The organism is Achromobacter deleyi (assembly GCF_902859705.1).
GTDB classification, from domain to species: domain Bacteria; phylum Pseudomonadota; class Gammaproteobacteria; order Burkholderiales; family Burkholderiaceae_B; genus Achromobacter; species Achromobacter deleyi.
Genome location: NZ_CADIJO010000002.1, coordinates 113,287 through 169,239 on the forward strand (window position 1 = coordinate 113,287; position 55,953 = coordinate 169,239).

The 55,953-nt window shown below is 67.0% G+C and carries 53 protein-coding genes and 1 tRNA gene (2 of these 54 cut by a window edge); 27 read left to right on the forward strand and 27 right to left on the reverse strand.

Translation table 11 applies throughout. The features are described 5' to 3' along the window. Together pgi and HV798_RS03015 are read right to left on the reverse strand one after the other, a co-directional pair. Positions 1–828, reverse strand: the 5' portion of a protein-coding gene (gene pgi / locus HV798_RS03010; protein ID WP_175191401.1) for a glucose-6-phosphate isomerase. Its footprint begins 732 nt before the window's first position; the window shows 828 of its 1,560 coding nt (coding positions 1–828); its start codon is at positions 826–828; the stop codon falls past the left edge of the window. Positions 829–835: 7 nt separating this feature from the next. Then, positions 836–2,227, reverse strand: a complete 1,392-nt coding sequence (locus HV798_RS03015) for a phosphomannomutase/phosphoglucomutase (protein ID WP_025139419.1) — start codon at positions 2,225–2,227, stop codon at positions 836–838. Between the two features lie 256 nt (positions 2,228–2,483). Between HV798_RS03015 and HV798_RS03020 the strand changes: the two genes are divergently transcribed. The 5 genes from HV798_RS03020 to HV798_RS03040 all read left to right on the forward strand — a co-directional run bounded on the left by HV798_RS03020 (position 2,484) and on the right by HV798_RS03040 (position 7,591). After that, positions 2,484–3,113: a BPTD_3102 family carboxylase-like protein gene (locus tag HV798_RS03020; RefSeq protein WP_175191400.1), complete on the forward strand. Its 630-nt coding sequence runs from the start codon at positions 2,484–2,486 to the stop codon at positions 3,111–3,113. Positions 3,114–3,206: 93 nt separating this feature from the next. Further along, positions 3,207–4,622 carry an FAD-binding oxidoreductase gene (locus HV798_RS03025; protein ID WP_175191399.1) on the forward strand — a complete coding sequence of 472 codons (1,416 nt, stop codon included), beginning with the start codon at positions 3,207–3,209 and terminating at the stop codon, positions 4,620–4,622. A 40-nt stretch (positions 4,623–4,662) separates the two neighbouring features. After that, positions 4,663–5,376: a response regulator transcription factor gene (locus tag HV798_RS03030; protein ID WP_175216328.1), complete on the forward strand. Its 714-nt coding sequence runs from the start codon at positions 4,663–4,665 to the stop codon at positions 5,374–5,376. Continuing rightward, positions 5,373–6,704 carry a sensor histidine kinase gene (locus HV798_RS03035; protein WP_175216329.1) on the forward strand — a complete coding sequence of 444 codons (1,332 nt, stop codon included), beginning with the start codon at positions 5,373–5,375 and terminating at the stop codon, positions 6,702–6,704. The genes HV798_RS03030 and HV798_RS03035 overlap by 4 nt, the downstream gene beginning before the upstream one ends. Before the next feature lie 98 nt (positions 6,705–6,802). Continuing rightward, entirely contained in the window at positions 6,803–7,591 is a 789-nt protein-coding gene (locus HV798_RS03040) for a phosphatase PAP2 family protein (protein WP_175191397.1), read from the forward strand. On the opposite strand, the gene HV798_RS03045 is transcribed toward HV798_RS03040, so the two are convergent. From HV798_RS03045 to HV798_RS03065, 5 genes are all read right to left on the reverse strand, one after another. Next, entirely contained in the window at positions 7,543–8,826 is a 1,284-nt protein-coding gene (locus HV798_RS03045; RefSeq protein WP_175191396.1) for a TRAP transporter large permease, read from the reverse strand. The two genes, HV798_RS03040 and HV798_RS03045, sit on opposite strands and share 49 nt — an antisense overlap. Beyond that, the gene (locus HV798_RS03050) at positions 8,817–9,380 is read right to left on the reverse strand and encodes a TRAP transporter small permease (RefSeq protein ID WP_025139426.1); all 564 of its coding nucleotides are present in this window, start codon (positions 9,378–9,380) and stop codon (positions 8,817–8,819) included. Before HV798_RS03050 ends, HV798_RS03045 begins: the two co-directional genes overlap by 10 nt. Before the next feature lie 9 nt (positions 9,381–9,389). After that, entirely contained in the window at positions 9,390–10,367 is a 978-nt protein-coding gene (locus HV798_RS03055) for a TRAP transporter substrate-binding protein (protein WP_175191395.1), read from the reverse strand. A 121-nt stretch (positions 10,368–10,488) separates the two neighbouring features. Then, positions 10,489–11,370 carry an SMP-30/gluconolactonase/LRE family protein gene (locus HV798_RS03060; RefSeq protein ID WP_175191394.1) on the reverse strand — a complete coding sequence of 294 codons (882 nt, stop codon included), beginning with the start codon at positions 11,368–11,370 and terminating at the stop codon, positions 10,489–10,491. 14 nt (positions 11,371–11,384) lie between these two features. Then, positions 11,385–12,224 carry an NAD-dependent epimerase/dehydratase family protein gene (locus HV798_RS03065; protein ID WP_175191393.1) on the reverse strand — a complete coding sequence of 280 codons (840 nt, stop codon included), beginning with the start codon at positions 12,222–12,224 and terminating at the stop codon, positions 11,385–11,387. Positions 12,225–12,353: 129 nt separating this feature from the next. On the opposite strand from HV798_RS03065, the gene HV798_RS03070 reads away from it, so the two are divergent. Both HV798_RS03070 and HV798_RS03075 read left to right on the forward strand, forming a co-directional pair. Then, positions 12,354–13,082 carry a FadR/GntR family transcriptional regulator gene (locus HV798_RS03070; RefSeq protein WP_175191392.1) on the forward strand — a complete coding sequence of 243 codons (729 nt, stop codon included), beginning with the start codon at positions 12,354–12,356 and terminating at the stop codon, positions 13,080–13,082. Between the two features lie 227 nt (positions 13,083–13,309). Next, entirely contained in the window at positions 13,310–15,205 is a 1,896-nt protein-coding gene (locus tag HV798_RS03075; protein ID WP_175191391.1) for an LTA synthase family protein, read from the forward strand. Positions 15,206–16,078: 873 nt separating this feature from the next. Here HV798_RS03075 and fahA read toward each other — a convergent pair. Both fahA and hmgA read right to left on the reverse strand, forming a co-directional pair. Further along, the gene (gene fahA, locus HV798_RS03080; protein ID WP_175191390.1) at positions 16,079–17,398 is read right to left on the reverse strand and encodes a fumarylacetoacetase; all 1,320 of its coding nucleotides are present in this window, start codon (positions 17,396–17,398) and stop codon (positions 16,079–16,081) included. Between the two features lie 116 nt (positions 17,399–17,514). Beyond that, positions 17,515–18,813 carry a homogentisate 1,2-dioxygenase gene (gene hmgA, locus HV798_RS03085; RefSeq protein WP_175191389.1) on the reverse strand — a complete coding sequence of 433 codons (1,299 nt, stop codon included), beginning with the start codon at positions 18,811–18,813 and terminating at the stop codon, positions 17,515–17,517. Between the two features lie 165 nt (positions 18,814–18,978). On the opposite strand from hmgA, the gene HV798_RS03090 reads away from it, so the two are divergent. Beyond that, entirely contained in the window at positions 18,979–19,896 is a 918-nt protein-coding gene (locus tag HV798_RS03090; protein ID WP_175191388.1) for a LysR family transcriptional regulator, read from the forward strand. On the opposite strand, the gene HV798_RS03095 is transcribed toward HV798_RS03090, so the two are convergent. The 4 genes from HV798_RS03095 to mutM form a co-directional block, all read right to left on the reverse strand. Further along, complete coding sequence (locus HV798_RS03095; protein WP_025139435.1) at positions 19,862–20,080, reverse strand: DUF2783 domain-containing protein; 219 nt, start codon at positions 20,078–20,080, stop codon at positions 19,862–19,864. The genes HV798_RS03090 and HV798_RS03095 overlap by 35 nt on opposite strands. A 16-nt stretch (positions 20,081–20,096) precedes the next feature. Beyond that, positions 20,097–21,776: an FAD-dependent oxidoreductase gene (locus HV798_RS03100; RefSeq protein WP_175191387.1), complete on the reverse strand. Its 1,680-nt coding sequence runs from the start codon at positions 21,774–21,776 to the stop codon at positions 20,097–20,099. 156 nt (positions 21,777–21,932) lie between these two features. Continuing rightward, positions 21,933–22,886: an MBL fold metallo-hydrolase gene (locus tag HV798_RS03105; protein ID WP_025139437.1), complete on the reverse strand. Its 954-nt coding sequence runs from the start codon at positions 22,884–22,886 to the stop codon at positions 21,933–21,935. 281 nt (positions 22,887–23,167) lie between these two features. Then, positions 23,168–23,995 (reverse strand): bifunctional DNA-formamidopyrimidine glycosylase/DNA-(apurinic or apyrimidinic site) lyase, encoded by an 828-nt coding sequence (gene mutM, locus HV798_RS03110; protein WP_025139438.1) that lies wholly within the window; start codon positions 23,993–23,995, stop codon positions 23,168–23,170. Here mutM and HV798_RS03115 point away from each other — a divergent pair. Continuing rightward, positions 23,994–25,880 carry a tetratricopeptide repeat protein gene (locus tag HV798_RS03115; RefSeq protein WP_025139439.1) on the forward strand — a complete coding sequence of 629 codons (1,887 nt, stop codon included), beginning with the start codon at positions 23,994–23,996 and terminating at the stop codon, positions 25,878–25,880. The genes mutM and HV798_RS03115 overlap by 2 nt on opposite strands. After that, positions 25,877–26,479 (forward strand): lipoprotein insertase outer membrane protein LolB, encoded by a 603-nt coding sequence (gene lolB, locus HV798_RS03120; RefSeq protein ID WP_025139440.1) that lies wholly within the window; start codon positions 25,877–25,879, stop codon positions 26,477–26,479. The genes HV798_RS03115 and lolB overlap by 4 nt, the downstream gene beginning before the upstream one ends. An 85-nt stretch (positions 26,480–26,564) precedes the next feature. Here lolB and HV798_RS03125 read toward each other — a convergent pair whose 3' ends face one another. After that, positions 26,565–26,774 (reverse strand): hypothetical protein, encoded by a 210-nt coding sequence (locus HV798_RS03125; RefSeq protein ID WP_175191123.1) that lies wholly within the window; start codon positions 26,772–26,774, stop codon positions 26,565–26,567. Between HV798_RS03125 and HV798_RS03130 the strand changes: the two genes are divergently transcribed. The 8 genes from HV798_RS03130 (at position 26,731) to ychF (ending at position 33,937) form a co-directional block, all read left to right on the forward strand. Further along, positions 26,731–28,329, forward strand: coding sequence for a methyl-accepting chemotaxis protein (locus HV798_RS03130; protein WP_175191386.1), 1,599 nt, complete (start codon positions 26,731–26,733; stop codon positions 28,327–28,329). The genes HV798_RS03125 and HV798_RS03130 overlap by 44 nt on opposite strands. 59 nt (positions 28,330–28,388) lie before the next feature. Further along, positions 28,389–29,306 carry a 4-(cytidine 5'-diphospho)-2-C-methyl-D-erythritol kinase gene (gene ispE, locus HV798_RS03135; protein WP_175191385.1) on the forward strand — a complete coding sequence of 306 codons (918 nt, stop codon included), beginning with the start codon at positions 28,389–28,391 and terminating at the stop codon, positions 29,304–29,306. Position 29,307: 1 nt separating this feature from the next. Beyond that, positions 29,308–29,384, forward strand: a tRNA-Gln gene (locus tag HV798_RS03140). Positions 29,385–29,516: 132 nt separating this feature from the next. Further along, complete coding sequence (locus HV798_RS03145; RefSeq protein WP_006227587.1) at positions 29,517–30,467, forward strand: ribose-phosphate pyrophosphokinase; 951 nt, start codon at positions 29,517–29,519, stop codon at positions 30,465–30,467. 147 nt (positions 30,468–30,614) lie between these two features. Beyond that, a complete protein-coding gene (locus HV798_RS03150) occupies positions 30,615–31,232 on the forward strand; it encodes a 50S ribosomal protein L25/general stress protein Ctc (protein ID WP_175191384.1) in 618 nt (205 codons plus the stop codon). Between the two features lie 96 nt (positions 31,233–31,328). Then, the gene (gene pth / locus HV798_RS03155; protein ID WP_025139444.1) at positions 31,329–31,925 is read left to right on the forward strand and encodes an aminoacyl-tRNA hydrolase; all 597 of its coding nucleotides are present in this window, start codon (positions 31,329–31,331) and stop codon (positions 31,923–31,925) included. Further along, complete coding sequence (locus HV798_RS03160) at positions 31,925–32,704, forward strand: CPBP family glutamic-type intramembrane protease (RefSeq protein ID WP_175191383.1); 780 nt, start codon at positions 31,925–31,927, stop codon at positions 32,702–32,704. The genes pth and HV798_RS03160 overlap by 1 nt, the downstream gene beginning before the upstream one ends. Positions 32,705–32,845: 141 nt before the next feature. Then, positions 32,846–33,937 (forward strand): redox-regulated ATPase YchF, encoded by a 1,092-nt coding sequence (ychF, locus tag HV798_RS03165; RefSeq protein ID WP_025139446.1) that lies wholly within the window; start codon positions 32,846–32,848, stop codon positions 33,935–33,937. Positions 33,938–34,157: 220 nt separating this feature from the next. Here the strand turns inward: ychF and HV798_RS03170 are convergent, their stop codons facing one another. After that, positions 34,158–34,601, reverse strand: coding sequence for a MarR family winged helix-turn-helix transcriptional regulator (locus HV798_RS03170; RefSeq protein WP_175191382.1), 444 nt, complete (start codon positions 34,599–34,601; stop codon positions 34,158–34,160). 3 nt (positions 34,602–34,604) lie between these two features. Next, positions 34,605–36,203 (reverse strand): MDR family MFS transporter, encoded by a 1,599-nt coding sequence (locus HV798_RS03175; RefSeq protein ID WP_175191381.1) that lies wholly within the window; start codon positions 36,201–36,203, stop codon positions 34,605–34,607. Positions 36,204–36,537: 334 nt separating this feature from the next. Between HV798_RS03175 and HV798_RS03180 the strand changes: the two genes are divergently transcribed. Both HV798_RS03180 and HV798_RS03185 read left to right on the forward strand, forming a co-directional pair. Next, complete coding sequence (locus HV798_RS03180; protein WP_175191380.1) at positions 36,538–39,033, forward strand: AsmA family protein; 2,496 nt, start codon at positions 36,538–36,540, stop codon at positions 39,031–39,033. Next, positions 39,030–39,413 (forward strand): MOSC N-terminal beta barrel domain-containing protein, encoded by a 384-nt coding sequence (locus tag HV798_RS03185; RefSeq protein ID WP_175191379.1) that lies wholly within the window; start codon positions 39,030–39,032, stop codon positions 39,411–39,413. The genes HV798_RS03180 and HV798_RS03185 overlap by 4 nt, the downstream gene beginning before the upstream one ends. Positions 39,414–39,476: 63 nt before the next feature. On the opposite strand, the gene HV798_RS03190 is transcribed toward HV798_RS03185, so the two are convergent. The 4 genes from HV798_RS03190 to rsmD all read right to left on the reverse strand — a co-directional run bounded on the left by HV798_RS03190 (position 39,477) and on the right by rsmD (position 42,260). After that, positions 39,477–40,700, reverse strand: a complete 1,224-nt coding sequence (locus HV798_RS03190) for a benzoate/H(+) symporter BenE family transporter (protein ID WP_175191378.1) — start codon at positions 40,698–40,700, stop codon at positions 39,477–39,479. After that, entirely contained in the window at positions 40,697–40,948 is a 252-nt protein-coding gene (locus tag HV798_RS03195; protein ID WP_006385941.1) for a YfhL family 4Fe-4S dicluster ferredoxin, read from the reverse strand. Before HV798_RS03195 ends, HV798_RS03190 begins: the two co-directional genes overlap by 4 nt. Positions 40,949–41,131: 183 nt before the next feature. After that, the gene (gene coaD, locus HV798_RS03200; protein WP_006385942.1) at positions 41,132–41,635 is read right to left on the reverse strand and encodes a pantetheine-phosphate adenylyltransferase; all 504 of its coding nucleotides are present in this window, start codon (positions 41,633–41,635) and stop codon (positions 41,132–41,134) included. Between the two features lie 58 nt (positions 41,636–41,693). Further along, positions 41,694–42,260, reverse strand: coding sequence for a 16S rRNA (guanine(966)-N(2))-methyltransferase RsmD (rsmD, locus tag HV798_RS03205; protein ID WP_175191505.1), 567 nt, complete (start codon positions 42,258–42,260; stop codon positions 41,694–41,696). 418 nt (positions 42,261–42,678) lie between these two features. Between rsmD and ftsY the strand changes: the two genes are divergently transcribed. Beyond that, positions 42,679–43,728 (forward strand): signal recognition particle-docking protein FtsY, encoded by a 1,050-nt coding sequence (gene ftsY / locus HV798_RS03210; RefSeq protein WP_175191504.1) that lies wholly within the window; start codon positions 42,679–42,681, stop codon positions 43,726–43,728. 88 nt (positions 43,729–43,816) lie between these two features. On the opposite strand, the gene HV798_RS03215 is transcribed toward ftsY, so the two are convergent. From HV798_RS03215 to HV798_RS03245, 7 genes are all read right to left on the reverse strand, one after another. Beyond that, the gene (locus tag HV798_RS03215) at positions 43,817–45,475 is read right to left on the reverse strand and encodes a CYTH and CHAD domain-containing protein (protein WP_175191377.1); all 1,659 of its coding nucleotides are present in this window, start codon (positions 45,473–45,475) and stop codon (positions 43,817–43,819) included. A 583-nt stretch (positions 45,476–46,058) separates the two neighbouring features. Then, complete coding sequence (phnE, locus tag HV798_RS03220) at positions 46,059–46,883, reverse strand: phosphonate ABC transporter, permease protein PhnE (protein WP_025139466.1); 825 nt, start codon at positions 46,881–46,883, stop codon at positions 46,059–46,061. Next, positions 46,880–47,743, reverse strand: coding sequence for a phosphonate ABC transporter, permease protein PhnE (gene phnE / locus HV798_RS03225; protein ID WP_175191376.1), 864 nt, complete (start codon positions 47,741–47,743; stop codon positions 46,880–46,882). The genes phnE (HV798_RS03220) and phnE (HV798_RS03225) overlap by 4 nt, the downstream gene beginning before the upstream one ends. Before the next feature lie 29 nt (positions 47,744–47,772). Next, a complete protein-coding gene (gene phnC / locus HV798_RS03230) occupies positions 47,773–48,543 on the reverse strand; it encodes a phosphonate ABC transporter ATP-binding protein (protein ID WP_025139468.1) in 771 nt (256 codons plus the stop codon). A 5-nt stretch (positions 48,544–48,548) separates the two neighbouring features. Then, positions 48,549–49,547 carry a phosphate/phosphite/phosphonate ABC transporter substrate-binding protein gene (gene phnD / locus HV798_RS03235; protein WP_025139469.1) on the reverse strand — a complete coding sequence of 333 codons (999 nt, stop codon included), beginning with the start codon at positions 49,545–49,547 and terminating at the stop codon, positions 48,549–48,551. Positions 49,548–49,733: 186 nt separating this feature from the next. Continuing rightward, complete coding sequence (locus HV798_RS03240) at positions 49,734–50,549, reverse strand: IclR family transcriptional regulator (RefSeq protein WP_025139470.1); 816 nt, start codon at positions 50,547–50,549, stop codon at positions 49,734–49,736. 8 nt (positions 50,550–50,557) lie between these two features. Beyond that, the gene (locus HV798_RS03245; RefSeq protein ID WP_025139471.1) at positions 50,558–51,373 is read right to left on the reverse strand and encodes an HAD-IIB family hydrolase; all 816 of its coding nucleotides are present in this window, start codon (positions 51,371–51,373) and stop codon (positions 50,558–50,560) included. A gap of 147 nt (positions 51,374–51,520) precedes the next feature. Between HV798_RS03245 and ribBA the strand changes: the two genes are divergently transcribed. From ribBA to HV798_RS03275, 6 genes are all read left to right on the forward strand, one after another. Beyond that, entirely contained in the window at positions 51,521–52,696 is a 1,176-nt protein-coding gene (gene ribBA / locus HV798_RS03250; protein WP_025139472.1) for a bifunctional 3,4-dihydroxy-2-butanone-4-phosphate synthase/GTP cyclohydrolase II, read from the forward strand. 10 nt (positions 52,697–52,706) lie between these two features. Continuing rightward, positions 52,707–53,237: a 6,7-dimethyl-8-ribityllumazine synthase gene (gene ribH / locus HV798_RS03255; RefSeq protein ID WP_006391339.1), complete on the forward strand. Its 531-nt coding sequence runs from the start codon at positions 52,707–52,709 to the stop codon at positions 53,235–53,237. Continuing rightward, positions 53,206–53,697: a transcription antitermination factor NusB gene (gene nusB / locus HV798_RS03260; protein ID WP_025139473.1), complete on the forward strand. Its 492-nt coding sequence runs from the start codon at positions 53,206–53,208 to the stop codon at positions 53,695–53,697. Before ribH ends, nusB begins: the two co-directional genes overlap by 32 nt. A 220-nt stretch (positions 53,698–53,917) precedes the next feature. Continuing rightward, positions 53,918–54,961 carry a thiamine-phosphate kinase gene (gene thiL, locus HV798_RS03265; protein WP_175191375.1) on the forward strand — a complete coding sequence of 348 codons (1,044 nt, stop codon included), beginning with the start codon at positions 53,918–53,920 and terminating at the stop codon, positions 54,959–54,961. A gap of 87 nt (positions 54,962–55,048) precedes the next feature. After that, complete coding sequence (locus tag HV798_RS03270) at positions 55,049–55,555, forward strand: phosphatidylglycerophosphatase A family protein (protein ID WP_025139475.1); 507 nt, start codon at positions 55,049–55,051, stop codon at positions 55,553–55,555. After that, positions 55,552–55,953 carry the 5' portion of a CinA family protein gene (locus HV798_RS03275; RefSeq protein WP_025139476.1) on the forward strand. The gene runs 165 nt beyond the window's last position, so 402 of the gene's 567 nt are visible here — the first part of the coding sequence; it begins with the start codon at positions 55,552–55,554; the stop codon falls past the right edge of the window. The genes HV798_RS03270 and HV798_RS03275 overlap by 4 nt, the downstream gene beginning before the upstream one ends.

Consider the following 55,953-nt stretch of genomic DNA (forward strand, 5'->3'; position numbering starts at 1 on the left):
ATGACGGAAGTGGTCGTCCATGGCGGCTGCGCCGGCCAGGAGCTGGTCGAAGGCATCGTTGCCCAGGGCCAGCGCCACGGGCAGGCCGATGGCCGACCACAGCGAATAGCGGCCGCCCACCCAGTCCCAGATCTGGAAGATGTGGTCGGGCGAGATGCCCAGGTTGAGCGCCGCTTCGACGTTGGCGGTGATGGCCACGACCTGCTTGATCGGGTCGGCCACACCGGCATCGCGCAGCCAGTTCATGGCGACTTCGGCGTTGGCCAGCGGCTCGGTGGTGGTGAAGGATTTGGACGCGACGATGACCAGCGTGTTGTGCGGGTCGAGCCGGCTCATGGCGTCGGCGACGGAGTGCGAGTCGACGTTGGAAGCGAACCGCACTTCGCGCCGCGCGGCGCCGTAGCGCAGGGCGCGCGTCACCAGGCGGGGGCCCCAGTCACTGCCGCCGATGCCCAGGTGCAGCACGCAGCTGTAGCGCTTGGCGGCGTCGGCCTCGCGCACGAATTGGCGCACGCGCTCGCGTTCGGCCAGCACGGCGCTGGCGACCAGGGCCGGCGGCTGGGAGGCGCGCAGGGCAGTGTGCCAGGCGGGACGCTGCTCGGTCCAGTTGGCGTTGCCGCCGTCGAACAGTTGGGCCCGCGCCGCATCAAAGCCTTGCTGGGTCAGCAGGGCCGTAGCGGCTTGCGCCAGCTCGGGCGAATGCGCCTGCGCGCTCAGGTCCAGGCGCAGACCGGGAGCGTTGATCAGGCGAAGGTGCTCGCCGTCCAGGTTGGCGTGTTTGGCAGCGGCGGTGAACTGCTGCCATGCGGGACTGTCGGACAGTGACATGGTCAGTCTAGAAAGGCAAAGTTGCGTCGGGGGCGAGTTTAGCCAGTTCGCGGCGGAAATCGCCCTGGATGCGGGCCAGCGCCTCGGCGGTCTGCGCTTCGAAGCGCAGGACCACGACGGGCGTGGTGTTGGACGGACGCGCCAGGCCAAAGCCGTCGGCATATTCCGCCCGCACGCCGTCGATGGTGACAACGCGCACAGCGCCCGGAAACTGGCCTTGCTCTTGCAGGGCCTGCACCAGCGCGAAAGGCTGGCCTTCTTCCATTTCCAGTTTCAGTTCGGGCGTGGAAACGTCTTGCGGCAAGGCTTCCAGCGGCGCGCACGCATCGGCAAAGCGCGACACGATCTCGAGCAGGCGGGCACCGGTATACAGGCCGTCGTCAAAGCCGTACCAGCGTTCCTTGAAGAAGATATGCCCGCTCATTTCGCCGGCCAGCGGCGCCCCGGTTTCGGCCAGCTTGGCCTTGACCAGCGAGTGGCCGGTCTTCCACATCAGCGGTTCGCCGCCCGCGGCCTGCACCGACAGGCCCACGTGCCGGCTGCACTTGACGTCATAGATGATGGTGGCGCCGGGATTGCGCTCGAGCACGTCGCGGGCGAACAGCACCAGTTGGCGGTCCGGCCAGATGATCTGGCCCGATTTGGTCACCACGCCCAGGCGGTCGCCGTCGCCGTCGAAAGCCAGGCCCAGCTCGCAGTCGGTGGTGGCCAGGCAATGGATCAGGTCCTGCAGGTTCTTGGGTTCGGCCGGATCGGGGTGGTGATTGGGGAACGTGCCGTCGACGTCGCAGAACAGTTCGGTGACGTCGCAGCCCAGGGCCCGGAACAGCTGCGGCGCGATGGCGCCGGCCACGCCGTTGCCGCAATCGATGGCGATCTTCATGGGGCGGGCCAGCTTGATGCCCGAGGCCACGCGCGCAATGTAGGACGCGACCAGGTCCAGCTCGCGGCGCACGCCGGGACGTGCGGCCGGGGCGGCCGGGGCGCCATTCATGACGCGGGCCAGCGCCTGCACGTCTTCGCCGTACAGGGCGCGTCCGCCCATCATCATCTTGAAGCCGTTGTACTTGGGCGGATTGTGGCTGCCGGTGATGGCGACGCCCGAGCCGGTCTGCATGGTGTTCGCGGCGAAGTACACCAGCGGCGTGGGGACCTGGCCGACGTCCAGGGTGTCGACCCCGCCTTCCAGCATGCCTTCCTGCAGCGCCTGCGACAGCATTTCGCTGCTCAGGCGGCCGTCGCGGCCCACCACCAGCGTCTGGATACCTTGCGCTTGCGCAAGCGCGGCCAGCGCCACGCCCAGCGAGCGGGCGAAGCGGGCATCGATCAGATCCGGGACGGTGCCGCGGATGTCATAGGCCTTGAATACCGAGGCGGGAAATTGCGTGTTGTCGGCCACGACGGTTCCTTATTCTAGTAACGATACTGGCATGCAGCTGGCAGGCGCTGCCGGGGAAACCGGGGAGGCTCTGCTGGTTAACCCCTAGGCCGGACGGGCCGGCAGGACGGGGCGAAAACCAGGATTATCCCCCATTGGGGCGGGGCGCATCATCCGGCGGGCGCCGTAGGGCGTCAAGGGCCTTGCGTGGCGACGGAACTTGCCCGTCATCCGAAGGTGATACGCTTGCCATGCAAGCAGAAAGACCGGAGGGGCCATGGGAGCCAAAGTATCCACAGTCATGTCATCGGGCGGCGCCAGGCGCAGGCGGGGGCCGCCCACGGACTTCGCCGGCCCCGCCGCCGGGCGGGAGCGCCGGCTCGACATCCACGTATTCGTATCGCCCGAGGGCGAGCTGGCGACCGGCCGGGCCTGGGAGCGCTGCGTCTGGCGCGATGCCCGCGTGCTGATCGCCGAATGTCCGGCGCCGCACCTGCCCGCCTCCATTGAAAGCGCGCTGCGCGCCATTGCGGCCAGCGTGGCGCGGGACCTCGCCTGGCAAGGCATGGGCACCGTGGCCTTTTCGCTGGACGACCGCAGCGGCGTCTTTCGCGTGATCTGCGCCGAATCGCAGCCTCGTTCGGGCGCGGCCGTGGCCGATTTCGAACCGGTCGCCGCGCATGCGCTGGAAGTGCGCATTGACGGCTGCGCCGAGCGCCGCAAGCCCTGCACCCGCCTGCTGGTGTGCGGCGCCACGCGCGGCGAGGCCCTGAGGCGTGCGTACCGTGCGCTGTCCGAGATGCCCGGCCCGGCCGGTGTGGACCGGGCTTTCCTGATGAACCGCATCGCCTCAAGGGCCTACTGCACGGGCCTGACGGGCACCCGGCTGGATCAGGCCGTCGGCTAGGGGGCAGGCCAGGCGCCGCTGCCTCTACAATAGGCCGCATATCCCTTGAACAGCGCCCGGGCGCGGCCCGGCGCGATTTCCTGTGCGGCGCCTATGAATTTGCTGAGCGATTTGCAGTCCCTTCTGGGCGCGTCCCATGTGCTGACCGGCGCGGACGCCGATTCCTACGTGCTCGACTGGCGCCGGCGCTATCGGGGCGCGGCGCTGGCGGTGATCCGCCCGGGATCCACCCAGGAAGTGGCCGACGCCATCAAGCTGTGCGCCCGCCACGGCGTGCCGGTGGTGCCGCAAGGCGGCAACACCGGTCTGTGCGGCGGCGCCACGCCCGACGATTCCGGCAGCGCCGTGGTGCTGTCCACCGCCCGCCTGACCCGGGTGCGCGCGCTGGATACCGACAACGACACCATCACGGTAGAAGCCGGCTGCATCCTGCAAGCGGTGCAAGAGGCCGCGGCCAACGCGGGCCGGCTGTTCCCGCTGAGTCTTGCGGCCGAAGGCAGCTGCACCATCGGCGGCAACCTGGCCACCAATGCCGGCGGCACGCAAGTGCTGCGCTACGGCAACACGCGCGACCTGACCCTGGGGCTGGAAGTCGTGACCGCCGAAGGCGAGATCTGGGACGGCCTGCGTGGCCTGCGCAAGGACAACACCGGCTACGACCTGCGCGACCTGTACATCGGCAGCGAGGGCACGCTGGGCATCATCACCGCGGCCACGCTCAAGCTGTTTCCGCGGCCGGTGGCCTCGTGTACGGCGCTGCTCACGCTGGACAGCATCGACAACGCGGTGGAACTGCTGTCACGCGCCCGCGCCGGCTTTGGCGCCGCGCTGACCGGCTTCGAACTGATGAGCGGCGATTGCCTGCAAGCGGTGGTGCGGCTGTTTCCGCAACAGCGCCTGCCATTTGACGGTGAATCCGCCGCATCGCCCTGGTTCGCGCTGCTGGAACTGTCCGACAGCGAAAGCGAGACCCATGCGCGCGAGCGCTTTGAAACGGTGCTGGGCGAGGCCATCGAGGTCGGCCTGGTGAACGATGCCGCCATTGCCGCCAATGTGGCGCAGAGCAAGGCGTTGTGGCACCTGCGCGAAAGCATTCCGCTGGCCGAGGCCGAGCTGGGCAAGTCCGTCAAGCACGATGTGTCGATTCCCATATCGGCCATCGCCGGTTTCGTGCACAAGACCAATGCGCTGCTGCAGGCGCGTTTTCCGGGGGTGCGGCACGTGATCTTCGGCCATCTGGGCGATGGCAACTTGCATTACAACGTAGCCAATGCGCCGGGCCAGACCGAAGCCGAACTGCTGGCGCTGCAAAGCGACGTCTATGGCGTGGTGCACGACAGCGTGCATGCCCACGCGGGCTCGATCAGCGCCGAGCATGGCGTTGGCCAGCTCAAGCGCGACGAGCTGCCGCGCTACAAGAGTCCGGTCGAGCTGGCGCTGATGCGCCGCATCAAGCGCGCGCTCGACCCGCAAGGCCTGATGAATCCCGGCAAGGTGCTGCAAGCCTGAGGCGGGGCGCTCAACCTTTCTTTCCATGGGGAATGCAAATATGGCGGCCAGTTCCGCAGCGGGGGCGAACCAACGGATCCTGATCGTCGAAGACGATCACATCATCGCCGGCAATCTGTACACGTTCCTGGAAGCGCGCAAGTTCCTGCCGGACGTGGCCTACAGCGGTCCGGCCGCGCTCAAGCGCCTGGACGAGCAGCGTTTCGACGCGATGATCCTGGATATCGGCCTGCCGGGCATGGACGGCAACGCGGTGCTGCATGCGCTGCGCAACGAGAAACGCTTGCCGCTGCCGGTGCTGGTGCTGACCGCGCGCGACAGCCTTGAAGACAAGCTGGCGGGCTTTTCGCATGGCGCCGACGATTACCTGACCAAGCCGTTCGCGCTGCTGGAAGTCGAAGCCCGCCTGCTGGCCCTGATCCAGCGCGCCAAGGGTTCCACCGTGGACACGGTGCGGGTGTTCGGCGACCTGCAATACGACACGCGCAGCCGCATGGTGTCCATCGCCGGCAAGCCGGTGCACCTGACGCGCAAGGCGACCATCATTCTTGAAGCGCTGCTGCGCGATCCGGGCCGGGTAGTGTCGCGCGAAGAACTCGAAGCGCAGCTGTGGGGCAGCGAGCCGCCGTCTTCCGATGCTTTGCGCAGCCAGGTTCACCTGCTGCGCCTGGCACTGGCCGATGCCGGCTTCGATGGCATCGAAACGCTGCACGGCACCGGCTGGCGGCTGGTGGCGAGCGGAGCGGCCGCATGAATCGGCCCTCGACCGGGGCCGGCACCCTGACCCAACGCGTGGTGTGGGCGCTGACGGGCACCGTGGCGCTGTTCGTCACGGCGCTGGCGCTGCTGGCCTACCTGACGTTCGACCAGATGGAAGACGATCTGGTCAACGACATCCTCAACACCGAAATGGACCGCCTGGTGCAGCACGCGCGCACCAGCGACCAGTTCCTGCCGCGCCGCGGCGCCCGCGAGCTGGGCGGGTCCATGCGTGCCTGGCTCAGCGTCGACGGCCAGCCGCCCATCGGCATGCCTGAAGAAATCCGCGGGCTGGACAACGGCCTGCACCTGATCGAACCCGGCGCCTACACCTGGCACGTGATGGTGGCCGAAACCGGCACCGGCAAGGTGTACCTGCTGTACGACGCGACCGACAACGAAGAGCGGGTGCATGATTTCGGCCTGATCGTGCTGGGGGTGGGGGCGATCTGCGTGGTGGGCGCTTACGCCTTGTCGCGACGAGTGGCGGCGGTGGCGGTGGGGCCGTTGCTGGACCTGACCGACCGATTGTCGACCTGGGCGCCGGGGGCGCCCGACCTGGCCGTGACCCGCGACGACGAGGCGGGCCGACTGATCGAGGCCTTCAACCGGGTGCAGAACCAGGTCGACCGGTCGATCGCGCGCGAGCGCGAATTCGCCGGCAATCTCAGCCACGAGGTCCGTACCCCGCTCGCGGCCATCCGGTCCGATAGCGAACTGATGCTGCTGACGCAGGAATTGACCGCCGACCAGCGCCAGCGGCTGACGCGGGTGGTGGATAACGTCGACGACGTCATCGTCTGCCTGGAAAGCGCGCGCGCCATGGCCCGCGACCAGATGCGTCCGCCCGAACCGGTCGACCTGGGCGAATGCATGCTGGATGCCTGGCGGGGCTATGAAACGCAGGCCGGCCTGGCCGAACTGCGCTTTGACAATCGCATCGAGCCTGACCACATCCGCATTCTGGACCGCTATGCGCTGCTGACCGTGCTGCGCAACCTGGTGCGCAATGCCGTCGAGCATGCTGCACCGGCCACCCTGACGGCCAGCCTGGACGCCGACGGCGCCTTGCTGCTCAGCGACGACGGCAAGGGCATCGCGGCCGACGACCTGCCGTTCCTGTTCCGCCGGTATTACAGCGGCCGGATGCGCGATTCCGGCATGGCCGGGCGCGACGAAACCGCGCGCGGGCTGGGGCTGGCGATCGCCAAGCGGGTCTGCGACATGCAGGGCTGGACGCTGACGGTGGATTCCTCTCGCGAGGGCGAGCAGCGCGGTACGCGCTTCACGCTGCGGTTGGACGCGGCCACTGTCACGGCCTGAACGGACGGCGTGAACAAGGCGTGCGAATTTGACGAATTTTCGACTATCGCACGCCTAAGCTGTCCGCTCCGGCCGACCGCCACCGCACTACCTCCTACATGTCCCCGTTATCCCTGCCCGCGGCCGCTCGGCCGACGCCAGTCGCCTATTTCTTCACGCACGTCATGGGCGTGACCCTGATCCTGGCCTGCCTGGCCTGGTGGGCGAACGCCTCCGGGCTGGACCTGGCGATCGGGCGGGCGCTGTTCAGCCCGGCATTGGACGACTTTCCCCTGCATACCAACCGATGGCTGGAACTGGTCGGGCACCGCATGGTGCTGGCCCTGCCCATCGGCATAGCCCTGGCCGCGGTGGCGGTGGCCGCCGCCAGCTACCGCATTCCCGCCTGGCGGCCCCTGCGCGGTCCGGCCCTGGCGATTGCCCTGACCTGCCTGGTGGGGCAATTGCTGGTCAACCAGCTCAAGCACTACACCACCTTGCCGCGGCCCTACGACCTGGACACGCTGGGCGGCTACACGCCGTATCCGGCGTCCTGGTGGACCTGGGACCGCACCAAGGCCGGCGGCGCCTTGCCCAGCGGCCATGCCGGCGCCGGTTATTCCATGCTGGCCCTGTACTTCGCCGGCTGGGCCGCGGGCCGGCCGAACTGGCGCTGGGGCGGGTTGGCGATAGGGATCATCGCCGGGGTGGCGTTTTCGGTCGTGCGCATCCTGCAGGGCGCGCACTTCCTGAGCCAGACGCTCTGGTCCGCGGCCTTGATGTGGCTGCTGGCCGCGCTGTTCTTCTGGCCGGTGCTGCGGGGACGGAGCGCTGGCGGACCGTCCCCGGTGGCGACGGTTCAGTTGAGCAGCACGCCGGGCAGCCATAGCGAGAACGCGGGCACATAGGTCACCAGCCCCAGGGCCGCGATCAGCGCCCCGTAGAACGGCCAGATCGTCCGCATCACCGTGCCCACCGAAACGCCGCCGATGGCGCAGCCCACGAACTGGGTGGTGCCGACCGGCGGCGTGTTCAGCCCCAGGGCGCAGTTCAGCAGCATCACGATGCCAAACTGCACCGGCCCCATCCCGTACTGCATGCAGATCGGCAGGAAGATCGGCGTGCAGATCAGGATGGTGGCGGCCATGTCCAGGAAGGTGCCGAGCACGAACAGGATGACGTTGACCATCAGGAAGATGGCCCAGGGGCTGGTGGACACGGACGCCATCAGTTCGCCGGTCTTTTCGGCCACGCCGTAGAAGCTGATCAGGTAGCCGAAGGTGGCTGAAATGCCGATCAGCAGCAACACCACCCCCGTCGTCTTGACCGCCTTGCTGGCGGCGCGCACGAACTGGTCCCAGGTCAGCGAGCGATAGACGAAGATGGTCAGCGCCAGCGCATACAGCACCGCCACCGCCGCCGATTCCGTCGCGGTGAACACGCCGCTCAGGATGCCCGCGATGATCAGCACCACCACGAACAGGCCCGGCGTTGCGGCGACCAGCGAGCGCCCGACGATGGTCCAGCCCGGAAACGTGCCTGCCGGGTAGCCGCGGCTGCGCGCCACGAAGTAGGCCGCGGCCAGGTTGCACAGCGTCAGGATCAGCGCGGGGATGACGCCTGCGGCGATCAGGGCGGCAATCGATACCTTGCCGCCCGCCGCCAGCGTATAGATGATGATGTTGTGGCTGGTGGGCATCAGCGCGCCGACCAGCGCCGCGTGGGTCGTGACGTTGACGGCGTAGTCGGCGTGGTAGCCCTCGCGCTTCATCATGGGGATCATCACCGAGCCCATCGCCGAGACGTCTGCCACCGGCGATCCCGACACGCCGCCAAAGAGGGTGCACGCCACCACGTTGGACATGCCCAGGCCGCCGCGCACGTGCCCCACCAGCGATTTGGCGAAGGCCACGATGCGGTCGGCGATGCCGCCGTACAGCATCAGTTCGCCGGTGAAGATGAAGAACGGGATGGCCAGGAACGAGAACGCGTTCATGCCCGAGGTCATCTGCTGGAAGGCGACCGCCAGCGGCAGGTCTTCGTACATGATGGCCGTGATGGACGACAGGCCGATGGCGAAGGCCACCGGCACGCCGATCACCAGGAACCCCATGAAGGTGAATGAGAGTAGGGTCAGCGCCATGCCGGTACCACCTTCTGGTTGCGCAGCAGGGCGATGACGTGCTCGATGGAAAAGAGCGCGATCAACGTGCCGGACAGGGCCGCGGGGATGTATTTCCAGCCGTTGGAGATGCCCAGGTTGGGAATCTTGTAGGGCCAGACGGACTCGGCGAGCAGGGCGCAATTCCAGGCCATCAGCACCCCGAACAGCAGCACCAGCAGGTGGATGAATATCTTCAGGCGCCGCTGGCCGGCCGCGGGCAGCGCGTCCACCAGCGATTCGAAGCCGATGTGGCCGGCATCGCGCACGCCGACCGCCGCGCCCAGCATGGTGACGTACAGCACCAGCAGCAAGGCCAGGCTTTCGGCCCATGTGGGGGTGCTGTTCAGGACGTGGCGGCCGAAGATCTGCAGCGACACGGCGACGATCAGGCAGACCAGCCCGAATACGCTGGTCCACATGCACAGGCGCGCCAGCCGGGCGCAGCCGCGGGTGTAGGCGTCCAGCGGGGCAGCCAGGGCATGCGCCCGGCCCCCCGCCGCGACATCCGGGTCATTCGTGGAGGTAGCCAACATGATGTTCCCTTACTGGACGGCCTGGATCTTGGCGACCAGGTCTTTCATGTCGGGCGTGGTGACGTAGCGGTCATAGACCGGCTTCATCGCCGCCTGGAACGAGGCCTTGTCGACCTCGACGATCTGCGAGCCGGCCTTCTCGACCACGGCGCGGGATTTCTGTTCGCGCTCGTCCCACAGCTTGCGCATGTAGGGCACCGATTCGCGCGCGGCCTCGCGCAGGATCTTCTGGTCGTCGGCCGACAGCTTGTCCCATTGCCGCTTCGAGAAGATCAGCATCTCGGGCGTCATGGTGTGGTCGGTCATCGCGTAGTACTTGGCCACCTCGTAGTGGTGCGCGCTTTCGTAGCTGGGGTAGTTGTTTTCGGCTGCATCCACCAGCCCGGTCTTGAGCGAGGTATAGACCTCGCCCATCGGCATTGGCGTGGCATTGCCGCCCATCGCTTCCACCATGGCGACCGACAGGTCCGACTGCTGCACGCGGATCTTCATGCCCTTGGCATCGGCCAGCGTCTTGATCGGCTTGTTGCGCGTGTACATCGAGCGCGAGCCGCTGTCGTACCAGGCCAAGCCTACGAAGCCGGCCGACTCGCACGACCGCAGGATCTGCTCGCCGATGTCGCTGTCCAGCACCTTGTGCAGGTGGTCCTTGGAGCGGAACAGGAACGGCAGCGACGGCACCCGCGTGGTCTGGCAGATGTTGTGCATGGCGGCGCTGGAGACGCGCGCCATGGCCAGCGCGCCCATCTTCACTTGTTCGATCGAATCGTCTTCGTTGCCCAGCGCGCCGCCTGCGTATACCTTGACGGTGATGCGGCCATTGGTGCGTTGCTTGACCAGTTCGCCGAATTGGCGCACGGCCTGCACGGTGGGGTAATCGTCGGGATGGATGTCCGCGGAGCGCAGCTCGGCGGCATGGGTGGCGGGAATCAGCGTCAGCAAGGCAGCCGCCGCCAGAATGGCGCGGGTCAGGGTCGGGGCAAGCATGTCTACCTCCGGTAGGGAGTACGGCGTTTCGTTGAGGGCCCGTGGGGCCCCGAAGCTCTTTGATATGTCGGACCTGCCTACTACACGTGCGTGGGCGCAAGAGGCGCGCCGCGGTCGGGTGCTAGCCGGCGCTTGCGGTTTCCTCCAGGCCCCGCGCGCCGGGGCGCAGGGCAAACACGGCGCCGGCGGCGGAGCCGGGGGCGGCGTCCGCGGGGCGGATGGATGTGACGAACAGGACGTCCAGGTCCGGTCCGCCGAAGGCGCACATCGCGACCCGCGGGGCGGGCACGTCGACGCTGCGGTCCAGCCGGCCGTCCGGCGTGTAGCGGTAGATGCGGCCCGCTTCGTTGCCGCAGATCCAGTAGCCGCCATCGGCGTCCACGGCTGCGCCGTCGGGCCGGCCGGCGGGCAGCTTCGGGATGAACACGCGGCGGTTGCTCGGCACGCCGGCGTCGGTGTCGTAGTCGTAGGCCCAGACCACCTGCCGCGCCGGATGCGAATCGGACAGGTACAGGGTGCGGCCGTCGGGGCTGAAGGCCAGGCCGTTGGGCACGATCAGGTCCGCAACCACGGCTTGCAGCGCGTCGCCGCCGTCATGCCGGTACAGGCGCCCGGCGTGGCTGGCCAGGCTCATGTCCATGACCATGGTGCCGGCCCAGAAGCGGCCCTGGCGGTCGCAGCGCCCATCGTTGAAGCGCATGCCGGGCGCCCCATGGCGTACGCGCGCCAGCGGCTGCGGCAGGCAGGGCTGCGCCGCGATCAGTGGGCCGCAGGCGTACAGGCCGTCTTCCATGGCCAGCAGCCAGCCGTCGCCGCGCGGCGCGATGCAGCCGGCCATCTGCGGTAGTGCCCAGTGGTCGATGGCGCCGCTGTCCGGCGTCCAGCGCCAGAGCGCGCGGCCAGGGATGTCGGTCCAATAGAAGGATTGGTCGGCGGCGCGCCAGACCGGGCTTTCGCCCACGCCACAGAGCTGGGTGCCGATGCGTTCAACGGAAGTCGCCATGGCGGGGGCGGGACTCAGCGGGGCGGAAAAGGGAAGGGGCCGGCTTTGACGAACGCGCCGCCCTGATAGCGGGCGGCGGGGTCGTCGGCGGGCAAGGGCGGTTGGGCTTCGACCTGGGCGCGGAAGGACTCGGACGAATCCTTGGGCGCAAAACCCAGCGCAGCGGCACGGGCGTTGTCCCACCAGTTGTCGCGGTTGGCCGAGGCGCCGTAGGCGATCAGGTGGCCGACGCCCGGCGTGAAGAGGGATCGCACCACCAGGTCGGTCAGGTCGTCGTAGCTGAGCCAGGTGACCATCATGCGCCGGTCCTTGGGCTCGGGAAACGACGAGCCGATGCGCAGGCAGACGGTCTCGATGCCGTAGCGGTCGTAGTAAAAGCGCGACAGGTTTTCGCCATAGGCCTTGCTCAGGCCATAGTAGCCGTCAGGGCGCAGCGGCACGTCGGCATCCAGCTGCGTACCCTGTTCGTAGAAGCCGATGACGTGGTTGGAGCTGGCGAACACCACGCGCCGCACGCCATGGACGCGGGCGGCTTCGTAGACGTGGTACACGCCCTGGATGTTGGCCGGCAGAATTTCTTCGAAAGAACGTTCCACGGAAACGCCGCCCAGGTGCACAATGGCGTCGACGCCGCGCACCAGTTCGGAAACGGCGGCGGCATCGGCCAGGTCGCAGGGGATGACTTCCTCGCCAGGGCCGGCAGGTGCCAGCGCCGCCACGTCGGATACCCGCAGCACATCGGCATAGGCTTTCAAGCGTGGCCGCAGCACCTTGCCCAGGTTGCCGGCCGCGCCGGTCAATAGCAGGCGATGGCAACGCGGCGCAGCGGGCATGCGGTCGACAACTTGGCTCATGGCGCAACACTCGGTGGATGGCGCAGTGGAGAGGACGTATCTGGTACGTTATCGTACAACCTGTCCAAAGTATAATAAGCACGAATTTTTGCAGTCAAGCTCCACGCAACCGCTTTCGGATAATCCCTGATGAACGCTCCTGTCGATACCCCCGTTTTGCCGCAGCGTCGTCCCCGAAACCTGGCCCAGGGCCTGGTCGAGAGCATTTCCGAACGCATCCGCGGCGGCGACATCCGCCCGGGCGACAAGCTGCCCACGGAATCCGAGATCATGCGGCAGTTCGGCGTCAGCCGCACCGTCGTGCGCGAAGCCCTGTCGCGGCTGCAGGCCTCGGGCCTGGTCGAAACCCACCACGGCGTGGGCACCTATGCCCTGGAACCCAGCGGTGGCGGCGATTTCCGGGTGGACCCGGCCGACATCGCCACCGTGCGCGACGTGCTGGTGCTGCTGGAATTGCGCATCTGCCTCGAAAGCGAAGCCGCGGGCCTGGCCGCGATACGCCGCAGCGGCGCCCAGCTGGCCGACATGCGCCGCGCGCTGGACGCCTTCAAGAGCGCACTGGACAGCGGCGGCGACACCATCACCCCCGACTTCCAGTTCCACCTGCTGGTGTCGCAAGCCACCGACAACCGCTATTTCGCCGACCTGATGTCGCACCTGGGCTCGGCCATCATTCCCCGCACCCGCATCAATTCGGCCAAATTCGCCCACGAAGACCGCCCCGCCTACCTGGCCCGCGTCAACCTGGAACATGAAGACATCTACAGCGCCATCGTCCGCCAGGACGCCGAAGGCGCCCGCGCCGCAATGCGCACCCACCTGAGCAACAGCCGCGAGCGTTTGCGCAAGGTGCAGTAACGACGACGGGCTGTCCTCCGCGGATACAGCGTTGGCTGAAATACGACGTCATACAACGTTTACCCAACCTCGCTAGAGATTCAACCGCCGCTCACCGCCGCCGTCCCCGCCAAACCGCGTTAATCTTGGCCGTTTTCATTCACCGGACGGCAAGGCATGGTTTGGCTCGGTCATCGTAGCGACGCATCAACGCAAGGGTTTGGCAGCCGCCAGGGGAGGGCCGCCGCATGCGCCGCCTGACACTTCGGTTCATCCTGTCCGTCCTGGTCCTGCTGACCCTCAGCCGGCTGGGCCTGTCGCTGTGGATGTGGGACCGCGTCGAGGCCGCCGGCGGCCTGTGGCCCGTGCTGTTCGGCGGCCTGCGCATCGACGTCTGCCTGTTGTCCATGGTGATCGCGCTGCCCGCGGTGTTCTCGCCGTGGTTCGGCCACCGCGCCTGGGGCGCCCGCGTCACCGCCTGGTGGTTCCGCATCTGGTGGATGCTGTACGTGCTGCTGGAAGTCTCCACGCCGCAATTCATCGCCGAATACGACACCCGGCCCAACCGCCTGTACTTCATCTACCTGCTCAACCCGAAAGAAGTCGGTTCGATGCTGTGGCAGGGCTACAAGGGCGTGCTGCTCGCCGCGGCCATCGTGTTGATCCTGGCGGCCTGGCTGGCGGTCAAGCTGTTCCCGACACGCGTACGCGATCCGTTCATGGCGTGGTGGAAGCGGCCGGTGGCGACCCTGGTCATCCTGGCCCTGGTGGTGCTGGGCGCACGCGGCACGCTGGAGCACCGCCCCATCAACCCGGCCAAGGTGGCGTTCAGCTCGGATGCCATGGTCAATTCGCTGGCCCTGAACTCGCTGTACAGCGTGTTCGACGCCGCCTACCGCATGCGCGACGAGCGCTCGTCGGCCGCGATGTACCCCAAGATGCCGGTGGACGAAATGAACGCCATCGTGCGCGAAAAAGCCGGCCTGTCCGGCCCGCCGCTGGACCCGCGCTACCCCAGCCTGCACGAACAGAAAGCCACTGTACGCCGCGACAAGCCGCTGAACGTGGTGATCATTCTGCAGGAAAGCCTGGGCGCCCAATACGTCGGCAGCCTGGGCGGCAAGGACCTGACGCCCAACATCGATCGCCTGGCCAAGGACGGCTGGATGTTCCACCGCGCCTACGCCACCGGCACGCGCTCGGTGCGCGGCATCGAAGCGGTGACGGCAGGCTTTCTGCCCAGCGTGGCCGACGCCGTGGTCAAGCTGCCACGCTCGCAGACCGGCTTCTTCACGCTGGCGCAAGTGCTGGGCAAGCACGGCTACCACTCGCGTTTCGTCTACGGCGGCGAATCCCATTTCGACAATATGCGGGCATTCTTCCTGGGCAACGGCTTCAACGAAGTCATCGACCGCCCGAAGTTCGTGAACCCGGTGTTCGAAGGCTCGTGGGGTGCTTCCGACGAAGACATGTTCAACCAGGTCGACCGCCTGCTGCGCGAAGACGGCGACAAGCCCGTCTTCACCCTGGCGTTCTCGGTGAGCAACCACTCGCCCTGGGAATACCCCGCCGGCCGCATCCAGCCAGTGGGCGACCCGGCCAGCGTGGACAACACGGTGCGCTACGCAGACTGGGCGCTGGGCCAATTCTTCGACAAGGCCCGCCAGGCCCCATACTGGAACAACACGGTCTTCCTGGTGATCGCCGACCACGATTCGCGCGTCTACGGTTCGATCCCGGTCCCGGTCCGCCACTTCCAGATCCCCGCGCTGATCCTGGGCGCCGGCATTACCCCCCGCCAGGACGACCGCATCGTGAGCCAGATCGACATGGCGCCGACGCTGCTGTCGCTGATCGGCCTGGACAACGTGAACCCGATGCTGGGCGCAGATCTGACGCAACGAGATCCGAATCGGGCGCTGATGCAGTACGCAGACAATTTCGGCTATCTACGCGGCGACAAGCTGCTGGTTCTGGAACCTTCGAAGGCGCCAAAAGAATATCGGTATGAGGCGGCGCCGGTGGGGCGTGATGAAATCTATGAGCCTGTTGAGCCTGTGGATGAGGGGCTTTCTAAGGAGGCTCTGGCGCATGGATTGTGGGGGAGTTGGGTTTATCGGGAAGAGAAGTATCGGTTGCCTTGAGTTGGGTCTTTAGTCTGTTGGGTTCTTGAGCCGCGCTTGGCGGTGTCGGCGGGTGGAGGGCGGGGCTACGATTGCGGTCCGGAGCCTTCGCTCCGGACTGCCCCGTCCTCATCCTCGTACGCCTTCGGCTCCCTACGGATTCCGTCGGGCGCATCTACACGCCCCGCCCTCCACCCGCCGACACCGCCAAGCGCTCACGATTACGATTAGCCGCGGTTGCTGGGGCGGGTGGTGTGCTTGGCATATTTATCCCCGTCGGAGTGGGGTGGGCGGGGTGGGGCGTTGCCCGCTTCGTGCCGGCCGCGCGGGCGGCCTTACGAAGCTTACGCGGCGTCTTGCGGGCGCTGATGACGCTCTCGCGTGTAGGTGAGGATGTTGTTTTCTAGCGGCGCGGATGCCGTGGAGTGTCACGTCAGTGTGCAGCGCCTGATGGGCGGCGCGCGAGACAGTCAGCATGCGCAAGCAGGACCCCGCCGCGCCGCCCATCACCGCCCCACCCCCAACGTGACGAGCCACTAGAAAACCAATCTCCAACAGCGCGAAGCGTCGTCGCAACACTTTCCAGCAACGCAATGCCAAACGTGGCCGCCCGCGCGGCCGCGGCTTGGCGACCCTGCAGATTCCATTCCCCGCACACAGGTCTAGCAGCGCAACGATTCGAGACGCGCGTAGCCCCTCGCGGCGGTGGCATGCGGGGCGGGCAACCTCGATGCGCCCGAGGGAATCTGAAGGGAGCCGAAGGCGGACGAAGATGACGAAGGGGCAGTCCGGAGCGAAGGCTCCGGACCGCAATCGTGGGCGCCCGCCCCGCATGCCACCGCCGCGAGGGGCGACCTACGAAGCACAAACAAACGCCAGCACGATCCAAATACCCTAAACCCGAGCCGGCAACACAGTCCCAGACGCTTCACCAAAGCCAATCCGAGGATACCCAGCCTTCACACACTCAGCCCGCATAATCACCTGATCCCCATCTTGCAGGAACGTCCGCTTCTCCCCCCAAGGCAGATCAAATGCAGTCTTCCCGCCATTGCTCAGTTCCAGCAGCGAACCCGCTTCCGCCGCCTGCGGACCCGATAGCGTCCCCGTACCCAGCATGTCGCCCGGTTGCAGATTGCAGCCGTTGACCGTGTGGTGCGTGATCAGTTGGGCGATGTTCCAGTAGGCGTCGCGGAAATTGCTGCGCGAGAGTTTGGCCGGGGGCAGCTTTTCGGTGCGCGACTTTTCTGTCGTCAGCAGCACTTCCATCTGCACATCGTAGGCGCCCTTCGCGCGGTTTGCGTCCGAGGCCAGGTAGGGCATCGGTTGCGGTTCCGACGGGCCGCGGTTCCATTGTGTGCGGAACGGTTCCAGCGCTTCCATCGTCACGATCCACGGCGAGATCGTCGATGCGAAATTCTTCGACAGGAACGGGCCTAGCGGTTGGTATTCCCAGGCCTGGATGTCGCGAGCCGACCAGTCGTTCAGGATGCACAGGCCGAACACGTGCGCGTCGGCGTCCGCCAGCGTGATGCGTTCGCCTTGCGCGTTGCCCGTGCCCACGAAAATGCCCAGTTCCAGTTCATAGTCCAGGCGCGCGCAGGGGCCGAACTGCGGGTTTTCGCCTTCGTTTGCCGGGCGCGTCTGGCCCACCGGGCGCGGGAACTTCTGGTCCACCCCGATGCTCGAGGCGCGGCCGTGGTAGCCGATCGGCACCCACTTGTAGTTCGGCAGCAGCGGATTGTCCGGGCGGAATTGCTTGCCCACCGCCGTTGCGTGGTGCACCGAAATATAGAAGTCCGTGTAGTCGCCGATGCGGGCAGGCGTCGTGTACTCGGCGTCTGCCTGCGCCACCAGCAGCGGTTCCACCACCGTGCGCAGCGCCGCGCCTTCGCGCAGCGCGCGTGACAGTGCCAGGCGCAGCGCGCTCCAGTGGGTGTGGCCCAGCGCCATCAGCGCGTTCAGGCCGTCGCCCTGGCAGGCGGCCAGCGCTTCGGAGGCGGCGCCTTCGAACGGTTGCTTGGCGGCCAGCGCCGCCAGGTCCACGATCTGGTCGCCGATCGCCACGCCGGGGCGGAAGCCCTCTTGCGAGCCCTTGCGGCGGAACGCGGCGTACGGCAGGTTCTGTACCGGAAAATCGGACGTGCCCGTGTTCGCGCTGGCCACCCAGCTCTTGAGGGACGGGTCGTGGGTTTCGTTGATCGTCGTGGTCATGGAGTGTCTCGTTCAGTGTGTTTGTAAGGGGCCGGCAGGCGCCGGGAAAATCCAAAGCCAAACGGCGATGCGCTTGCGCGCATCGCCGTGGGCGGGCGTGAAATCGGTCTGTCCGGTCACGCCTTGCTGGGATCGAAGTGCTTCTTGATGTCCTGCCAGCACCGGTAATAGTCGCCCTGCAATTCTACCGACGCCAATGCCTGCGCGGTCGGGCGGATCACGCGGCGCGTCTCGAACATGAACGCCATCGTGTCGCGGATGTAGTGCGCCGTGCTGGTGTCGGCGCGCGATGCCTTCTCGAACGTTTCCGCATCCGGGCCGTGGCCGCTCATGCAGTTGTGCAGGCTGGCGCCGCCGGGGGCGAAACCTTCGGCCTTGGCGTCGTACACGCCCTGGATCAGGCCCATGAATTCGCTGGCCACGTTGCGGTGGAACCAGGGCGGACGGAACGTGTTTTCCATCGCCAGGATGCGCGGCGGGAAGATCGCGAAATCCATGTTCGCCGTGCCCGGGGTGTCGGACGGCGCCGTCAGCACCGTGAAGATCGACGGGTCCGGATGGTCGAAGCTGATCGAGCCGATCGTGTTGAAGTGGCGCAGGTCGTACTTGTACGGCGCGTGCGTGCCGTGCCAGGCCACCACGTCCAGCGGTGAATGGCCGATGGCGGCGCGCCAGAAGCCGCCCGTGAACTTGGCGATCAGTTCGAAATCGCCTTCCACGTCTTCATACCAGGCCACCGGCGTCTTGAAATCGCGGGCATTGGCCAGGCAGTTCGAGCCGATCGGGCCCAGTTCCGGCAGGCGCAGCGCGGCGCCGAAGTTCTCCAGCATGTAGCCGCGCGCCGTGTCGTCCAGTAGTTGCACGGCAAAGCGCACGCCGCGCGGGATCACGGCGATTTCCAGCGGCTCCAGGTCGATCAGGCCCAGCTCGGTGGCCAGGCGCAGGCGGCCTTGCTGCGGCACCAGCAGCAGCTCGCCGTCGGCGTTGTAGAAGTAGCGGCCCTTCATGCTGCGATTGGCCGCGTACAGGTGGATGCCGACGCCGCCCTGCTCGTCGGGGCCGCCGTTGCCGCCCCAGGTCTTCACGCCTTCCAGGAAATCGGTGGGGGCGGTGGGGATGGGCAGCGGGCTCCAGCGCAGCTGGTTGGGCGTGACCGGGCCTTCGCCAAACGTGCTTTGCCAGCCCGCGGCGCCGCCGAACGGTTCAAACGGCTTGTGCTGGGCGCCGGGGTGGATGCGGTACAGCCACGAGCGGCGGTTCTCGCTGCGCGGCGCGGTGAAGGCGGTGCCGGACAGTTGCTCGGCGTACAGGCCGTAGGGGCATTGCTGGGGCGAATTGCGGCCCAGCGGCAGCGCGCCGGGCAGGGCTTCGGTGGCACAGTCGTTGCCGAAGCCGGTCTGGTATTGCAGTTCCATGAAATCCTCCTGGGTGGCGCGCGGTGCGTGGCCGCGCGGTCTTGGTTCTGGGGCCTGGGGCAGCGCTTGCTCCAGGCCGATACGCCATTGTCGGAAAAAACCCCCGCTGCGGCTACGGGAATGCAAAAATAGCGACTATAAATTTTGTGAATAGTAGGGGGCCACATGGCCGAGCTGCGCGACGTAGACCTGAACCTCTTGATCCTGTTCCAGCATCTGCTCGAAGACCGCAACCTGTCCGCCGTGGCGCGACGGCTGGACTTGTCGCAGCCCGCCGTCAGCAATGCCTTGCGGCGGTTGCGGCTGGCCTTTGGCGACGAACTGTTCGTGCGCACCGCCCAGGGCATGTTGCCCACCCCGCGGGCGCAGCGCCTGGCCGGACCAGTCAGCGAGGCGCTGGCGATGCTGACGCAGGCGTTGCAGGACCAGGATGCCTTTGACGCGTCCACCAGCACGCGGCGTTTTCGCGTGGCCATGACCGACGTGGGCGAGATTCACTTCATGCCGCGCCTCATGGAAGTGTGCGTGCAGGTGGCGCCGCAGGTGCGCATTGATTCGGTGCGGGTGCAAGGGCCGGACCTGCCGCGCGAAATGGAGGCGGGCCGCGTCGACCTGGCGATCGGCGCATTCGACGAGATGGGGGCGGGCACGCTGCAGCGCATGCTGTTCCGGCAGGGCTACGCCACGCTGTTTCGCCAGGCGCATCCCACGGCGCATGCCGGCATGGGGCTGAAGGCGTTTCGAGCCGAACGCCACCTGATCGTGTCGCGCGCCGCGCCCTACGGCCAGGTGAACCAGTCGATGGAGCGCGCCGGCCTGGTGCTGGCCGAACACTTCAGCGTGCCGCATTTCTCGGCCGTGCCGTATATCGTCAGTGCGACCGACCTGCTGGCCACGGTGCCCGAAAAGCTGGCCGCCAGCGCGGCGCCGCCCTTTGGCCTGCGCATCATGACGCCGCCGGTGAAGGTGCCGGCGCTGCAGACCAATATGTACTGGCAGCGCCGCTACGACCGCGACGGCGGCAACCAATGGCTGCGCGCCTTGATCGTCAATGCGTTTGCGGTGGGGTCGCCTGCGGGGTGACCGAGGCGCGCGCCTGCGCCAGGGCTTCGCGCAGCACGGCCATGTCGCCCAGGTGGTTGGCCAGCAGCAGGATAAGTGCGGCGTTCATTTCCTGGCTTTGCTCGTTGCTCAGGTCGCGGTGCGCGTCGATCAGCGCTTCATAGAAGTCGTCCGGCGCGGCCAGGTTGTTCTCGGTGATCAGCATGGATAGTCCTTCGGATTCAGGCGCGGCCGGTGGCGCGTTGGATGGCCGAGGCCACGGCGTCGGGCGCAAAGGCGCGCCAGCGCGCGCTGATGTGCTGGTCGGGGCGGATCAGGTAGGCGGTGCCGGGGCGGGCGTCGTAGCGCTGGGCCAGCAGGCCTTCGCTGTCGACCACCTGCGCCAGGTCGGCGGGCCACGCCGAGGTGTCGCAGTGGGCGCCAGCCACCAGCACCGGCGTGACCGGCACGGCCGCCAGGCGCAGCGCCTGCAGGGCTTGCAGCGTGTCGGGCGCAGGCGGTTGGTCGCCGCAGAACAGCGCCAGCGTGAAGCTGCCGGTCAGGCGCGACAGCCACCAGTCGATACCGCCCGGGCCCCGTACCGGGGCGTCCAGCGCCACGGCGCCCGGCCGCATGCGGCCGGCAAACGCGTCCGTGTCGGGCGTGTTCAGCGGCGAGTCGGCGTAGGTGGCGGGCAAGGACAGCCGGCCGCTGTTGACCAGTGACCGCGCGAACGGATGGTGGCGCGCCAGGTTCAGCACGGCATTGCGGAAGCTGCGGCTGATGTCGCTCTTGGGGGTGATGAAATCGGTGGCGCGCGACGAGTTCAGGATGTTCTCGTCGGCGGCATGCTCGCGTTCGGCGGCGTAGCTGTCCACCAGCGATTCGGGCGCCTGGCCGGCCAGCACCAGCTTCAGCTTCCAGGCCAGGTTTTCGGCATCCTGCACGCCGCTGTTGGCCCCGCGCGCGCCGAACGGCGATACGCGATGGGCCGAGTCGCCCGCGAACAGCACGCGGCCATGGCGGAACGTGTCCATGCGTTCACAGGCAAAGGTGTACACGCTGACCCATTCCAGCTCGAACTGCGCGTCGGGGCCAAGCAGGGCGCGGATGCGCGGCAGCACGTTCTCGGGCTTGACGGCTTCGACGGGGTCGGCGTTCCAGCCCAGCTGGAAGTCGATGCGCCAGACGTTGTCGGGCTGCATGTGCAGCAGCACCGACTGGTTGGGGTGAAAGGGCGGGTCGAACCAGAACCAGCGTTCGGCGGGAAAGTCGGCCTTCATCTTGACGTCGGCGATCAGGAAGCGGTCGCGGAAGATGCGGCCATGGCTTTCCTGGCCGATCAGCTTGCGCACCGGGGAACGCGCGCCGTCGCACGCCACCAGCCAGTCGGCCTGCAAGGTGTAGGCGCCCTCGGGGGTGTCGATCGACAGCACCACGCCCGCGTCAGTCTGCTCGACGCCGACCACCTTGTTCTTCCAGCGCAGATCGATATTGGGCTGCTGGCGCGCCTGTTCGTACAGGTAGCCTTCGGCGTAGTACTGCTGCAGGTTGATGAAGGCGGGACGGCGATGGCCGGGTTCGGGCAAGAGGTCGAAACGCCAGACCTCCTGGTCGCGGAAGAACACCTTGCCCACGTTCCAGGACACGCCCTTGTCGGCCATGCGCTGGCCGACGCCCAGGCGATCCCAGATTTCAAGCGTGCGCTTGGAAAAGCAGATGGCGCGCGAGCCGGTGGACAGGCGGTAGTCGTCGTCCAGCACCACCACGCGCACGCCCTGGCTGGCCAGGTCCAGCGCCGTGGTCAGGCCGACCGGTCCGGCGCCCACCACCACCACCGGGTGGCGCGCGCGTGCCGCGGCCGCCTGGTCGGCGTGTTTTTCATAGGCGAACTCCATCGCCTGAAAGTCGATGTCTCCCACGGTTGTCTCCTGTGTGGGTCATTTTGTTTTTATGCTCGGCTGCGCCTTGCTGCCCACGCCGGTTGGGGCGGGGGCGGGCGAAGCCGGTTCCTGCTTGGCGTGAAACGGGTGAGGGCGGCCGCTTGTGTCGGCCTGCCCACCCCGTTCCGTTCGGGATCAGCCCTCCAGCTGGGCCCACATTTCCAGGTCGCGCTTGTCGGTCCAGATGCGCGGGTGGACGTGGCCGGAGGCTTCGTCATAGGCGCGCGACACGTCGAACGGCATGCAGTGGTCGAAGATGACCCAGTCGCTGTAGCGCGGCTTCATGAAGTCGTAGACCTCGCGGTAGATCGTCTTCAGGTCCTTGCCTTCGGCCACGCCGCGGTTCACGGCGCCATACAGGTCGGTCAGGAATGCGCGGGTGCCGGCCAGGCCCTGGCGCACTTCCGTGGCGTTCTTCAGGGCCGGGCCGCGGCCGGGCACCATCTTTTCGGCTTCAAAGCCGGACAGCGCGTCCAGCGTCGTGGGCCAATCGCGGAAGTAGGCGTCGCCGCAGTAGGGCGTGGACTGGTATTCGACCAGGTCGCCGGCGAACAGGATCTTCTGTTCGGGCAGCCAGGCAATGGTGTCGCCCTTGGTGTGGCCGCGGCCCACCTGCAGCAGCTTGACTTCCAGATTGCCCAGGTTGACGGTCATTTCGCCCTTGAAGGTCATCGTGGGCCAGACCAGGCCGGGCGGAATCGATTCGGCGTTGCGGAACAGGCGCGGGAAACGGCCGATTTCGCTGGCCTTGTCCTGCTCGCCGCGTTCGGCGATGAGGTCGTAGGTGTCGCGGCTGGCCAGGATTTCCTGGGCGTTGTAGGCCGACGCGCCGAACACGCGCACGGCGTGGTAGTGCGACAGCAGGATGTACTTGATGGGCTTGTCGGTGACTTCGCGGATGCGGCGGATGACGTCTTGCGCCATGACCGGGGTGGCCTGGGTGTCGATCACCATGACCGCCTCGTCGCCGATGATCACGCCCGTGTTGGGGTCGCCTTCGGCCGTGTAGGCATAGGCGTTGTCGGACAGTTTTTCAAACGAGACGACCTTGTCGGACAGGTCGGCGTGCGAGGCGAATTGCTTGCTCATGACTGGCTCCTTCCACTTTTATAGGAATAGGGTGTGTGGAAGGAATATAGCGTGGCATTAGTGCTTATGCAATACGTTTGCTATTGACTAATGTCCTGGCTTTTTCAGGGATTTCACCAGGGTCATGGCCCCAGCGCCCATGGCAAACCGGGCCGCAACGCGGCCCGCAGGGGAACATTCAGGGGGGAATTTTCGGGTCGCCCGAAGCTCAGACCGCCTGGCCGAGGTTCGGGCCTGGATCCGGGCCTAGTCTGGGCTTAGGTTCGGGGTTAGGCCCGGACTTAGGTCTTCTGGCACTTCGGGCAGTAATAGGTGGCGCGCTGGCCCTGGACGAAGCGCCGTATCGGGGTGCCGCAGACCTTGCAGGGCTGGCCCTCGCGTTCGTAGACCGCGGCGTGGATCTCGAAATAGGCACCGGGTTCGCCGCTGGCGCCGACGTAGTCGCGCAGTGTGCTGCCGCCCGAGGTCAGGGCGTCGGCCAGGGTGGCGCGCACCATGTCCGCCAGGCGGTCGCAGCGGGCGGCCGATAGTTTGTTGGCCGGCGTCTTGGGGTTGATGCGGGCCCGGAACAGGCTTTCAGAGGCGTAGATGTTGCCCACGCCCACGACCGCCATGCCGGCCAGCAGCACCTGCTTGACCGCGGCGCCGTGGCGCTTGAAGTGCTGGTGCAGCCAGGCGCCGTCAAAGCGCGGATCGAAGGGTTCGATGCCCAGCTTGGCCAGCAGCGGGTGGGTTTCGATGGGGCCGTCGGCGTCGGGATGCCATAGCACCGCGCCAAACCGGCGGGGGTCGTGCAGGCGCAGGACCGCCTGGTCGAAGATCCATTCGACGTGGTCGTGCTTGCGCAGGAATTCGCCCGGCGCCGTGCTGCGCAGCGAACCTGACATGCCCAGGTGCACGATCTGGGTGCCGTGGTCAAAGCGCAGCAGCAGGTATTTGCCCCGGCGGCCGCATTCCAGCACCGTTCGGCCGCTCAGCAGGGCAGGCAGGTCGGACGGGATGGGCCAGCGCATCCGGGATTCATGGACGACCAGCCGCGAGAGGGTCCGGCCGGTGATGACGGCGTCGATTCCCCGACGCGTGGTTTCAACTTCAGGCAGTTCCGGCATGAGCCAGTGTAAGATCATCAATTGCGTGTACGAAGATTGTGCCATCAACCGGACGGGCCGCGTGAAGTCGTCTTTCAAACAAATGAATATCGGGTTTGCCACGCTGGCGCTCGCGTTGGCCGCCGTCTTGGCCCCTCAGGCCCAGGCCGCCGACAGCCGGACGCGCGATGCGACCGGCCCGCGCATGGCGCCCCAGAACCGCCAACCTGAAACCGAGGTCATCCGCCTGCGTCCGGGGCAATTGCCCTACGTGTCGCTGACGGCCGACATCTTCTATCGCGTCCTGGCGTCGGAAATCGCCGCCCAGCGCGGCATGTACGGCACGGCCGCCAACACCATGGTCGGCCTGGCTCGCGATACCGGCGATCCCCGCCTGGCGCGCCGTGGCCTGGAATTCCAGCTGGCCGGCGGCAACCTGCCGGGTGCGCTGGACGCCGCCCGCGTCTGGGCCCGCCTGTCGCCCAACGACCTGGAAGCCAGCTCCACCGAACTGGCGCTGGCCGCGGCCAACGGCCAGACCAAGGGGCTGTCGCAGGCGCTGCGCAACCGCATCGACGCCTCGCGCGACAAGCCGGCCGCCATCGGCCAGGCCCTGGCCGTACTCAGCCGCCTGAACGATCGCCGCCTGGCGCTGCGCATCCTTGACGAATCCTTCAGCGACAGCGTGCGCAAGCTGCCCGCCGCGCACCTGGCGCTGGCCGACGTGGCGTCCGCGTCCGGCGACAACCAACGCGCCACCCAGGAAGCCCGCGCCGCGCTGGCCGCCGACCCCAAGTCCGAAGCCGCCGCCCAGCGCGTGCTGGAGTACGGCGCCAAGGTCGATCCCCAGCGCGCCCAGGCCGACGCCCGCGCCTATATCAGCCGCAATCCCAACGCCCGCAAGGTGCGCCTGATGCTGGCCGGCCAAATGGCCGACGCCGGCGATTACGCGGGCGCCCTGGCCGAATTGCAGGCCATGTCGCGCCGCTCGCCCGAAGACTTCGATCTGCTCTTCATGCAGGCCCAGCTGGCCTACAAGGCCGGCCAACTGCCGCAGGCCAAGGCTTTCCTGCAGCAATACCTGGACGTCCAGAACCAGCGCCAGCGCGCCATCGTGCCGGGCGCCACCGACGCGGGCGCCGCCGCCGCCGATGCCCACGTGCTGCTGTCGCGCATCGCCGAAGACCAGGGCCAGTACGACGAAGCCATCGCCGAACTCGGCCGCATCGACGACCCGTCGTTGCGGTTCTCGGCCAGCATGCGCCAGGCCGTCCTGCGGGCCAAGTCCGGCCGCGTCGACGACGCCATCAAGATGGTCGATGCCGCCTCGCCGCAAGACGAAGAAGAACGCACGCTGGGCGTCTTGACCAAGGCCCAGATCCTGCGCGATGCCGACCGCATCGGCCAGGCGGTGTCCACGCTGGAAGCCGCCGACCAGGCGCTGCCCGACACCGTCGAGATCAAGTACGAACTGGCCATGCTGTACGAGCGCCAGGACCGCCTGGCCGACCTGGAGCGCATGCTGCGCCAGGTCATCGCGCTGGATCCGGACCACGCCCACGCCTACAACGCGCTGGGCTACACGCTGGCCGACCACAACCAGCGCCTGCCCGAAGCGCTGGACCTCATCACCCAGGCGCTGGAACTCTCGCCCAACGATCCATTCATCCTGGACAGCATGGGCTGGGTCAAATTCCGCATGGGCGACCAGGTCGCGGCCGCCGATTACCTGCGCCGCGCCTACAGCGTGCGCCCGGAAGCCGACATCGCCGCCCACCTGGCCGAAGTGCTCTGGACCCAGGGCAAGCGTGACCAGGCCACCGACCTGCTGCGCGCCGCCTTGCAGAAAGACCCCAAGAACAAGACCGTGCTTGATGTGATCAAGCGCCTGGGGGTCAGCCTGTGACGGCAGTGGCTCGGCGCCTGCATGATGGCGTGACGGCATTGCGCTGGGCGCTGCTGGCCCTGCTGGCCTTTGTGCTGGCGGCCTGCACCACCACGCCCAAGCCCATCGAAGGCACGTCCGCCGATGCGTTTTCCCGCATCGGGCGCTTTGCCATCACCGTCAACGAAGAAGGCGGCAAGCAAAGCGCCGTGCAGGGCGGGTTCTCGTGGTCGGACGACGGCCGTCGTTATGTGCTTGACCTGACCAACCCGCTGGGTTCGACCGAAGCCCGCGTCGAAGGCCAGCCCGGCGCCGCCAGCCTGACCAAGGCCGATGGCACCCGCCTGGTGGCCGACAACCCCGATGCCCTGGCCGAAGACGCCCTGGGCAGCCGTATGCCGGTATCCGGCCTGCGCGACTGGCTGCGCGGCAAACTGGCCGGGCAACCCGAAGCCTCCGACGTTTCCAACGACGAACTCGGCCGCCCCGTGGCGTTCGAGCAGGGCGGCTGGCGCGCCAACCTGTCGCGCTACGACACCCTCGGTCCCCGCATGCTGGTCCTGGAACGCCAGGAACCCGGCCGCCGCATCATGGTGCGGCTGGTCGTCAACCAGCCCTGATCCTGCCGTAATCCGCCTGGCCCGACGGCCGCGCCGCCCCGGTTTCAATGCTGGGGCGCCGCGGCCGTCGGCGTTAACACGCCCGTCATTTTTCAATCGGGCAAATAAACGCGGCAAAGTCCGTTGTGTTACGGCTTGAAATATCTTGTTTAGCCTGAATAATTCTCCCGAGACCCGCGCGCGCGACCAGCCCGCGCGGCTTGCAAGACCGGCGGCCGCGGATCGCGCCGCCGATTTTTTGGAGAATGCCTATGTTCAGGAACACACGAATCGCGACGATGCTTTTGGGGATCATTGCGGTCTTTTTCACTTTCCAGCTGCTTGTCGGCGGCATGGGCTTCATCGCCCTGCGCCAGACCAATCAGGACGTCGGCCAGCTCTATCGCCTTTCTTCGCAGCAGGTCAACGCCGTCAATTCGGCGGCGCTGTCGCTGGTGGCGGCTCGCACCGACCTCAGCCGCTACGCCACCCGGGTGGCGCAGGGCAATGCCAGCGACACCACCGCGCTGCGGCTGGCACGCCAGCGCATCGCCGCGGGCGATCGTGCATTCCAGGGCTTCTCGGGCGGCCTGTCGGCCGATGAGCGGGCTGCCTCCAAGGATCTGATCGAGGCCTATGGCAACCTCAGCACCAACCTGCAGAACGTCGGCAAGGTGCTCGAGGCCGGCGACATGGACGCCTATTTCAAGCAGGGTACGCAGCAGGTGCAGGAGCTGCTGGTGTCCGAGCGCGACGCCTTCATGCGCCGCGCCGAGGAAACCGGGCAGGGCGTGATGGACGAGATTTCGCTGTTCCACAGCGTGTTCACCTACCTGCTGGGCGGCATCCTGGCGCTGGGTCTGGCGATGGCCGTCGGTGCGCACGTGCTGATCCGCCGCATGATCGTGCGCCCGCTGCTGGAAGCCGGCGAGATCTTCCGCCGCATCGCCGAAGGCGACCTGACGCGCCGCGTGGCCGATCGCGGCCGCAATGAAATCGGCGCGTTGCTGAACGCGCTGCGCGCCATGCAGGACAGCCTGGTGCGCACGGTGTCCACCGTGCGTCGCGGCGTGGACGAAATCAACGTCGGTGCGCGCGAAATCTCTTCGGGCAACACCGACCTGTCCAGCCGCACCGAAGAGCAGGCCGCCTCGCTTGAAGAAACCGCCGCCAGCATGGAAGAGCTGGCGTCCACGGTGAAGCAGAACGCCGACACCGCGCGCGAAGCCAACCGCATGGTTGCCGCGTCGGCCGCGGTGGCGCAGCGCGGCGGCGATGCCGTGTCCAGCGTGGTGGAAACCATGCGTGCCATCTCGGGCAGCTCGACCCGCATTTCCGACATCGTGGGCGTGATCGACGGCATTGCATTCCAGACCAACATCCTGGCGCTCAACGCTGCGGTGGAAGCCGCGCGTGCGGGCGAACAGGGCAAGGGCTTTGCCGTGGTCGCCAGCGAAGTGCGCACGCTGGCCCAGCGCAGCGCCGCCGCCGCCAAGGAAATCAAGCAGCTCATCGAAGATTCGGCGCAGAAGGTCGGCGTGGGGTCGACGCAGGTGGAAACCGCCGGCGCCACGATGCGCGAGATCGTGGATTCCGTGCAGCGCGTGACTAGCCTGATGGGCGAGATTTCCGCGGCCTCGGAAGAACAGGCCAGCGGCATCGACCAGGTCAATCGCGCCGTCACGCAAATGGATGGCGTGACGCAGCAGAACGCTGCCCTGGTCGAGCAGGCCGCCGCCGCGGCCGGCGCACTGGAAGAGCAGGCGCGCCAGCTGGCCAGCGCCGTGGCGGTGTTCAAGCTGCCGGAAGGTCAGGTCATCGAGGCGTCTGCCGAGCGTCTGGCTGGCCGCACCGCGCCGCAAATCGCCTGATCGGCCGTGTGCCCGCGGATCGTTAAAATCGGCGCTTGCTCCCTTTTTTCCGATCCGCCGTGACTCTCTACGACGTTCCCGCACCCGCCAAGCTGAATCTGTTCCTGCATGTGGTGGGCCGTCGCCCTGACGGCTACCACCTGCTGCAGACCGCGTTCCGCTTCATCGACCTGTGCGACACGCTGCATTTCGAGGCGCGCGCCGATGGTGTCATCAGCCGCGCCGCGGACCTGCCTGGCGTGTCCGAGGCCGACGACTTGACCCTGCGCGCCGCTCGCGCCCTGCAGCAAGCCACCGGCACGCGCCAGGGCGCGCAGATCGCGCTGGAAAAGCGTATTCCGCAAGGGGGCGGCCTGGGGGGCGGGTCCAGCGATGCGGCGACCGTGCTGATCGCGCTGAACCGGTTGTGGGGCACGGGCCTGACCCGGCGCCAGTTGATGGACCTGGCCTTGCCGCTGGGTGCCGATGTGCCGGTATTCGTGTTCGGCCAATCGGCTTTTGCCGAGGGCGTGGGCGAAAAACTGACGCCGCTGGAGCTGCCGGAGCGGGCGTATCTGGTGGCCCAGCCCGACGCGAGCGTGCCGACTGTTGGAATTTTTTCCGCACCCGATTTGACAAGAGATTCTTCTTACATCACAATAGCGGACTTTCTTGCTTCGCCTACTTTCTGCTTCGGCAGGAACGACTTGGAGCCGGTAGTCTTCCGTCTTTATCCTGAAGTTTTCAGGGCATCGCGGTGGCTTAGTGAACAGGATGCCCTGAAGTCTCGAGGAATCCCAGTTCGCATGTCGGGATCTGGTGCGTGTTTGTACGCCGAGTTTTCCGAACTTCCGGAGGCCGTTTTGGCGAAAACGGAAATTACCGCTACAATGCGCGGCGCTGTTAAAACAAACAGCACAACGCATCCACGGTTCCGGTTAGTGCAGGCTTGTCCTGGGTTGACTGAGCATCCGTTGCGGAATTGGATTGCAAGATAGTTGGGGAGTCGCCAAGCTGGTTAAGGCACCGGATTTTGATTCCGGCATGCGAAGGTTCGAATCCTTCCTCCCCAGCCAACCGAATACATAAAAAAGCTGTTGAACACGCCTGTAAGACACTGGCCCGGGTTCAGCAGCTTTTTTATTTTCCGGTCCGCAGGTTCTCGCATCATCTCGTCAGTGTCTTAAACGACCATCGCATCATCCATCATGGCAAACGATAGCTTCATGATCTTCACGGGCACGGCCAACACTCGGCTGGCCGTGGACGTAGTCAACCACCTCGATATGTCCCTGGGCAAGATGACCGTCGGTCGCTTCTCCGACGGCGAGGTGATGGTCGAAATCAACGAGAACGTGCGTGGCAAGGACGTCTTCGTCCTGCAGCCCACCTGTGCGCCTACCAATGACAACCTGATGGAAATCATGGTCATGGTCGATGCCCTGCGCCGCGCTTCGGCGGGCCGCATCACCGCCGCGATTCCCTATTTCGGCTATGCCCGCCAGGATCGTCGCCCGCGTTCGGCGCGCGTGGCCATCTCGGCCAAGGTCGTGGCCAACATGCTGCAAGTGGCTGGCGTCGACCGCGTCCTGACGATGGACCTGCACGCCGACCAGATCCAGGGCTTCTTCGACATCCCCGTGGACAACATCTACGCCGGTCCGATCTTGCTGGGCGACATCTGGCGCCGCAATTTCTCGAACCTGGTCGTGGTGTCCCCGGACATCGGCGGCGTGGTCCGTGCCCGTGCACTGGCCAAGCAGCTGGAAGCCGACCTGGCGATCATCGACAAGCGTCGTCCGCGCGCCAACGTGTCGGAAGTGATGAACATCATCGGTGAAGTCGACGGCCGCACCTGCATCATCATGGACGACATGGTCGACACCGCCGGTACGCTGTGCAAGGCGGCCCAGGCCCTGAAGGACCGCGGCGCCGGCGCCGTCTACGCCTACTGCACGCACCCCGTGCTGTCGGGCGGCGCCATCGACCGCATCGAAGCGTCGGAACTGGACGAGCTGGTCGTCACCGACACCATTCCGCTCTCCGAGCAAGGCCAGGCCAGCGGCAAGATCCGCCAGCTGTCGTGCGCTGCGCTGCTGGGCGAGACCATCCTGCGTATCTCGAACGCCGAATCGGTCAGCTCGCTGTTCGTCGACTGACGCCAGGCGTCGGTCGGGCGTTCAGCCCACCCCCGTTTTTTTGTGCCTTGCTGGTCGCGGCAAGGCACAAGCAACACGGCGCACCTGTTGTGCGCCGTGCTTTAACCGGCGAAGCCTCTTCGCTATTTTTTGTTTTTGGAGTTTTCCATGAAATTCATCGCCACTGCGCGTAGCGTCCAGGGTTCGAGTGCGAGCCGCCGCCTGCGCCGCGCGGGCCGCGTTCCCGCCATTGTCTATGGTGGTACGGCTGCCCCTCTGAACATCGAACTCGACCACAACGAGATCTACCACGCGCTGCGCAAGGAAGAATTCCACGCATCGATCCTGCAAATGCAGCTCGAAGGCGCCAAGGAAGAACAAGTTCTGCTGCGTTCGGTTCAATGGCACGCCTACAAGCCGCAAGTCCTGCACGTGGACTTCCAGCGCGTGGACGCCAACCAAGCCCTGCGCACCAAGGTGCCGCTGCACTTCGTCAACGCTGAAATCTCGCCGGCCGTGAAGCTGTCGGGCGCCATCATCAGCCACGTGACGACCGAACTGGAAATCACCTGCCTGCCGGCAGCGCTGCCCCAGTTCATCGAAGTCGACCTGACCAACATCCTGGCTGGCGCTTCGATCCACCTGGCCGACATCAAGCTGCCGATGGGCGTGACCTACGTCCCGCACGGCGCTGACGCCAACCCGCTGCTGGCTGCCGCTGTCGTCAAGGGCGGCGCTGCCGCTGACGACGCTGACGAAGCCGCTCCGGCTGCCCCGGCCGCCTAAGTCCTGCCGGAAAGCCTCGGCTTTCCTGCGGCTGGTGCCCGAAACCCTGCGTGTGCATTTGCATGCGCAGGGTTTTTTGGTTTAAACACCCCCATCATGTCTACTCCCATACGCCTCATCGTGGGATTGGGTAACCCCGGTCCCGACTACGAAACCACCCGGCACAACGCCGGCTTCTGGCTGGCCGACCACCTGGCGGACGATCTGCGCACTTCTTTTGCGCTCGAGAAATCCTTTTTCGGCATGGTCGCCAAAGCCCGCCTGGGGGCCGACAGCGTGCTGCTGCTCAAGCCCAACACCTACATGAACCGGTCCGGTCAGGCGGTGGGCGCCTTGGCGCGCTTCTACAAGCTCACGCCCGAGCACGTGCTGGTGCTGCATGACGAACTGGATCTGATGCCCGGGCAGGTCAAGCTCAAGCAGGGCGGCGGCCACGCCGGCCACAACGGCCTGAAAGACATTCAGGCCGCGCTGGGCAGCCCGAATTTCTGGCGCTTGCGCATCGGCATCGGCCATCCACGCACGCTGAATCTCGCGCAGCAGGTGGCCGACTTCGTGCTGCATCCGCCGCGCCGCGAAGAGCAAAAGGAAATCGAAGCCGTGATAGACCGCTGCCGCGCCGTGGTGCCGGCCATGCTGGCGGGTGATTTCCCGCTGGCCACGCGCCAGCTGCACAGCGGCAACGACGCCTGATGAACGCCAGCCCCGGCGCCGTGTCCGTCCGCAAACCGCGCTTTCGCACCGAGTTGGTGGATTTCTGGCGCTTCGTGCGCCGGCCGCATCCTGTGCGGCGCCTGCCCGGGCGCACCGCCGCGATCGGCTGGGTGTCGGACTGGTGGCCAGGTGTCGGCCCCGGCCGCATCCTGGCCTGGGCGGGCGTGCTGTGGCTGATCAATCTGCTTGTCCTGGGGCCGCTGGCGGTCGCTGCGGCCGGGGCGGGCGGGGTGACGCATCGGCTGGACCCGGCCAACATTCCCTGGCTGACCGCCATCATCTGGGCGCCATTGGTCGAGGAAATGCTGTTTCGCTATGGCTTGCGGCGCCCCAGGCAGGCGCTGTGGTTCTGCCCGGCGCTGCTGCCCGTGGTGCTGTACGGCCCGCGCATCTGGACCGGCCTGCTGCTGGCGGCCTTCGTGCTGCTGGCCTGCTGGGCGCTGCGCCCCAAGGCCGAACCGCTCAAAGGCTGGAACACCGCCTGGCGGCGGCATTACCTGAAGCACTTCGGCTGGGTGTTCCACCTGGTGGCGCTGACATTCGCCGCTGTGCACCTGACCAACTTCGTCTTCAAGGACACCCCGTACTGGCTGCTGCCGCTGCTGGTGCTGCCGCAGTGGGTGACCGGGCTGGTGCTGGGCTGGATTCGCGTCCGCCGCGGCATCGGCGCTGCGATCGCGCTGCACGCCACCTTCAATGCTGGCCCCATTTTGCTGATCTGGGCAGTGATGCGGTGGCTGCCCGCCGCGGCGCAGTAGCAAAGCCGCGGCGCCGGCCTGGCCGCCTGCGGGCCCCTCATGGGTCGCCGCCCCGCGCCGGCCAGACGCCCGCCGTGCCGTAACCCCTGGCGGGGTAAACTAGAACGTTAACGCTCAATACCGTACTTACACAGGATTCCCATGGCTCTGCAATGCGGCATCGTCGGCCTGCCCAACGTTGGCAAATCGACACTCTTCAATGCTCTGACCCGCGCCGGCATCGCCGCCGAGAACTACCCGTTCTGCACCATCGAGCCCAACGTGGGCGTCGTCGAGGTGCCGGATCCGCGCCTGCAGAAGCTGGCCGAGATCGTCAAGCCCGAGCGCATCCTGTCCGCCACGGTCGAATTCGTGGACATCGCTGGCCTGGTGGCCGGTGCCAGCAAGGGCGAAGGCCTGGGCAACCAGTTCCTCTCGCACATCCGCGAAACCGACGCCATCGTCAACGTGGTGCGCTGCTTCGAAGACCCCAACGTGATCCACGTGGCCGGCAAGGTCGACCCCATTGCCGACATCGAAGTCATCGAAACCGAGCTGGCCCTGGCCGACCTGCAGACCGCCGAAAAGGCCCTGCTGCGCCACCAGAAGACCGCCCGTTCCGGCGACAAGGAATCGCAACGCATCGTGGCCGTACTGGAAAAGTGCGTGGCCCAGCTGAACGAAGCCAAGCCCATTCGTGCGCTGGACCTGACCACCGAAGAGCAGGCCGACATCGCCCAGCTGTGCTTCATCACCGCCAAGCGCGCGATGTACGTGGGCAACGTGGCCGACGACGGCTTCACCAACAACCCGCTGCTGGATCGCCTGACCGAATTCGCCGCTGCCCGCAACGCGCCCGTCGTGGCCATCTGCGCCGCGATCGAATCGGAAATCGTCGACCTCGACGACGCCGACCGCCAGGCCTTCCTGTCCGACATGGGTATGGAAGAACCGGGCCTGAACCGCCTGATCCGCGCCGCTTTCAAGCTGCTGGGCCTGCAAACGTACTTCACCGCCGGCGTGAAGGAAGTGCGCGCCTGGACCGTCGCCATCGGCGCCACCGCGCCGCAAGCCGCGGGCGTGATTCACACCGATTTCGAGCGTGGCTTCATTCGGGCGCAGACCATCGCGTACGAAGACTACATCGCCTACAAGGGCGAGCAGGGCGCGAAGGAAGCGGGCAAGATGCGGGCTGAAGGCAAGGAATACATCGTGCAGGATGGCGATGTGATGAATTTCTTGTTCAACGTCTGATCGGATTCGGCGGTGTCGGGCGTTCTGTGAATGCTCGGCAGTGCACGACCTTTCGCGAAAGCCGCATGGTCATGCGGCTTTTTTGTTGGGTGAGGGTTATTCGCCGCACATCGTGCGGTGAATAGTCGTTTAATCACCGCACAAATTTCACCGCACAAATTTCACCGCACAAATTGCGGTGATTGCCGTTGGATTCCGACGCCTGGAGTCCCGCGCCTGATCAAGCGCCCTTATCCCCCGCCCCACGCACGAAATTCTCTTCCAGCACGCTCAACACCCGGTTCAGCGTATCGATATCCGCCGCCGACAACCCCTTCAACGACTCATCAAAGAACGCCGCCCGCTTAGGTAGCGCTTCGTCCACCACCGCCTGTCCTGCGGGCGTCAATCGCGCATTGGTCAGCCGGTTGTCGTTGGCATCGACCGCGCGGGAAATCCAGCCCAGTTTCTGCATGGCTTGCAGCTGACGCGTGAGGGATGCCGGGTCGAGCCGGCAGCGTTCGGCCAGGTGCTTTTGCGAGCACTGCCCGCATTCATGCAGCGCCAGCAGGATGCGCCAGCGCGGTAGCGCGTGGCCGACCTTGGCGCTGAAGGCGCTTTGCATGACGCGGTAGGTCTGGCCCATGTGCTGGATGACCTGCAGGCCTTGTTGTTGTTTGGGCAAAAGCTACTCTCCGACGCCGGCGGGCTCCGGCTTGGGAACTCGCGCCAATTGCACCAGGGGGACGCGCCGCACGCACCACAGCGCCAGCACCGCGACCGCCAGGGCAATGAGCTGCCCTTCGTGGATGGCGCCGACCAGCGCCACGCGCGCGATCTCGATCAGCGACGCTCCATCCTGGCCTTGATGGGCCAATTGTGCCAGGAACTGCGACTGCGCCACGGGATTGACCAGCATCTGCGGGTCGTCCAGCTGCGGCAGCCACTGGGCCGATGTGCCGCGCAGGGTGGATTCGACGCCGCTGAAGTAGCTGTGGTTGACCATGGTGCCGACGACGGCGGTGCCGAGCATGCCGCCGATCATGCGCAGGGATTGCAGCAGGGCCGTGGCGATGCCCAGGTGGGTGCGGCCGGCGGTCTGCTGGGCGAAGACGGTGAGGTTGGGCATGATGAAGCCCATGCCCAATCCGGCCATCATCATGTAGCCGGCGATGAGCCAGTGCGCGGTGTAGTTGTGGGTGGTGACGATGCCCAGGCAGGACGCGGCCATCAGCATGAAGCCGGCGTACAGCATGCGGTTGGGGTTGCGGATGCGGGTGATGATGCGGCCGTTGATGATGCTGCCCACGGTGATGAAGACGACCAGCGGCGTGATGAGCAGGCCGGCGTCCTGCGGCGACAGGCCGAAGCCGCCTTGCAGCAGCAGGGGCGCGTAGAACAGCATCGAATACATGGTGACGCCGACCAGCAGCGCCAGCGTGAACAGCGTGGCCAGGCCGCGGTTGCGGAACATGTCGAAGGGCAGGAGCGGGTGCGGGCAGCGGCGTTCCCACCAGAAGAGCAGGGCGAACGCGGCGGCGCTGCCGATGCCGAGCAGGGCGATGGTGAGGCTGGCGCCTTCCTTGGGCAGCAGTTCGACCAGCAGTTGCAGGCCGCCGAGTGCGGCGGCGATGAGCAGGGCGCCTTGCCAGTCCAGCCGGACCTTGCCAGCGGTGTGGTTGCGCAGGTGGGGCAAATAACGCGCCACGAAGAAGACGCCGAGGATGCCGATGGGCAGGTTGACGTAGAACACCGAGCGCCAGCCGTAGTGCTCGGTCAGGGCGCCGCCCAGCGAGGGGCCGACCGCGTTGGCGATGCCGAAGGCCGAGCTGAGCATGACCTGCCAGCGCAGCCGTACGTGGGGGTCGGGAAACAGGTCGGGGATGGAGGCGAATGCCGTGCCCACCAGCATGCCGCCGCCGATGCCCTGCAAGGCCCGCGCCAGCACCAGGGTCAGCATGCTGTCGGCGGCGCCGCACAGCACCGAGGCCAGGGTGAACAGCACGATGGCCGCGACCACGAAGGGTTTGCGGCCGTAGTAGTCGCCCAGGCGGCCGAAGATCGGCACGGTGATGACCGAGGTCAGCAGGTACGAGGTCGCCACCCAGGCATACAGTTCGAAGCCCTTGAGCTCGGCCACGATGGTGGGCAGGGCGGTGCCGACCACGGTCTGGTCGATGGCCACCATCATCATCACGAAGCACATGCCCAGCATGGCCAGCAGGGTCTGCCGGAAGGGAAGCACCTGGCCGGGCGAATAGGGGGTGCTGGGGTTGGGGGCGGGCATTGTTGGATACGTCAATGATTGATGGATCAATAATTCTAGTCCTACAATCACCCAGACAGAAAACCGTCAGTTTTCGGGTTGGCGCGCAGGCCGGCCCGATTTGTTACGATAGCGGTATCTGCACGCAGGCCATGCCCGCGTCTTCAGCCCGTCTTTCCTTGGTAGATCCCCCATTTCAGGCGACCCGGCCCCAAGCCCGGCGCACGCGGCGGCATGCCATGCAGGACGGTCAGATCAGGATGTCGGGCGGCAAGCCACGGCAAAGCGTCACTTTCGCGCCCGGCGCGGCGGGTGGCATTCAGGGATTACCAGTCGAGGGTCCGACGGGGCGGCAATGAAAACGTGGTTCAAGCGCATTCTGATAGGCCTGGTGGTGTTGGTTGTCGTGGCCGTCGTTGGCCTGGCCATCTTTTTGCTGACGTTCGACCCCAACGCGTACAAGTACAAGCTCGAAGAGCTTGTCCAGGAACGCTATCACCGCACACTGACGATCGACGGCGAAATCGAGCTGTCGCTGTTCCCGCGCATCGGCCTGTCGGTACAGGGTGTGTCCCTGTCCGAAGCCAATAGCACCGAGAACTTCGCGTCCATCGAAAGCACCCGCCTGGCGGTGGCCGTGTGGCCGCTGCTGTCGAACAGCTTCGTGGTGGACCACGTGGCCATCAGCGGTTTCAAGGCGCGGGTGGTGCGCGGCAAGGACGGCCAGTTCAATTTCAGCAATCTGGTCGGCGGCACGGCCCCGGTGGTCGCCACGCCCGCCAATCCGGCCGAGGCCATTGCCGGCGCGGCCCAGACCGCGGCGCAGGCGCTCACCAACGGCACCTCGCCGTCGGCGCGCAACAATATGCAGATCGACATTGCCGGCCTGGACCTGAAAGACGGCGAAGTGCTGCTGCAGGACGAGATGTCGGGCATGGCGGTGGCGGTCACCAAGATCAACGCCAATACCGGCCGCGTGACGTTCAACCAGCCGTTCGATGTGCGCCTGACGGCGCGCGTCGAAGGCGGCAACCCGCGCATCGACGCCAACCTGACGGGTCAGGCGCTGTTGACGCTGGACCCGTCCGCCAAGCGCTATGCGGCCCAGAAGCTGGACCTGCGCATGGACGGCAAGCTGCCCGGCGCCGAGGCCAAGAGCCTGGCCATGCGCGGCAACCTGGCGTTCAACGGCCAGAAGTCGGCGCTGGATGTGGCCGGGCTGGAACTCGTCTTCCAGGGCGACATCACCGATCCGGCCGCGCGCGCCACCGGTGTCGAGGCCAGCGTGGCGATGCCCAAGCTGTCGATCGACCCGCACAAGAGCCAATTGCAGATCGAAAAGCTGGCCGTGCGCGCCAAGGGCGGCGTGGCCGACGGCCCGTTCGAATTCGCGGTGGATGCACCGGCATTGAACATTTCGCCCACGCAGGCCACCGGCGAAGCCCTGACAGGTCGCGTGCGCATCAGCGGCCTGGACGCGACCTTCGGCCTGAACGGCATCAGCGGCAACGCGACCGAACTGGACATCAAGGAAGCCAAGCTGGACAGCACGTCCAAGAACGGCGAACGCATCGTCAAGCTGACCTTCGCCTCGCCGCTGTCGTTGAATCTGCTGCAGCGCAAGGGCGGCCTGTCCGGCCTGCGCGGCGACGTCAACATCACCGACCCGGGCCTGCCCAAGGGCAACCTGCAGATTCCCGTGATCGGCAGCCTGAATGTCGACCTGCTCAAAGACCAGGCCAGCAGCAAGATCAACGCCGTGCTGGAAGGCGGCAAGTTCGATCTCAGCGCCGACATCACCAAGCTGAGCGACGCGCCGCAGGTCAACTTCGCCCTGGCGGTCGATACGCTGGATCTGGACAAGCTGGTGCCGCCGGTTGCGGCCGCGCCTGCCAAGCCGCCCGCTGACGGCAAGAAAGACGAAAACAAGCCCGCCCAGCCGGCCCCGGCCAAGCCCGCGGACGACTCGATCAACCTGTCGGCCCTGGTCGGCCCCAGCGTGAACGGCACGCTCAAGGTCGGCAAGCTGGTGGTGCGCGGCCTGAAGGCCGACGACGTCGCCGCGGCCGTCAAGCTGGACCGCGGCAAGCTCGATATCTCCAGCCTCACGGCGGGCCTGTACGGCGGCAAGCTGGCCGGCGCCATGTCGGTGGATGCGGCCCAGGGCAACCAGCTGGCCACGAAGATGTCGCTGGCGGGCATCGCCATCGAGCCTTTGTTGATGGACCTGGCGCAGAAGAATGTGCTGTCCGGCACCGGCAGCCTGGCGCTGGACCTGAAAACCGGCGGCGCCAACGGCTACGCCATGAAGAGCAACCTGGGCGGCACGTTGCAGGTGCGCCTGCGCGATGGCGCGGTCAAGGGCATCAACCTGACGCAGACGCTGCGCGAATTGAAGGCCGCGCTCAAGCCCGAGTCGCAAGACGAGACCGTGGCGGCCGACACCAGCAAGCAGACCGAGTTCTCGGAAATGGACGCCGACCTGGCCTTCACCAAGGGCGTGGCCAGCGTGAAGCGCCTGAACGTCGTGTCGCCGCTGCTGCGCGTGACGCAGGGCGATCCGGCCACCATCGACTTTGTCAAGGAAGAGCTGGATCTGGTGGCGCGCGCCCGCGTGGTCAACCCGGCCGCCGACCCGGAAGGCAAGGAATTGATCGACCTGAAAGACGTGACCATTCCCGTGCACGTGAAGGGCCCGTTCGACAAGCCCACGTATACGTTGCTCTGGAAGGACGCCATCGGCGGCATTCTGAAGCGCAGCCTGGAAAACAAGCTGCGTGAAGCCGTGACGGGCAAGGGCAAGGGCGGCGCGGCGGTCGACAAGGCGCTCAAGGGCCTGCTCGGCAAATGAGCGAAGCCTTTCAGCCCATCGCCCAGTGCGGCCACACGGCACAGCCCGAGGCCGCCGCCTACCACCGCCAATGGCTGGTGGCCAATGATTCGGGCCAGTGGCTGAACCGCGAGCTGTGCCCGCGGCTGGCCGACGTGACGGTCGAACTGCGCCTGGGCTACCTGGTGCTGCGCGCCCCGGGCATGCTGCGCATGGATATTCCACTGGATGTCATCGAAGACGACGACAGCGTGCGCTACAGCATGAAGGTGGGCGAACAGACCATCGACGTCGTTGACGAAGGCGAGCTTGCCGCCGCCTGGATCTCGAACTTCGTGCAGGTGCCCTGCCGCATCATGAAGGTGCATCCGGACACGCCCGTGTCCGCCTGGCCGGCCTGACAGCCGGTAGCGCCGCGGGGACCCGCGCGACGCATTCCTGACTTGCCGTTTTCCGACCTGCCGTTACGGCACGGCCAGCTTGCGCTTGTACTCGAAGGCGGTGTGGGCTGCGAGGCCTGCGACCAGGCCCCAGAAGGCCGACCCGATTCCCCAGAAACTGAACCCGGACGCCGTGGCCAGCAGCGTGATGAGCGCGGCTTCGCGCCGTTGCGGATTGGCCATGGCGGCCGCCATGCCGCCCATGATGGTGCCCAGCAGCGCCAGGCCGGCCAGTGCGGCCAGCAGGGCGGCCGGCAGGGCCTGGAAGAACACGGCGACCGCGCCGGCCACGATGCTCAGTGCGAAGTAACCCACGCCATAGGTGGCGGCGGCGATGTAGCGCTTGGACGGATCGGCGTGGGCCTCGGGGCCGGTGCAGATGGCGGCGCTGATGGCGCCCAGCGTGACGCTGTGGGCGCCGAAGGGGGCTGCCAGCAGGCCCAGGAAGCCCGTGGCGGCCACCAGGCGCGAGGCCGGGGGGCGATAGCCCGCTGCTTGCAGAATGGCCAGCCCGGGCAGGTTCTGCGACGCCATGGCGACCACGAAGAGCGGAATGCCCAGGCTGATCGCGGCCTGCATGCTGAAGGCGGGCGTGGTCCAGACGAATTCGGTGAGGTGCCAGTCGAGCTGGTCGACCTGCAGCAGGCCCAGGCCGGCCGCCATGCCGACGGCCACGACCATCACCACCAGCACGGCGTAGCGCGGCGCCCAGCGGCGGCACACCAGATACGCGGCGCACATGCCCAGCACCAACGCCGGTTGCTTGCTGATGTTGGTGAAGACGCCCATGCCGAAATTGAGCAGCACGCCGGCCAGCATGGCGGCGGCGACCTCGCCGGGAATGCGGCGCAGGATGGGATCGATCCAGCCGAACAGGCCACAGGCCAGGGTCAGGGCGGCCGCCAGCACGAAGGCGCCGATGGCTTCAGGAAAGGGCACGCCGGCCAGCGCGGTGACCAGCAGCGCGGCGCCCGGGGTGGACCAGGCCATGACGATGGGCAGGCCCGTACGCAGGCTGTAGGCCGCGCCGCCGAACCCCAGCACCAGGCTGAGCGATCCGATCCAGGAACCGATGCGGGCGGCGTCCAGGCCCGCGGCATGGCCGGCCTGCACCATCAGCACGGCGGTGCCGCCAAAGCTGACCAGCACGGCGACCAGGCCGGCGGCGATGGCCGAGGCGGAAAGGTCGCGGCGGGCGTTGGGGCGGGAGTCGGGGGGATTGAAGCTGGGCTGTGCGGTGTCGCTCATGCGGCACCGGTCAGGCGGCGGTACTTGGCCATGAGTTGTTCCTGGCCTTCTTTCCATTGCGGGTGCAGCTCGATGCATTCCACCGGGCAGACCACCTTGCACTGGGGCTCGTCGTGGTGGCCGACGCATTCCGTGCAGCGGTCAGGGTCGATGACGTAGTAGTCCTCGCCCATGGAAATTGCGTCGTTCGGGCACTGGGGCTCGCAAACGTCGCAATTGATGCATTCTTCGGTGATGGTCAGAGCCATGATGGGCGGGGCAGGGGAATTCAGGCTGGGGCGCCGCCATTGTACTGCCGGCCCGGCAGGGCGCCCGGACAAGCCCCTGGCGCCGTCCTGCCATTATCCGGGGGGCATGGCCGGGCGCCAAAGTGCAAGAAGAGCGCACAGGGCGCTCTTCGGGGGGATTCGGCGGCGGGGGAGCCCGCAGGATCAGCCCGGCCAGGACTGTTCGCGGCGTTCCTTGGCTTTTTCCTGCAGCCAGCGTTCGACCGAGGGGAACACGAACTTGCTGACGTCGCCGCCCAGCTGGGCGATTTCGCGCACGATGGTGCCCGAGATGAATTGGTATTGGTCCGACGGCGTCATGAACAGGGTTTCGACGTCGGGCAGCAGGTGGCGGTTCATGCCGGCCATCTGGAATTCGTATTCGAAGTCGGACACGGCGCGCAGGCCGCGCACGATGACGCGCCCGCCCTGGTCGCGCACGAAGTCCTTGAGCAGGCCGCCGAAGCTTTGCACTTCCACGTTGGGATAGTGGCCCAGCACTTCGCGCGCGATGTCCACGCGTTCGTCGATGCTGAAGAAAGGCTTCTTGTTGCGGCTATGGGCGATACCGACCACGACTTTGTCGAAAAGCGTGGCGGCACGGCGGACCAGGTCTTCGTGGCCTCTGGTCAGCGGGTCGAAAGTGCCGGGGTAAACAGCGATGATCATGCGAGCTCCGTACCGTTATTAGTGGTGTACACCATCCTCCGAAGCTCGGATTATTGATCTATTTGCGCAATGCAGCAAATTTCAGGAGATGGTAGTGGACCGCCCCGGCCTTGTCCTGGCGCAATATCTCGAATCCGTCGGGGGCGTCGATGGCGGTTTCGGCCTCGACGTAGACCAGTCCGTCCTCGGCCAGGATGCCGGGCAGGATCGGCCACAGGCGCGGCAGCCAGCCTTGTCCGAAGGGCGGGTCCAGAAGAATGAGGTCAAATCGGGACGCATCCATTCTTTCGGCGACCTGCATCGCATCGCCCACATGGATGCGTATCATGTCGGCTTTGAGCTTGTCGCGTAGTGTCCGCAGCGCGGACGCGGCGGTTTTGTCCCGTTCGACCATCTGCACGTGCGCCACGCCGCGCGAGGCGGCTTCGAACCCCAGGGCGCCGCTGCCGGCGAACAAGTCCAGCACCTGCTTGTCGGCGAATTCGCCGCCCCACAGGTGATTGAGCCAGTTGAACAGCGTTTCCCGCACCCGGTCGGGGGTCGGGCGGAGCGTCTCCACGTCGGGCACGACGATAGGGGTGCGCCGGTATTGGCCCCCGACGATACGAATATACTTGTTACCCATGTTTAGCCGCTTCTTCAAGAAAAAATCCCCTCCGCCCGCCGCGCCGGCCCAGCCCGCGTCGCCGCCAGAGGGCGTGGACACCGCGCCCGGCCCGCAAGCCGGCGCCGAGGCGCCCGCCACTCCCGTCGAATCCCCCGCTGCGGTCCGCGAATTCTCGCCCGCCGCGCCGCCTGAACTGACGCTGCCGGTGCCGGCCGCGTCGGTGCCCGCACCGGCGCCGGCCAGCGTGCCGCAACCGCAACCCGCTTCGGTGCCGCAACCCCCGGCTGCGCAGGCGTTTGTGCCTGCACCTGTGCCTGCGCCTGCGCCTCAACCGGCTGCTGCCGCACCGGTGACGCCAGTTGCCGCAGCGCCGGCTCCCGTGGCGCCTCCCTCGGCTGCGCCGGTGATTGCCGAACCCGTCACTGCCGCGCCCGTAATGGCCGCGCCCGCAGCGGTCGCATCGCCTGTGCCTGCGCCTCAGCCCGCCATCGTGCCGCCGCCGGTGGCGGCCGCGCCGGTCAGCGCGCCGCCCGCTGCGGTGGCACCGCAGCCCGAGCCCGAAGCCGCGCCCAAGAAGGCGTCGTGGCTGTCGCGCCTGAAGCAAGGCTTGTCGCGCACCGGTCAAAGCATTGGCGGCATTTTCGTCGGCGTCAAGGTCGACGAGAACCTGTTCGAGGAACTCGAATCGGCGCTCATTATGGCCGATGCCGGCCTGGAGGCCACCGAGAAGCTGCTGACCGCGCTGCGTGCGCGGGTCAAGAAAGAGCGCATCGAAGACCCGGCCAAGGTCAAGGCGGCGCTGCGCCAACTGCTGGCCGACCACCTGCGTCCGCTTGAGCGTGCGTTCGACCTGAAGCAGGCCAAGACGCTGGTGGTGATGATCGCGGGCGTGAACGGCGCCGGCAAGACCACGTCGATCGGCAAGCTGGCGCACACGTTCCAGCGCCAGGGCGCGAGCGTGCTGCTGGCCGCGGGCGATACCTTCCGCGCCGCTGCCCGCGAGCAATTGATCGAATGGGGCAGCCGCAATAACGTCACCGTGATCTCGCAGGATGGCGGCGACCCGGCCGCCGTGGCGTTCGATGCGGTCAATGCCGGCCGCGCGCGCGGCATGGGCGTGGTGATGGTGGATACGGCGGGCCGTTTGCCGACCCAGCTGCACCTGATGGAAGAACTGAAGAAGATCCGCCGCGTGATCGGCAAGGCCGACGCCGCCGCGCCGCACGAAGTGCTGCTGGTGGTGGACGGCAATACCGGCCAGAACGCGTTGGCGCAGATCCGTGCGTTCGATGCGGCCATCAACCTGACGGGTCTGGTCGTGACCAAGCTGGACGGCACCGCCAAGGGCGGCACGTTGGCGGCGGTGGCGGCGGGCAGCCAGGGCGTGCGCCCGATTCCGGTGTACTGGATCGGTGTGGGCGAAAGCCTGGAAGACCTGCAGCCGTTCGTGGCGGATGAATTCGCCGGGGCCTTGCTGGCCGACTGATCGATCGGGATGCCGCCGAGTCTGGCGGCACAAAAAAACGCGCCCCAAGTGTCCGATGCCGGATACGTGGGGCGCGGTGTTTTTGGCGCTACTTCCAGAAAGGCTTGCTGCCCGCCAGGTCGTCGAAGGCCTTTTGCGCATCGACGGCCAGTTCTTCCAGGCGTGCGCTGATCCAGCCCAGCGCGAACCAGGCTTGCGGGTGCGTGACCGTACACGCTTCGTAGTAGTCCTTGGCGACAGCCAGGTCGTTGATTTCGCCCAGGATGTCCTGCACGCGCGACAGCAGCTTGCGATAGCCGCGCAGTTTGGAGGCGGGCAACAGCGATTCGGCGAAGGCCAGGCTGTAGCGCAGGCGCTTGCCGCGCTTGCGCAGTTCGTGGCGGGTGGGAATGTCCAGCGCGGCGAACTGGGTGCCCTGGTCGGCCACCTTGCTGTGCCAGCGGTGCAGGCGCCGGGCAAGCTGTTTGTGCAGCTGTTGCGGGTCCGGCTCGGGGGCCAGCATGGGGATGATGGTGGGTTTGACGCTGGGGCCGGCAACGCCGCCTTGCAGGCGGATGGCCGGCTCGGGCGCAGCGTCGCTGGGCACGCCGTTGGCGACGGGGATGCCGTCGGCCAGGGGGACGGCGGGGGGTACGTCCAGGCTCCATTCCAGCAGGTCGAGCAGCCAGGCCTGGAAGGCTTTGCCGCCAGCGATGGCGCGGGCGTCCTGTTCGGGCGGCGCGGCTTCCATGGGAATGACGGGCATGCCGGCGCGCATCAGCGCGGGGGCGACGGTTTCGTTCAGGACGTCCTGGTCGCGGTTGGCGCCGAAGGCGGCGAAGTGTGCGCGCACGCCTTGCAGCAGGGCATCGGGCACGGGGGCGATCCAGCCGTCGAACAGTTTCCAGCCGGAGCGCAGGCGGCGGATGCCGACGCGCAACTGGTGCACGTGTTCGGAGTTGCCGGCACGGTAGACGCCTTCGGTGTCGACTTCGGCCAGCACGGCGGCGTTGCGGGCGATCTGGTCAAGGCATTCGGCGGCGATGCGGCCCATGGCTTGCGGCGCGGTCATGTCTTCGCGCAGCTTGACGGAGGCGGCGCCGCGCGGGGCCCAGAAGAGGGCGATGGCGCGGGCGCGGCGGGCTTCGAGGTCGTCGCCGGGAATGGCGTCGACGTCGGCCAGGCGCTGGGCGAGCTGGGCGAGGGCATCGCCGCGTTCGGATTTGCTGCGGGGGTCGAGGACGAGAGAGTGGCGCTGCTGCCAGCCGCGGGCGACGGAGAAGATGGCGGCGGGGCGGCCGGAGACGAGTTCGAATTCGAGTTCGGAGATGGGCAGTTCAAGCGCGCCGGCGCGCAGGATGCCGGTGTCGTAGGCGAGTTCGACGGTGCCGTAGCGGGTGCGGACTTTGCGCAGCATGCGCTGGACGTCGGTTTCGTAGCGCAGGCCGAGTTCGCCTTTGATGGCGGCGAGGGCGGCTTCGACTTCGGTGCCGGCGTAGACGGACAGGTCGAGGACGGGGCCGGGCCTGGGGTGGTTCAGTTCGATGCGGGTGATGGCGTTGACGCCGGGCATCTTGAGGGTCTGGACCCAGTCGCGGCCTTCCTGGCGCAGGCGGATGGCGATGCGGGCCCGGGCGAGTTCGCGCTCGGGGGTGTCGAAGTACATGGCGTGCAAGCGGATGCGGGTCGCTTCACGCTGCTTGACCTCTCGAAGCACGGCCTGGCGGGACGCCGTGGGCACGTGCAGCTTCAATTCCTGTTCCGACATGGCGGGGGTGTCCGACGGCAAAAGCCGAGATCTTAGTCAATCGGAGGGGTGTTTTTGATGACGGGTCATATTTTGTTCACATTGAGCTTAGACGGGGTTGCGGTGCGTCAACAAGGGGGGCTTGGGGGTTCTTGAGCCGCGCGTGGCGGGGCAGGCGGGTGAGGGCGGGGCTACGATTGCGGTCCGGAGCCTTCGCTCCGGACTTGCCTAGGCGGCCCCCCCCTTCGTCATCTTCGTCACCGCCTTCGGCGGTTCCTTCAGATTCCCTCGGGCGCAATCTACACGCCCCGCCCTCACCCGCCTGCCCCGCCACGCGCTGTTGATGAGGATTAATGCCGGCCGTGGGGACGGGCGGTGTGCTTGGCGTTTTGTTGACGGCTTCTTTGGATTGGAGCGGTTTGCGGGGCCCGCCTCGCGCCGGCCGCGCGGGCGGCCTTGCGAGGCTTACGCGGTGTCTTGCGTCGTGGGATGACGCTGCGCGCTTGCGGGGGGAGCGGGGCGGATGAACTGCGTTTGAAACTGCGCAAAAAAAACCGCCCGTTTCCGGGCGGTGCAAAGGAACGTTCTTGGCGCGCTGTATGGGTTACAGGATGCGTTTGCGGGCTTGGGTGATGATCACTTCGGCCAGGACGACCACCACGAAGATGGCGGCCAGGACCAGGGCGACGCGGTCCCATTGGAAGAGGTTCAGCGCGGTGTCCAGGGCCATGCCGATGCCGCCGGCGCCGACCAGGCCGAGGACGGCGGATTCGCGGACGTTGATGTCCCAGCGCAGCAGCACGATGGACCAGAAGGCGGGGCGGATCTGGGGCCAGTAGGCGTACCAGATGACCGAGGCCTTGCTGGCGCCGGTGGCGGTGACGGCTTCGATGGGGCCGCGTTGGGCTTCTTCGATGGCTTCGCCGACGAGCTTGCCGACGAAGCCGATGGAGCGGAACGCGATGGCGAGCGTGCCGGCCAGGGCGCCGGGGCCGAAGATGGCGATGAAGAGCAGGGCCCAGACCAGCGAGTTGACCGAGCGGCTGGAGACGAGGATGAGCCGGGCCAGCATGTTGATGGTTTTGCTGGGGGTGAGGTTGTTGGCCGCGAGCAGGCCGACGGGGACGGCCATGAAGACGGACAGGATGGTGCCCAGGGTGGCGATGTGCAGGGTCTCGACCAGGGCGTTGTGGACGCCGCCGGGGTAGTAGGCCCAGTCGACCGGCCACATGCGCTGGAACAGGTCGGCCATCTGTTCGGGGGCGTCGTAGAGGAACTCGGGGATGACTTCGACGCCGCGGATGGCCTGGACGATGGCGGCGACAACGAGCAGGTAGAGGGCGAAGCGCAAGAGGCGCTGGCCCAGGCTGTAGCGTTGCCAGACGCGCGGCGCAGCGGTGTCGCGCAAGGTGGGGGCGTGGGCGTTCATTGGTCTGCCTCCGCCTTGTTGACGACGGGCTTGGCGGGCTTGGGCTGGCTGGAGCCGATGCCGCGGGCACCGGCGAAGCGGCTTTGCAGGATGCGGTCAAAGCCCAGGTTGTCCAGGAAGACGGCGCGCACGAAGCCGGCCAGGATTTCGCCGAGCATGATGATGGCGATGAGGGTGAGCAGGATGGCGCTGACGAAGTCGTAGTCAAAGCGCTGGAACGCCGAGAACAGCGTGCCGCCCACGCCGCCCGCGCCGACGATGCCGACCATGGTGGAGTTGCGCAGGTTGGAGTCGAACTGGTAGGTGGCAAAGCCGATGAAGCGCGCGAACACCTGCGGCAGGACGCCGAAGACGATGACGTTGGCGAACGAGGCGCCGGTGGCGCGCACGGCTTCGACCTGCTTGAGCGAGATTTCCTCGATGGCTTCGGTGAAGAGTTTGCCGATGAAGCCGACGGAGGCGACGGTCAGGGCCAGGATGCCGGCCAGGGCGCCGAAGCCGACGGCCTTGACGAACAGGATGGCGACGATGACGGGGTGCAGTGCGCGGCACAGGGCGACGAGCGAACGCGCGGGCCACGAGACCCAGGCGGGCATCATGTTGCGCGCGCCGAGCAGGCCGACGGGCAGGGCCAGGAAGATGCCCAGCACCGAGGCGAGCACGGCGATTTCCAGGCTTTCGGCAATGCCCTTCCACAAGGTGGCGGGCTTTTCGAAGTTGGGCGGGAACATGCGCGCCAGGAAGGTGGACGCGTGGCCCATGCCGGATTCGAAGCGGCTCCAGCTGAAGTCCAGCTGGGCCGCGGCGTAGACGGTGTAGAGCACCAGCAAGAGCAGGCCGGCTTTCGCGCGGCCGGACATGGCGAAGGGGCGCGGGCCCCGGGGATGCGTTATTCCAGCCAAGACTCGCCTCCGTAGATGGTCTTGAGCATGGCGGCATCCAGGCCGTGGCCGTCGCCGTCGTAGACGACGTGGCCGCCGGACATGCCGACGATGCGGCTGGCGTAGCGGCGCGCCAGTTCGACGTCGTGGATGTTGACGATGACGGGGATGCCGGTGGCGTTGCCCTGGGCGGCCAGCAGCTCCATGATTTCGACCGAGGTCTTGGGGTCGAGCGACGAGGTGGGCTCGTCGGCCAGCAGCAATTGCGGGCGTTGCATCAGGGCGCGGGCGATGCCCACGCGCTGGCGCTGGCCGCCGGACAGGGCGTCGGCGCGCTGGTCGGCAAAGCCGGCCAGGCCCACGGTGTCCAGCAACGAATAGGCGTGTTCGATGTCTTCGGCTTCGAAGCGGCGGGTCCAGGCCTTGAAGGCGCTGGTGTAGCCCAGCCGCCCGGTCAGCAGGTTTTCCATGACGGTCAGGCGTTCGACCAGGTTGTATTCCTGGAACACCATGCCGATGCGCCGGCGGGCGCGGCGCAGCGACGCGCCGCGCACCCGGGCGAGATCGACGGCGCCGTCGCCGGCTTCCAGCACGATTTCGCCGCGGGTCGGCTCGATCAGCCGGTTGATGCAGCGCAAGAGCGTGCTCTTGCCGGTGCCGGACGGCCCGATGATGGCGGTGAGGCCCTGGCCTGCGATCTGCAGGTCGATGCCGTTCAGTACCGGCCGGCCGGCCCGGTATTCCTTGACCAGGCCGGAAATGCGTAGCGACGTCGTCATGCTGATTACTTCTTGCTCTTGGCGGATTCGCGGTCGTAGGCGGCGCGGTTGAAGCTTTCGCCACCGGATTCGGCGACCTGGCGCACGATGGCCCAGTCCTTCTCGTAGGTCACCGGGTAGAAGCGGTCGGCGCCGTCGAAGGCCTTGGACATCTCGGCCGGGAAGCGGTAGTCGTAGAAGCACTTGAGCATCTGGTCGCGGAACTTCGGCTCCAGGTCATGTGCGTAGGCGAACGACGAGGTGGGGAATTTCTCGCTCTTGTAGATGACGCGGAAATCGGCTTCCTTGACCTGGCCGCGTTCGATCATGCGCTTGAACACGTCCGAGGCAACGGCGGCAGCGTCGTAGTCGCCGGAATTGACGCCCATGACGGACTGGTCGTGCTTGCCGGAGAAGACCACCTTGTAGTCCTTGTCGGGCGTCAGGCCTTCCTTGGGGAACAGCGCCACGGGCGCCATGTGGCCCGAATTGGACGACGGCGCGGTGTGCGCCAGCTTCTTGCCCTTCAGGTCGGTCAGCTTCTGGTAGGGGCTGTCTTTCTTGACGATGACGATCAGGTTGTAGCCCTGGAAGCCGTCGGCGTAGCCCTTGACGGCAAACGGCACGGCGCCGGCGATGTTCACGGCGAAGGCGGTGGGGCCGGTGGAAAAGCCGCCCACGTGCAGGCGGCCCGAGCGCATGGCTTCGATTTCGGCGGCGTTGCTCTGCACCTGGTAGAACACGACGCGCTTGCCGGTGCATTCGGACAGGTGCTTGGTGAACGGCTTGAAGATGTCTTCGTACACGGCCGGGTCTTCGACCGGCGTGTAGGTGAAGACGAGCGTGGACGGCGTCTTCAGCTTGGCCGGGTCGGTGGGCGTGTCGGCCACCAGGTTCTTGTCGGCGTCGCAATACATCTGGTCGAGGTCGCCCCGGTTGGGGCAGGTGTCGGCGGCCTGGGCGGCGGACGCCCCGAAAGCGAACGCGGCCAGCGAGGCCGCTTGCAGTAGACGCAAAGCGCGCATCGTATGTCTCCTCTTATGGGTATGAATATGACTAGTAACTGAATTCAAACATACGAGTACGCCGAGCACACTTGGGAAAGTCCCTGCCTTTCTTTTCGAGTTTTGTTCGTTTTGTTCGCTATGCGTTCGTTTTTGCGCGAAAAAAAGCGGGCCCGAATGGGCCCGCTTGGCTTGCGGTGCGGCGGGTCAGGCCCGGTAGCCGAGTTTGCGCGAGATTTCGTGGGCGCAGGCCAGCAGGGGGCGGGCGATGGCGCCGTCCCAGGAAACATCGAACAGGCCGGTGGGGCCCAGGCTGGTCAGCGCCAGCACGATGTTGCCGGTGTTGTCGAACACGGGCACCGACAGGGCATCCACGCCGGGCAGCGGGTTGCCCAGGGCGCGGGCCATGCCGTGCACGCGGATGTCGGCCAGTTGCGCATCGATATTGGCGCGGCTGGCCTTGCGCGGGGGCGGCACGCTGGCGATGACCGCCGTGTCGCCCTCTTCGCGGGCAATGTAGTGCTCGCTGACCTTGGGCGGCAGCCAGGCCGCGAACACCAGGCCGGTGGCCGTGTGCAGCATGGACATGACCGTGCCCTTGCGCATGTTCACGTGCACGGGGTAGCTGGCCTCGGTCATGTGGATCATGGTGGGGCCGTGCGAGCCCAGCACCGCGATGCCCAGGGTGTGGCCGATCTCGGATTGCAGCTTGGCGATCTCGGGCATGGCGATGCGCACCGGGTCCAGCCGTTGCAGGCTGACCAGGCCCATCTGCAGGGCGAAGGGCCCCAGCTCGTATTGGCCGGTGATGCTGTCCTGCTGCACCAGGCCAACGCGGATGAAGCTGACCAGGTAGGGGTGGGCCTTGGCCGACGTCATGCCGGCGCCGGCGGCCAGGTCGCGCAGGGTCAGCGGCTTGGCCGCGTCGACCAGCGCGGCCAACAGTGGCACGCCCACTTCGATGGACTGGATGCTGCGGCGGCCGTCGTTGGCGGCCGGGGCGGGGGTCTTGGCAGTGGCCACGGTGCGCCTTATGCCGACAGGGCGCGCGGGGCGCGGGCGGCCAGCAGGCGGTCGGCCATTTCCTTGAAGCCGCCGCCGCCATGGAAGGCGGCCACGTAGGCGGGCCGGTGCGTCAGGCGGTGCAGTTGCGACTGGATGTTGGCCACGCCGACCGACACCGGGAAGAACGCGAACATGGGTTCGTCGTTGGGCGAATCACCGATGAACAGGGTGCTGTCCAGCACGCTGGCCACGTCCAGGCCGAATTCGCGCTGGAACAGGGTGCGGGTCATCGTCAGCTTGTCGTAGTCGCCGAACCAGCCGTTGACGTGGATGGAGCTGACCTTGGCCTGGGCCCCGGCGTCCTGGAAGATCTGGACGATGCGGCCGATGTCGGCCTCGGGCAGGGCGGGCACGTCTTCGCAGAAGTCGATGGCCAGGTCGGCCACGCGGTAGTCCTGGTCGCTGGCCACGGCCGCGCCGGGCACGTCGGCCAGCACGCGGTCGCGGATGGCGTCCAGCTGCTTGCGGCTGGCCTGGCGCGAGGCCGCGTCGGTCCAGTAGTGGGTGGTCATGCGGCGTGCCTGGCGGTCGTAGGCGTAGTAGAACGCGCCGTTTTCGCCGACCACGGCGCGCACCGGCCACATGCGGGCGATGTGGTCGCACCAGCCGGCCGGGCGGCCGGTGATGGGCACCACCTGGATGCCGGCCTGTTCCAGGCGCTCGAGCGCGGCGTAGGCGTCGGCCGGCAGGCGGCCGTCGGTGGTCAGCGTGTCGTCGATGTCCGTCAGGACGACGCGTATCCCCGCCGCGACGTTCAAAGGCATGGCCGCAAGGGCTTGCATGGCGTTTTTCCTTGGTTTTATAGGGTGTTCTCCGGCCGAAAGTTTAACCGGATGGCCCTGTTTGGGCGGGGCCGTCGCGCCCCGGTAGGGGTTCTGGCGCCGGGGGCGCTAAAATCCGGGCTTTCCTGCCTGGTTTACGTGCCCGCCATGTCCGTCCAGTTGTCCTCCTTGCCCGGCTCCGAGCCGGAATCCTTCGATATTGCCTCGGTCGCCGAGATCATCGCCGAGCTGCGCGCCGGCCGCATCGTCATCCTGGTCGACGAAGAAGACCGCGAAAATGAAGGCGACCTGGTCATGGCCGCCGAATTCGTCACGCCCGAAGCCATCAACTTCATGGTCACCCATGGCCGTGGCCTGGTGTGCCTGACCCTGACCGAAGACCGCTGCCGCCAGCTGGACCTGCCGCTGATGGCCGCCCGCAACGGCACGCGATACGGCACCAATTTCACGCAGTCGATCGAAGCCGCCGTCGGCGTCGAAACCGGCATCTCGGCCGCCGACCGCGCCCGCACCATTCAGGTGGCGGTGGCGCGCGACGCCAAGCCGTCCGACCTGGTCCAGCCCGGCCATATCTTCCCGGTCCGCGCCGTGCCCGGCGGCGTGCTGGTGCGCGCCGGCCACACCGAAGCCGGCTGCGACCTCACCGCCATGGCCGGCCTGACCCCGGCCGCCGTCATCTGCGAAATCCTCAAGCCGGACGGCACCATGGCGCGCCTGCCCGACCTGGTCGAATTCGCCCGCGAGCACGGCCTGAAGATCGGCACCATCGCCGACCTGATCCAGTACCGCAGCGAGCACGAGTCCATCGTCAAGCGCGTGGGCAAGCGGCCCATGCAGACCGCCTGGGGCGTGTTCGAGGCCGTGGCCTACGAAGACGCGGCCACCGGCTCGGCCCACCTGGCGCTGGTGCATGGTACCGTGACGCCGGACGTCGAAACGCTGGTGCGCGTGCACGAGCCGGCCTCGGTGCTGGACGTGCTGGACACCGGCGCCAGCCCGCACAGCTGGGGCGTGGCGCAGGCCCTGCAGACCATTTCCCAGGCGCCGGCCGGCGTCCTGGTGCTGATGAATTGCCAATCGTCCACCGAACATCTGTTCGCGCAGATCGCCGGCTGGAGCGACCCCAAGGCCAATGCCAACCCTGCCAACGCCGACCGGTTCGGCCTGCGCACCTACGGCATCGGCGCCCAGATTCTGCGCGACCTGAACGTGGGCCAGATGAAGCTCCTGGCCCGTCCGCGCAAGATGCCCAGCATGGCGGGCTTCTCGCTCACCATTACGGGTTACGATTGCGACCCTCTGCATACTCCCGCAACACACTGAAGGCCGACACATGAACCCTTACATCCTTACCCCCGACCTGAACGGCGAAGGGCTGCACATCGGCATCGTACGCGCCCGCTTCAATGAAGAAATCGGCCAGGCCGAACTCGAAGCGTGCCTGAAGGAACTGGCCGAACTGGGCGTGGACGAGCGCGACGTGATGGTCGCCACCGTGCCCGGCGCCCTGGAACTGGGCGTGGCCCTGTCGCACATGGCCGAAACGTTCGAATTCGACGCCCTGATCGCGCTGGGCGCCGTCATCCGCGGCGAAACCTATCACTTTGAAGTGGTCAGCAATGAGATGGCCACTGCAATCACCCGCATCTCCCTCGAAACCGGCATTCCGGTCGCAAACGGCGTGCTGACCGTGGACACCGACGAGCAGGCGCAAGCCCGCGCCGCCGGCAAGGGCCGCGACTGCGCGCAGGTGGCCGTTGAAATGGCCAACCTGGTCGCGGCACTGGAGCCCGAGGAAGAAGACGAAGACGACGAAGACGAGGACGAAGATTTTGACGACGAAGAAGACGACGACCAGCGCTGATAGCGCGGCGCAAGCCCGCGCCAACGCGCGCAGCGCACGCCGCCGTGCACGCGAATTCGCGTTGCAGGGCGTTTACGCGTGGCTGCTGCGCGGTGGCCAGGGCACGCAGGACGCCGGCGAGATCGACGCCCATCTGCGCGACACCGAGGATTTTTCCGAGGCCGACGCCCAGTGGTTCAAGACCTTGCTGCACGGTGTCCTGCGCGAAGCGCCCACGCTGCGCGAGCGGTTCACGCCCTACGTCGACCGCCCGCTGGCCGAGTTGTCGCCCGTCGAACACGGCATCCTGCTGATCGGCAGCTTCGAACTGATTCATCATGTCGAAGTGCCGTACAAGGTTGCCATCAACGAAGCCGTGGAGCTCGCCAAGTCGTTCGGCGGCACCGATGGCTTCAAGTTCGTCAACGGCGTGCTCGACAAGCTGGCTGCCGACGTGCGCGCGCACGAAATTAAGAGGTAGCCCCCCCGGAGCGCTGCGCGCTTCCCCCCAAGGGGGGCGCCGCAGCGGACCGGCGGAGCCCGGATCCGCGCGGCCCGGGTCTGGGGAGACCCATTTTTTTTGGGGAGGCGTGCATCCCTGGGGGCTTGCTTCCCCTTCCTTGCTGGAGCGGTCCTCCCTTTGGAACGTGGCTCCGGTTTGGGAGTCAATACCGGCCGCTGCGCCGGACTGCGGAGTTGCCGTGGCGTCCGAATTCGACCTGATCGCGCGCTATTTCACGCGTACCGCTCCGACCGGCCTGCTGGGCGTGGGCGACGACTGCGCGCTGTTCCCTGTGCCGACAGGCGAACAGGTGGCCACCAGCACCGATCTGTTGCTGGAAGGCCGGCATTTCTTTCCTGACGTTGATCCCAAGGCCTTGGGGCACAAGGCCCTGGCCGTGAACCTGTCCGACCTGGCCGCCATGGGCGCACGCCCCATCGGCTGCGTGCTGGGCTTGGCGCTGCCGCGGCTGGATGAGCCATGGCTGGCCGCCTTTGCCGAGGGCTTTCATGCGCTGGCTGCCGTCCACGGCTGCCCGCTGATCGGCGGCGACACCACGCGCAGTGCCCATGACTTGGCCATCAGCGTGACCGTGTTCGGCGCGGTGCCCGCAGGCGCCGCCTTGCGCCGCGACGCGGCGCAGGCCGGCGACGACATCTGGGTGTCTGGCGAACTGGGTGCTGCTGACGTGGCGTATCGGCTGCTGGACGGCCAATACCCCACCGATCCCGAACGCCTGGCGGCCACCCGCGGCGCGCTGGAGTGGCCTGAACCGCAGGTGGCGCTGGGCCTGGCGCTGCGCGGCATTGCGCACGCCGCCATCGATATTTCCGACGGCCTGTTGCAGGACCTGGGCCACATCCTGGCCGCCAGCCGGGTGGGCGCGGTGCTGCATGAAGACCGCCTGCCGGCCGCCGCCGCGCTGGCCGGGCTGCCGGTCGATGCGCTGCGCCGTGCGGTGCTGGGCGGCGGCGACGTCTACCAGCTTTGCTTCACCGCGCCGGCAGCCCGCCGTGACGCCGTGCTGGCCGCCGCGCGGACGGCCGGCGCGCGGGTGACCCGGGTGGGCGGCATCGTGGCGCACGAGCCGGCCCAGGACGCGATGCAGGCTTCCGCCGTCACGCATGCCGGCGGCTCGTCCGAGATACCGGGGGCGGCGCGGCCTCGCCTGATGGTGCTGGATGCCACGGGCCAGCCGTTGGCGCAGTTGCCCGCGGGGTTCGACCACTTCCCAGGGGCATGACAGGGGCCTTCACCGCCCGACTCCGCCATCCCTTTTCCGCCACCTTCAAACCCAACCATGCCGTCTTCCTCCCCCCGTTCCCCTTCCATGCGCGAACGCTCGCGCGCCGTGTACCCGTCCCTGGCCTGGGTCTGCCGTGATCCGGGCCGGTTGATCGCCTTTGGCCTGGGCAGCGGCCTGGTGCGTCCCGCGTCGGGCACCTGGGGCACGCTGCTGGCCTGGGCCATCTGGGTGGCGGCCGCGCCCGCCGCGTCCGACCTGGCCATCGGCATCTTCCTGGCGCTGGCCTTCCTGTACGGCTGCTGGGCCTGCGATCGGGTCGGCCGCGAACTCCAGCAGCCCGATCATGTCGGAATGGTGTGGGACGAGATGGTGGCCTTCTGGCTGGTGCTGTGGCTGACGCCGGCCGGCCTGTTGTCGCAGGCCTTGGCGTTCGTGCTGTTTCGCACGTTCGACATCGTCAAGCCGCCGCCCATCAAGTTCTTCGACGCCCGCCTCAAGGGCGGCTTTGGGGTAATGTGGGACGATATCGTCGCGGCCGGATACGCCTTGCTGATCATGGCGTTGGTCGTGCGCACAGGAGTCTTGGGATGAACCAGCAACACGAAAGCACGCGGTCCAATCTGTCTGCCGAACAACTGGCGCAAGCCACCGCGCTGGGCCTGGCCGAGCGGGTGGGCGACACGCTGCGGCGCCAGGGCCTGGTCCTGGGTACGGCCGAGTCCTGCACTGGCGGCCTGCTGGCAGGCGCGGTGACGGCGGTGGCGGGGTCCAGTGAATGGTTCGACCGCGGCTTCATCACCTACAGCAACGAGGCCAAGGTGGCCGAGCTGGATGTGTCGCCCGATGCCTTGCATCACTTCGGCGCGGTCAGTGAACCGGTGGCGCTGGAAATGGCCAATGGCGTGCTGCTGGCGGCGCCGGCCGCGCAGGTGGCGGTATCCACCACCGGCATCGCTGGCCCGGGCGGGGCCACACCGGGCAAGCCGGTG

Bases quoted from the DNA above. Each gene is read 5' to 3' on its own strand.
- phnE (WP_175191376.1), bottom strand. From the start codon at position 47,743: ATGTCCGGCCGCGCGAAAGCCGGCCTGCTCTTGCTGGTGCTCTACACC.
- HV798_RS03115 (WP_025139439.1), top strand. From the start codon at position 23,994: ATGAGCCAGTGTAAGATCATCAATTGCGTGTACGAAGATTGTGCCATC.
- HV798_RS03045 (WP_175191396.1), bottom strand. From the start codon at position 8,826: ATGGCGCTGACCCTACTCTCATTCACCTTCATGGGGTTCCTGGTGATC.
- HV798_RS03125 (WP_175191123.1), bottom strand. From the start codon at position 26,774: ATGATCCCCAAAAGCATCGTCGCGATTCGTGTGTTCCTGAACATAGGC.
- HV798_RS03160 (WP_175191383.1), top strand. From the start codon at position 31,925: ATGAACGCCAGCCCCGGCGCCGTGTCCGTCCGCAAACCGCGCTTTCGC.
- pth (WP_025139444.1), top strand. From the start codon at position 31,329: ATGTCTACTCCCATACGCCTCATCGTGGGATTGGGTAACCCCGGTCCC.
- phnD (WP_025139469.1), bottom strand. From the start codon at position 49,547: ATGCGCGCTTTGCGTCTACTGCAAGCGGCCTCGCTGGCCGCGTTCGCT.
- ychF (WP_025139446.1), top strand. From the start codon at position 32,846: ATGGCTCTGCAATGCGGCATCGTCGGCCTGCCCAACGTTGGCAAATCG.
- HV798_RS03040 (WP_175191397.1), top strand. From the start codon at position 6,803: ATGTCCCCGTTATCCCTGCCCGCGGCCGCTCGGCCGACGCCAGTCGCC.
- mutM (WP_025139438.1), bottom strand. From the start codon at position 23,995: ATGCCGGAACTGCCTGAAGTTGAAACCACGCGTCGGGGAATCGACGCC.
- HV798_RS03245 (WP_025139471.1), bottom strand. From the start codon at position 51,373: ATGCAAGCCCTTGCGGCCATGCCTTTGAACGTCGCGGCGGGGATACGC.
- HV798_RS03145 (WP_006227587.1), top strand. From the start codon at position 29,517: ATGGCAAACGATAGCTTCATGATCTTCACGGGCACGGCCAACACTCGG.
- HV798_RS03090 (WP_175191388.1), top strand. From the start codon at position 18,979: ATGGCCGAGCTGCGCGACGTAGACCTGAACCTCTTGATCCTGTTCCAG.
- HV798_RS03175 (WP_175191381.1), bottom strand. From the start codon at position 36,203: ATGCCCGCCCCCAACCCCAGCACCCCCTATTCGCCCGGCCAGGTGCTT.
- HV798_RS03075 (WP_175191391.1), top strand. From the start codon at position 13,310: ATGCGCCGCCTGACACTTCGGTTCATCCTGTCCGTCCTGGTCCTGCTG.
- fahA (WP_175191390.1), bottom strand. From the start codon at position 17,398: ATGACCACGACGATCAACGAAACCCACGACCCGTCCCTCAAGAGCTGG.
- ribH (WP_006391339.1), top strand. From the start codon at position 52,707: ATGAACCCTTACATCCTTACCCCCGACCTGAACGGCGAAGGGCTGCAC.
- phnE (WP_025139466.1), bottom strand. From the start codon at position 46,883: ATGAACGCCCACGCCCCCACCTTGCGCGACACCGCTGCGCCGCGCGTC.
- HV798_RS03070 (WP_175191392.1), top strand. From the start codon at position 12,354: ATGAACGCTCCTGTCGATACCCCCGTTTTGCCGCAGCGTCGTCCCCGA.
- HV798_RS03025 (WP_175191399.1), top strand. From the start codon at position 3,207: ATGAATTTGCTGAGCGATTTGCAGTCCCTTCTGGGCGCGTCCCATGTG.
- HV798_RS03105 (WP_025139437.1), bottom strand. From the start codon at position 22,886: ATGAGCAAGCAATTCGCCTCGCACGCCGACCTGTCCGACAAGGTCGTC.
- rsmD (WP_175191505.1), bottom strand. From the start codon at position 42,260: ATGGGTAACAAGTATATTCGTATCGTCGGGGGCCAATACCGGCGCACC.
- HV798_RS03130 (WP_175191386.1), top strand. From the start codon at position 26,731: ATGTTCAGGAACACACGAATCGCGACGATGCTTTTGGGGATCATTGCG.
- HV798_RS03150 (WP_175191384.1), top strand. From the start codon at position 30,615: ATGAAATTCATCGCCACTGCGCGTAGCGTCCAGGGTTCGAGTGCGAGC.
- HV798_RS03270 (WP_025139475.1), top strand. From the start codon at position 55,049: ATGCGCGAACGCTCGCGCGCCGTGTACCCGTCCCTGGCCTGGGTCTGC.
- HV798_RS03020 (WP_175191400.1), top strand. From the start codon at position 2,484: ATGGGAGCCAAAGTATCCACAGTCATGTCATCGGGCGGCGCCAGGCGC.
- HV798_RS03095 (WP_025139435.1), bottom strand. From the start codon at position 20,080: ATGCTGATCACCGAGAACAACCTGGCCGCGCCGGACGACTTCTATGAA.
- HV798_RS03035 (WP_175216329.1), top strand. From the start codon at position 5,373: ATGAATCGGCCCTCGACCGGGGCCGGCACCCTGACCCAACGCGTGGTG.
- HV798_RS03180 (WP_175191380.1), top strand. From the start codon at position 36,538: ATGAAAACGTGGTTCAAGCGCATTCTGATAGGCCTGGTGGTGTTGGTT.
- HV798_RS03055 (WP_175191395.1), bottom strand. From the start codon at position 10,367: ATGCTTGCCCCGACCCTGACCCGCGCCATTCTGGCGGCGGCTGCCTTG.
- HV798_RS03190 (WP_175191378.1), bottom strand. From the start codon at position 40,700: ATGAGCGACACCGCACAGCCCAGCTTCAATCCCCCCGACTCCCGCCCC.
- HV798_RS03195 (WP_006385941.1), bottom strand. From the start codon at position 40,948: ATGGCTCTGACCATCACCGAAGAATGCATCAATTGCGACGTTTGCGAG.
- ftsY (WP_175191504.1), top strand. From the start codon at position 42,679: ATGGCCGCGCCCGCAGCGGTCGCATCGCCTGTGCCTGCGCCTCAGCCC.
- phnC (WP_025139468.1), bottom strand. From the start codon at position 48,543: ATGACGACGTCGCTACGCATTTCCGGCCTGGTCAAGGAATACCGGGCC.
- HV798_RS03060 (WP_175191394.1), bottom strand. From the start codon at position 11,370: ATGGCGACTTCCGTTGAACGCATCGGCACCCAGCTCTGTGGCGTGGGC.
- ribBA (WP_025139472.1), top strand. From the start codon at position 51,521: ATGTCCGTCCAGTTGTCCTCCTTGCCCGGCTCCGAGCCGGAATCCTTC.
- coaD (WP_006385942.1), bottom strand. From the start codon at position 41,635: ATGATCATCGCTGTTTACCCCGGCACTTTCGACCCGCTGACCAGAGGC.
- HV798_RS03050 (WP_025139426.1), bottom strand. From the start codon at position 9,380: ATGTTGGCTACCTCCACGAATGACCCGGATGTCGCGGCGGGGGGCCGG.
- hmgA (WP_175191389.1), bottom strand. From the start codon at position 18,813: ATGGAACTGCAATACCAGACCGGCTTCGGCAACGACTGTGCCACCGAA.
- HV798_RS03185 (WP_175191379.1), top strand. From the start codon at position 39,030: ATGAGCGAAGCCTTTCAGCCCATCGCCCAGTGCGGCCACACGGCACAG.
- HV798_RS03065 (WP_175191393.1), bottom strand. From the start codon at position 12,224: ATGAGCCAAGTTGTCGACCGCATGCCCGCTGCGCCGCGTTGCCATCGC.
- HV798_RS03215 (WP_175191377.1), bottom strand. From the start codon at position 45,475: ATGTCGGAACAGGAATTGAAGCTGCACGTGCCCACGGCGTCCCGCCAG.
- HV798_RS03030 (WP_175216328.1), top strand. From the start codon at position 4,663: ATGGCGGCCAGTTCCGCAGCGGGGGCGAACCAACGGATCCTGATCGTC.